This window comes from Streptomyces cavernicola (assembly GCF_029968035.1).
Taxonomy (GTDB): domain Bacteria; phylum Actinomycetota; class Actinomycetes; order Streptomycetales; family Streptomycetaceae; genus Streptomyces; species Streptomyces cavernicola.
The window spans coordinates 1-56,010 of sequence record NZ_JASCIQ010000041.1; the positions used below are offsets into that span (position 1 = coordinate 1).

The 56,010-nt window shown below is 72.1% G+C and carries 50 protein-coding genes (1 of these 50 only partly in view); 19 read left to right on the plus strand and 31 right to left on the minus strand.

Translation table 11 applies throughout. The features are described from left to right. Positions 1 to 101 precede the first annotated feature (101 nt). The 4 genes from QIS96_RS30350 to QIS96_RS30365 are packed head-to-tail and all read right to left on the minus strand — an operon-like array spanning position 102 to position 3,870. Positions 102 to 1,259: an acetyl-CoA C-acetyltransferase gene (locus QIS96_RS30350; protein WP_282546014.1), complete on the minus strand. Its 1,158-nt coding sequence runs from the start codon at positions 1,257 to 1,259 to the stop codon at positions 102 to 104. A gap of 29 nt (positions 1,260 to 1,288) precedes the next feature. Further along, positions 1,289 to 1,876 (minus strand): TetR/AcrR family transcriptional regulator, encoded by a 588-nt coding sequence (locus QIS96_RS30355; RefSeq protein WP_282546015.1) that lies wholly within the window; start codon positions 1,874 to 1,876, stop codon positions 1,289 to 1,291. 42 nt (positions 1,877 to 1,918) lie between these two features. Beyond that, positions 1,919 to 2,707, minus strand: a complete 789-nt coding sequence (locus tag QIS96_RS30360; protein ID WP_282546016.1) for an SDR family oxidoreductase — start codon at positions 2,705 to 2,707, stop codon at positions 1,919 to 1,921. After that, the gene (locus QIS96_RS30365; RefSeq protein ID WP_282546017.1) at positions 2,704 to 3,870 is read right to left on the minus strand and encodes an acyl-CoA dehydrogenase family protein; all 1,167 of its coding nucleotides are present in this window, start codon (positions 3,868 to 3,870) and stop codon (positions 2,704 to 2,706) included. Before QIS96_RS30365 ends, QIS96_RS30360 begins: the two co-directional genes overlap by 4 nt. Before the next feature lie 170 nt (positions 3,871 to 4,040). Between QIS96_RS30365 and QIS96_RS30370 the strand changes: the two genes are divergently transcribed. The 7 genes from QIS96_RS30370 to QIS96_RS30400 all read left to right on the plus strand — a co-directional run bounded on the left by QIS96_RS30370 (position 4,041) and on the right by QIS96_RS30400 (position 11,335). After that, the gene (locus QIS96_RS30370) at positions 4,041 to 4,913 is read left to right on the plus strand and encodes an enoyl-CoA hydratase (protein WP_282546018.1); all 873 of its coding nucleotides are present in this window, start codon (positions 4,041 to 4,043) and stop codon (positions 4,911 to 4,913) included. Positions 4,914 to 4,953: 40 nt separating this feature from the next. Then, complete coding sequence (locus QIS96_RS30375; RefSeq protein ID WP_282546019.1) at positions 4,954 to 6,183, plus strand: acyl-CoA dehydrogenase family protein; 1,230 nt, start codon at positions 4,954 to 4,956, stop codon at positions 6,181 to 6,183. Next, positions 6,183 to 7,178, plus strand: coding sequence for an acyl-CoA dehydrogenase family protein (locus QIS96_RS30380; RefSeq protein WP_282546020.1), 996 nt, complete (start codon positions 6,183 to 6,185; stop codon positions 7,176 to 7,178). Before QIS96_RS30375 ends, QIS96_RS30380 begins: the two co-directional genes overlap by 1 nt. Positions 7,179 to 7,502: 324 nt before the next feature. Then, positions 7,503 to 8,918, plus strand: a complete 1,416-nt coding sequence (locus tag QIS96_RS30385) for an MFS transporter (protein WP_282546021.1) — start codon at positions 7,503 to 7,505, stop codon at positions 8,916 to 8,918. After that, positions 8,915 to 9,991, plus strand: a complete 1,077-nt coding sequence (locus tag QIS96_RS30390; RefSeq protein ID WP_282546022.1) for an acyl-CoA dehydrogenase family protein — start codon at positions 8,915 to 8,917, stop codon at positions 9,989 to 9,991. The genes QIS96_RS30385 and QIS96_RS30390 overlap by 4 nt, the downstream gene beginning before the upstream one ends. Before the next feature lie 122 nt (positions 9,992 to 10,113). Then, positions 10,114 to 10,626 carry a hypothetical protein gene (locus tag QIS96_RS30395; protein WP_282546023.1) on the plus strand — a complete coding sequence of 171 codons (513 nt, stop codon included), beginning with the start codon at positions 10,114 to 10,116 and terminating at the stop codon, positions 10,624 to 10,626. A gap of 88 nt (positions 10,627 to 10,714) precedes the next feature. Beyond that, positions 10,715 to 11,335: a dihydrofolate reductase family protein gene (locus tag QIS96_RS30400; protein ID WP_282546024.1), complete on the plus strand. Its 621-nt coding sequence runs from the start codon at positions 10,715 to 10,717 to the stop codon at positions 11,333 to 11,335. Positions 11,336 to 11,423: 88 nt separating this feature from the next. Here the strand turns inward: QIS96_RS30400 and QIS96_RS30405 are convergent, their stop codons facing one another. The 3 genes from QIS96_RS30405 to QIS96_RS30415 form a co-directional block, all read right to left on the minus strand. Continuing rightward, on the minus strand, positions 11,424 to 11,876 hold the full coding sequence (locus QIS96_RS30405; protein WP_282546025.1) for a hypothetical protein: 453 nt from the start codon (positions 11,874 to 11,876) through the stop codon (positions 11,424 to 11,426). Positions 11,877 to 11,962: 86 nt separating this feature from the next. After that, positions 11,963 to 13,126 (minus strand): hypothetical protein, encoded by a 1,164-nt coding sequence (locus tag QIS96_RS30410; RefSeq protein ID WP_282546026.1) that lies wholly within the window; start codon positions 13,124 to 13,126, stop codon positions 11,963 to 11,965. A gap of 259 nt (positions 13,127 to 13,385) precedes the next feature. Continuing rightward, a complete protein-coding gene (locus tag QIS96_RS30415) occupies positions 13,386 to 13,850 on the minus strand; it encodes a GNAT family N-acetyltransferase (RefSeq protein ID WP_282546080.1) in 465 nt (154 codons plus the stop codon). A 490-nt stretch (positions 13,851 to 14,340) separates the two neighbouring features. Between QIS96_RS30415 and QIS96_RS30420 the strand changes: the two genes are divergently transcribed. Then, positions 14,341 to 15,192 (plus strand): 5'-nucleotidase, lipoprotein e(P4) family, encoded by an 852-nt coding sequence (locus tag QIS96_RS30420; RefSeq protein ID WP_282546027.1) that lies wholly within the window; start codon positions 14,341 to 14,343, stop codon positions 15,190 to 15,192. Positions 15,193 to 15,337: 145 nt separating this feature from the next. Here the strand turns inward: QIS96_RS30420 and QIS96_RS30425 are convergent, their stop codons facing one another. From QIS96_RS30425 to QIS96_RS30460, 8 genes are all read right to left on the minus strand, one after another. After that, positions 15,338 to 16,234: an efflux MFS transporter permease gene (locus QIS96_RS30425; protein ID WP_282546028.1), complete on the minus strand. Its 897-nt coding sequence runs from the start codon at positions 16,232 to 16,234 to the stop codon at positions 15,338 to 15,340. Further along, positions 16,186 to 16,905 (minus strand): MFS transporter, encoded by a 720-nt coding sequence (locus QIS96_RS30430; protein WP_282546029.1) that lies wholly within the window; start codon positions 16,903 to 16,905, stop codon positions 16,186 to 16,188. The genes QIS96_RS30425 and QIS96_RS30430 overlap by 49 nt, the downstream gene beginning before the upstream one ends. Further along, a complete protein-coding gene (locus tag QIS96_RS30435; RefSeq protein ID WP_282546030.1) occupies positions 16,902 to 17,660 on the minus strand; it encodes an SDR family NAD(P)-dependent oxidoreductase in 759 nt (252 codons plus the stop codon). The genes QIS96_RS30430 and QIS96_RS30435 overlap by 4 nt, the downstream gene beginning before the upstream one ends. Positions 17,661 to 17,757: 97 nt before the next feature. After that, positions 17,758 to 18,645 carry a helix-turn-helix transcriptional regulator gene (locus QIS96_RS30440; RefSeq protein WP_282546031.1) on the minus strand — a complete coding sequence of 296 codons (888 nt, stop codon included), beginning with the start codon at positions 18,643 to 18,645 and terminating at the stop codon, positions 17,758 to 17,760. A gap of 96 nt (positions 18,646 to 18,741) precedes the next feature. Next, positions 18,742 to 18,963 (minus strand): hypothetical protein, encoded by a 222-nt coding sequence (locus QIS96_RS30445; protein WP_282546032.1) that lies wholly within the window; start codon positions 18,961 to 18,963, stop codon positions 18,742 to 18,744. Between the two features lie 70 nt (positions 18,964 to 19,033). After that, entirely contained in the window at positions 19,034 to 20,218 is a 1,185-nt protein-coding gene (locus QIS96_RS30450) for an alpha/beta hydrolase family protein (protein WP_282546033.1), read from the minus strand. 217 nt (positions 20,219 to 20,435) lie between these two features. Next, positions 20,436 to 21,629: an acyl-CoA dehydrogenase family protein gene (locus QIS96_RS30455; protein WP_282546034.1), complete on the minus strand. Its 1,194-nt coding sequence runs from the start codon at positions 21,627 to 21,629 to the stop codon at positions 20,436 to 20,438. A gap of 153 nt (positions 21,630 to 21,782) precedes the next feature. After that, positions 21,783 to 23,420, minus strand: coding sequence for a succinic semialdehyde dehydrogenase (locus QIS96_RS30460; protein WP_282546035.1), 1,638 nt, complete (start codon positions 23,418 to 23,420; stop codon positions 21,783 to 21,785). Positions 23,421 to 23,716: 296 nt separating this feature from the next. Here QIS96_RS30460 and QIS96_RS30465 point away from each other — a divergent pair, with 296 nt between their 5' ends. After that, entirely contained in the window at positions 23,717 to 24,925 is a 1,209-nt protein-coding gene (locus QIS96_RS30465; RefSeq protein ID WP_282546036.1) for an oxygenase MpaB family protein, read from the plus strand. 13 nt (positions 24,926 to 24,938) lie between these two features. Here the strand turns inward: QIS96_RS30465 and QIS96_RS30470 are convergent, their stop codons facing one another. After that, positions 24,939 to 26,102 (minus strand): TetR/AcrR family transcriptional regulator, encoded by a 1,164-nt coding sequence (locus tag QIS96_RS30470; protein ID WP_282546081.1) that lies wholly within the window; start codon positions 26,100 to 26,102, stop codon positions 24,939 to 24,941. 246 nt (positions 26,103 to 26,348) lie between these two features. On the opposite strand from QIS96_RS30470, the gene QIS96_RS30475 reads away from it, so the two are divergent. The 3 genes from QIS96_RS30475 (at position 26,349) to QIS96_RS30485 (ending at position 33,250) form a co-directional block, all read left to right on the plus strand. After that, complete coding sequence (locus QIS96_RS30475; RefSeq protein WP_282546037.1) at positions 26,349 to 27,950, plus strand: long-chain-fatty-acid--CoA ligase; 1,602 nt, start codon at positions 26,349 to 26,351, stop codon at positions 27,948 to 27,950. 178 nt (positions 27,951 to 28,128) lie between these two features. Further along, the gene (locus QIS96_RS30480; RefSeq protein WP_282546038.1) at positions 28,129 to 30,351 is read left to right on the plus strand and encodes a family 20 glycosylhydrolase; all 2,223 of its coding nucleotides are present in this window, start codon (positions 28,129 to 28,131) and stop codon (positions 30,349 to 30,351) included. A 61-nt stretch (positions 30,352 to 30,412) separates the two neighbouring features. Then, complete coding sequence (locus QIS96_RS30485) at positions 30,413 to 33,250, plus strand: SpoIIE family protein phosphatase (RefSeq protein WP_282546039.1); 2,838 nt, start codon at positions 30,413 to 30,415, stop codon at positions 33,248 to 33,250. Between the two features lie 24 nt (positions 33,251 to 33,274). Here QIS96_RS30485 and QIS96_RS30490 read toward each other — a convergent pair whose 3' ends face one another. The 5 genes from QIS96_RS30490 to QIS96_RS30510 form a co-directional block, all read right to left on the minus strand. Next, positions 33,275 to 35,341, minus strand: coding sequence for an iron ABC transporter permease (locus QIS96_RS30490; RefSeq protein ID WP_282546040.1), 2,067 nt, complete (start codon positions 35,339 to 35,341; stop codon positions 33,275 to 33,277). A 4-nt stretch (positions 35,342 to 35,345) separates the two neighbouring features. Beyond that, on the minus strand, positions 35,346 to 36,326 hold the full coding sequence (locus tag QIS96_RS30495; protein WP_282546041.1) for an ABC transporter substrate-binding protein: 981 nt from the start codon (positions 36,324 to 36,326) through the stop codon (positions 35,346 to 35,348). Then, the gene (locus tag QIS96_RS30500; RefSeq protein ID WP_282546042.1) at positions 36,323 to 37,183 is read right to left on the minus strand and encodes an ABC transporter ATP-binding protein; all 861 of its coding nucleotides are present in this window, start codon (positions 37,181 to 37,183) and stop codon (positions 36,323 to 36,325) included. The genes QIS96_RS30495 and QIS96_RS30500 overlap by 4 nt, the downstream gene beginning before the upstream one ends. Positions 37,184 to 37,531: 348 nt before the next feature. Further along, entirely contained in the window at positions 37,532 to 37,897 is a 366-nt protein-coding gene (locus tag QIS96_RS30505; protein WP_282546043.1) for a hypothetical protein, read from the minus strand. Next, complete coding sequence (locus QIS96_RS30510) at positions 37,851 to 39,074, minus strand: RNA-guided endonuclease InsQ/TnpB family protein (protein ID WP_282546082.1); 1,224 nt, start codon at positions 39,072 to 39,074, stop codon at positions 37,851 to 37,853. Before QIS96_RS30510 ends, QIS96_RS30505 begins: the two co-directional genes overlap by 47 nt. On the opposite strand from QIS96_RS30510, the gene QIS96_RS30515 reads away from it, so the two are divergent. Continuing rightward, positions 39,073 to 39,447, plus strand: a complete 375-nt coding sequence (locus QIS96_RS30515) for a hypothetical protein (RefSeq protein WP_282546044.1) — start codon at positions 39,073 to 39,075, stop codon at positions 39,445 to 39,447. The two genes, QIS96_RS30510 and QIS96_RS30515, sit on opposite strands and share 2 nt — an antisense overlap. 23 nt (positions 39,448 to 39,470) lie before the next feature. Here QIS96_RS30515 and QIS96_RS30520 read toward each other — a convergent pair whose 3' ends face one another. Beyond that, entirely contained in the window at positions 39,471 to 40,118 is a 648-nt protein-coding gene (locus QIS96_RS30520) for a response regulator (RefSeq protein WP_282546045.1), read from the minus strand. Further along, a complete protein-coding gene (locus tag QIS96_RS30525; protein ID WP_282546046.1) occupies positions 40,109 to 41,329 on the minus strand; it encodes a sensor histidine kinase in 1,221 nt (406 codons plus the stop codon). Before QIS96_RS30525 ends, QIS96_RS30520 begins: the two co-directional genes overlap by 10 nt. A gap of 109 nt (positions 41,330 to 41,438) precedes the next feature. Between QIS96_RS30525 and QIS96_RS30530 the strand changes: the two genes are divergently transcribed. Further along, complete coding sequence (locus QIS96_RS30530; RefSeq protein WP_282546047.1) at positions 41,439 to 43,031, plus strand: serine hydrolase domain-containing protein; 1,593 nt, start codon at positions 41,439 to 41,441, stop codon at positions 43,029 to 43,031. A 29-nt stretch (positions 43,032 to 43,060) separates the two neighbouring features. After that, a complete protein-coding gene (locus tag QIS96_RS30535; protein WP_282546048.1) occupies positions 43,061 to 43,339 on the plus strand; it encodes a hypothetical protein in 279 nt (92 codons plus the stop codon). 21 nt (positions 43,340 to 43,360) lie between these two features. Here the strand turns inward: QIS96_RS30535 and QIS96_RS30540 are convergent, their stop codons facing one another. Further along, positions 43,361 to 44,059, minus strand: coding sequence for a TetR/AcrR family transcriptional regulator (locus QIS96_RS30540; RefSeq protein ID WP_282546083.1), 699 nt, complete (start codon positions 44,057 to 44,059; stop codon positions 43,361 to 43,363). Between the two features lie 230 nt (positions 44,060 to 44,289). Here QIS96_RS30540 and QIS96_RS30545 point away from each other — a divergent pair, with 230 nt between their 5' ends. The 3 genes from QIS96_RS30545 to QIS96_RS30555 all read left to right on the plus strand — a co-directional run bounded on the left by QIS96_RS30545 (position 44,290) and on the right by QIS96_RS30555 (position 48,589). Beyond that, positions 44,290 to 45,804 (plus strand): flavin-containing monooxygenase, encoded by a 1,515-nt coding sequence (locus QIS96_RS30545; protein WP_282546049.1) that lies wholly within the window; start codon positions 44,290 to 44,292, stop codon positions 45,802 to 45,804. A 119-nt stretch (positions 45,805 to 45,923) separates the two neighbouring features. Continuing rightward, on the plus strand, positions 45,924 to 46,889 hold the full coding sequence (locus QIS96_RS30550) for an AurF N-oxygenase family protein (protein ID WP_282546050.1): 966 nt from the start codon (positions 45,924 to 45,926) through the stop codon (positions 46,887 to 46,889). A 74-nt stretch (positions 46,890 to 46,963) separates the two neighbouring features. After that, entirely contained in the window at positions 46,964 to 48,589 is a 1,626-nt protein-coding gene (locus QIS96_RS30555; protein WP_282546051.1) for an FAD-dependent oxidoreductase, read from the plus strand. Here the strand turns inward: QIS96_RS30555 and QIS96_RS30560 are convergent. The 7 genes from QIS96_RS30560 to QIS96_RS30590 all read right to left on the minus strand — a co-directional run bounded on the left by QIS96_RS30560 (position 48,525) and on the right by QIS96_RS30590 (position 55,735). Beyond that, the gene (locus QIS96_RS30560) at positions 48,525 to 49,088 is read right to left on the minus strand and encodes an RBBP9/YdeN family alpha/beta hydrolase (RefSeq protein WP_282546052.1); all 564 of its coding nucleotides are present in this window, start codon (positions 49,086 to 49,088) and stop codon (positions 48,525 to 48,527) included. The genes QIS96_RS30555 and QIS96_RS30560 overlap by 65 nt on opposite strands. Further along, the gene (locus QIS96_RS30565; RefSeq protein WP_282546053.1) at positions 49,085 to 50,422 is read right to left on the minus strand and encodes an MFS transporter; all 1,338 of its coding nucleotides are present in this window, start codon (positions 50,420 to 50,422) and stop codon (positions 49,085 to 49,087) included. The genes QIS96_RS30560 and QIS96_RS30565 overlap by 4 nt, the downstream gene beginning before the upstream one ends. 15 nt (positions 50,423 to 50,437) lie before the next feature. Next, positions 50,438 to 51,361: a TauD/TfdA dioxygenase family protein gene (locus QIS96_RS30570; RefSeq protein WP_282546054.1), complete on the minus strand. Its 924-nt coding sequence runs from the start codon at positions 51,359 to 51,361 to the stop codon at positions 50,438 to 50,440. Between the two features lie 62 nt (positions 51,362 to 51,423). Further along, positions 51,424 to 52,395: a quinone oxidoreductase family protein gene (locus QIS96_RS30575; RefSeq protein WP_282546055.1), complete on the minus strand. Its 972-nt coding sequence runs from the start codon at positions 52,393 to 52,395 to the stop codon at positions 51,424 to 51,426. 31 nt (positions 52,396 to 52,426) lie between these two features. After that, on the minus strand, positions 52,427 to 53,485 hold the full coding sequence (locus tag QIS96_RS30580; RefSeq protein ID WP_282546056.1) for a BKACE family enzyme: 1,059 nt from the start codon (positions 53,483 to 53,485) through the stop codon (positions 52,427 to 52,429). 225 nt (positions 53,486 to 53,710) lie between these two features. After that, positions 53,711 to 54,727, minus strand: coding sequence for an AraC family transcriptional regulator (locus tag QIS96_RS30585; RefSeq protein WP_282546057.1), 1,017 nt, complete (start codon positions 54,725 to 54,727; stop codon positions 53,711 to 53,713). A gap of 123 nt (positions 54,728 to 54,850) precedes the next feature. Then, positions 54,851 to 55,735 (minus strand): LysR substrate-binding domain-containing protein, encoded by an 885-nt coding sequence (locus QIS96_RS30590; RefSeq protein WP_282546058.1) that lies wholly within the window; start codon positions 55,733 to 55,735, stop codon positions 54,851 to 54,853. Positions 55,736 to 55,827: 92 nt separating this feature from the next. On the opposite strand from QIS96_RS30590, the gene QIS96_RS30595 reads away from it, so the two are divergent. Further along, on the plus strand, positions 55,828 to 56,010 hold the start of the coding sequence (locus tag QIS96_RS30595; RefSeq protein ID WP_282546059.1) for a thiolase family protein. 1,047 nt of this gene lie beyond the right edge of the window; only the first 183 of its 1,230 coding nucleotides appear in the window; it begins with the start codon at positions 55,828 to 55,830; the stop codon falls past the right edge of the window.

Below are 56,010 nucleotides of genomic sequence, written 5' to 3' on the forward strand. Positions count from 1 at the left end.
TTTCCTGCCCGCGGGCCTTTCGCCGGGCCACGCCCAGCCATGGGCTCAGGCCACGCCCAGTCATGGGCAGCCATGGGCCCAGGCCGCGCCCAGCGGTCCGCTCAGAGACGTTCGATGATCGTCACGTTGGCCTGGCCGCCGCCCTCGCACATGGTCTGGAGGCCGAAGCGGCCGCCGGTGCGCTCCAGTTCGTGCAGGAGCGTCGTCATCAGCTTGGTGCCGGTCGCGCCGAGCGGGTGGCCGAGGGCGATGGCACCGCCGTTGACGTTGACCTTCTCCGGGTCGGCGCCGGTCTCCTTCAGCCAGGCGAGGACCACGGACGCGAAGGCCTCGTTGATCTCGACCAGATCGATCTCGTCGAGCGACATGCCCGCCTTCTTCAGGGCGTACGCCGTCGCCGGGATCGGCGCGGACAGCATCCGGATCGGGTCCTCGCCGCGCACCGACAGGTGGTGGATCCGGGCGCGCGGGGTGAGCCCGTGCTCCCGTACGGCGCGTTCGCTCGCGAGGAGCATCGCCGAGGCGCCGTCGGAGACCTGCGAGGAGACCGCGGCGGTCAACCGGCCGCTCTCGACGAGGGGTTGGAGCCCGGCCATCTTCTCCAGGCTGGTGTCGCGGCGCGGGCCCTCGTCGTGGGCGACGTCCCCGTACGCGACGGTCTCGCGGTCGAAGCGGCCCTCGTCGATGGCGCGGGCGGCCCGCTGGTGGGAGCGGAGCGCGAACTCCTCCATGTCGCGCCGCGAGATGTCCCACTTCTTCGCGATCAGCTCGGCGCCGTGGAACTGGTTGACGGGCTGGTCACCGTAGCGGGCCCGCCAGCCCTCGCCCGCGTACGGGCTGGGCTCGGGCAGGCCGAGGGGGTCGACGGCCTGCCGGCTGGCGAAGGCGATGGGGACCTGCGACATGTTCTGCACGCCGCCCGCGACGACCAGGTCGCTGGTGCCGGAGAGCACCGCCTGGGCGGCGAAGTGCACGGCCTGCTGGGACGAGCCGCACTGGCGGTCCACGGTGACGCCGGGCACCTCCTCCGGGAGCCCGGCGGCCAGCCAGGCGGTGCGGGCGATGTCGCCGGCCTGCGGGCCGACGGTGTCCAGGCAGCCGAAGACGACGTCCTCGACGGCCGCCGGGTCGGCCCCGGCGCGCTCCATGAGCGCCTTGAGTACGTGTGCTCCCAGGTCGGCGGGGTGCACGGCGGCAAGGCCGCCGTTGCGCCGGCCGACCGGGGTGCGAACCGCCTCGACTATGTAGGCCTCGGCCATGGTGTCTCCCTCTATCCGTATGTCCAGTGTCATGTGCGCCGGGCGATGCCCTCAAGGACCGTCGACAGGTACTGGCGGGCGATCTCCTCGGCGCTGTGCTGTCCGCCCGGCCGGTACCAGGACGCGGCGACCCACACGGTGTCGCGCACGAAGCGGTACGTGAGCCGGATGTCGAGGTCCGCGCGGAACGCCTCGGCGGCGACTCCGCGCTCCAGGGTGCCGAGCCACGCCTTCTCGAACTGTGCTTGCGAGTCGGCGAGGTAGCCGAAGCGCGGCTGGTCCAGGAGGTGTTTGGACTCCCTCTGGTAGATGGCGACGGCGGCGCGGTGCCGGTCGATCTCCCGGAAGGACTCGGTGACGAGCGCCCCGAGGGTCTCCCTGGGCCCGAGCCCGGCGGCGAGCACGGTGTCGTACCGGGCCCACAGGGCGTCCAGGAAGGTGGAGAGGATCTCGTCGAGCATCGACTCCTTGGAGTCGAAGTGGTAGTAGAGGCTGCCCGCGAGCATGCCCGCGGCGTCGGCGATCTTGCGGACGGTGGTGGCGTTGTAGCCCTGGGCGGCGAACACCTCGGCGGCGGTGGCCAGGATCTCCTCGCGCCGCTGGGGCGCCGTGCTCATCACGGTCTGCTCGCTGCTGCTCGGCGTCGCGTCATCGCGCTCTCACGCGTGCTGGCTGCTGACGGACAGCACCTCGCCGGTGAGGTACGAGGAGTAGCCGCTGGCGAGGAAGACGATGACGTTGGCGACCTCCCAGGGCTCGGCGTACCGCCCGAACGCCTCGCGGGATGTGAGCTCCTCCAGGAGTTCGGGGGTGGTGACCTTCACCAGGTGCGGGTGCATGGCGAGGCTCGGGGACACGGCGTTGACGCGTACGCCGAAATCCGCGGCCTCCAGGGCGGCGCAGCGGGTCAGGGCCATGACGCCGGCCTTGGCGGCGGCGTAGTGGGCCTGGCCCTTCTGGGCGCGCCAGCCGACGACGGAGGCGTTGTTGACGACGACGCCGCCCTCGCCCGCCGCCTTCATACGGCGGAGGGCGGCGCGGGTGCAGCGCATGGTGCCGTTGAGGGTGACGTCGAGGACCTTGTCCCACTGGGCGTCGGTCATGTCGACGAGGTCCGAAGTGCCGCCCAGGCCCGCGTTGTTGACGACGATGTCGAGCCGTCCGCCGCGTTCCTCGGCGAGGTCGAACAGCGCGGCGACCTGCGTCTCGTCGGTGACGTCGCAGGGCAGCGCGGCGACCCGGTCAGCACCGAACTCGGCGGCGAGCTCGGCCTCGGACTCCTTGAGCCTGCGGGCGTGCGCGTCGGAGATCACCACGCTCGCGCCCTCTTCGAGGAGCCGCCGTGCGGTGGCCCCGCCGATGCCGGCGCCTGCGGCGGCGGTGACGACGGCGCTGCGCCCGGCGAGCAGCTGGTGGCCGGGTACGTACGGGGGCGGGGTCGAGGTCATCCGCGTACCTCCTTGGGGAGTCCGAGCACGCGCTCGGCGATGATGTTGCGCTGGATCTCGTTCGATCCGGCGTAGATGGTGTCGGAGCGGGAGAACAGGTAGAGGCGCTGCCAGTCGGTGAGGTCGTAGGGCTCGCCGTTCGCGAGGAGGCCGTCGGCGCCGCAGACGTCCATGGCGAGTTCGCCGAGCTCGCGGTGCCAGGTGGCCCAGTAGATCTTGCCGATGGACGCCTCGGGTCCGGGCGCCCCGGCGGCGACGCCGTCGAGCATGCGCAGGGCGTTGCCGCGGATGATCTCCAGGCCGGTCCAGGCGCGGGCGATGCGGTCCCGGATCAGCGGGTCAGCGGCCGCGCCGTTGCGTTTGGCGAGGGCGATGACTGCTTCCAACTCGCGCTGGAATCCGACCTGTTGGCCGAGGGTGGACACGCCGCGTTCGAAGCCCAGGGTGGCCATCGCGACCTTCCAGCCGTCGCCGGGGGCGCCGACGATGTGCGAGGCGGGGGTGCGGGCGCCGTCGAAGAACACCTCGTTGAACTCTGAGGTGCCGGTGAGCTGGGTGATGGGCCGGATGTCGACGCCGGGCCGGTGGAGCGGGACGAGGAGGTACGAGAGGCCCTGGTGGCGGGTGGAGCCGGGTTCGGTGCGGGCGACGACGAAGCACCAGTCGGACTCGTGGGCGAGCGAGGTCCAGATCTTCTGGCCGGTGACCACCCACTCGTCGCCGTCGCGTTCGGCCCGGGTACGGACGTTGGCGAGGTCCGATCCCGCGTCGGGCTCGCTGTAGCCCTGGCACCAGAGTTCCTCCACGGCGACGATCTTCGGCAGGAAGCGGGCGCGCTGTTCGGGCGTTCCGAAGGCGATGAGGGTGGGCCCGAGCAGCTGCTCCCCGATGTGGTTGACGCGGGCGGGGGCGTCCGCGAGGGCGTACTCCTCATGGAAGGCGACCTGCTGTTCCAGGCTCGCGCCGCGCCCGCCCTGCTCCTCGGGCCAGCCGATGCACGTCCATCCGGCGGCCGCCAAGTGCCGTTCCCAGGCGAGGCGTTCGGCGAAGGCCTCGTGCTCCCGGCCGGGGCCGCCGCGCCCGCGCAGGGCCGCGAACTCTCCGGTGAGGTTGGCGCGCAGCCAGCTGCGGACCTCGGTGCGGAACTCCTCGACGTTGCTCATGGGCGGCTCCGGCTGCTCTCTGCGGCTCAGCGGCTCGACTTCGACTCTGCGGCTCGACTTCGACGGTGCGTCTCGGCTTCGGCTCTGCGTTTCAACTCGGCGACTCGACTTCTCGACGGCCGAGGGCCCGTACGTTAACCTACCAAACACTTGTTAGGGAAGGAGGGCGGATGTCCGCTGCCCGCACCGGGCCCGGGAACACCGAGCCCAGGGAACCCGTCCGCTACGAACGCCGCGGCCCCGTCGCGATCGTCACGATGGACCGGCCCGACCACCGCAACGCCCAGAACTCCGCGATGACGTACGCCCTCGACCGGGCCTTCTACCGCGCGGCCGACGACAGTGACGTCAAGGTCGTCGTGCTCGCCGGGGAGGGGAAGCACTTCTCGGCCGGCCATGACATCGGCACCCCCGAGCGGGACGCGCATCTGCCGTTCGACCGGAAGGCCGGCCTCTGGTGGGACCACTCGGACAAGGAGGGCGCGGAGAGCCGCTTCGCCCGCGAGTCCGAGGTCTACCTGGGCATGTGCCGCCGCTGGCGCGAACTGCCCAAGCCGGTGATCGCCTCGGTCCAGGGGGCCTGCGTGGCGGGCGGTCTGATGCTCGCCTGGATCTGCGACCTGATCGTGGCCTCCGACGACGCGTTCTTCGCCGACCCCGTGGTCCGTATGGGCATCCCGGGCGTGGAGTACTTCGCGCATCCGTGGGTGATGCCGCCGCGCATCGCCAAGGAGTTCCTGTACACCGGGGACCGGATGAGCGCGCAGCGCGCGTACGAGGTCGGCATGGTCAACCGGGTCGTGCCGCGGGCCGAACTCGGCGACCGGACCCTGGAGTTGGCCGAGCGGATAGCCGACATGCCGCGCCTGGGCCTCGCGTTGACGAAGCGCGCGGTGAACCAGGCCGAGGACCTACAGGGTCTGCACACAGGTCTGGACTCCGTTTTCGGGCTGCACCATGTGGCGCACGCACATAACGCGGAGACGGCGAAGGACTCGCTCGGCGGCATGGACGTACGGGCCATGAAGGAGGCCGCACGGTGACGTACACCGATTCCGTCAAAGCGAAGGAGAACTCCCGCTGATGGACCTCGACTTCACCGCAGCGGAGGACGCGTTCCGCACCGAGGCCCGTGCCTGGCTCGCCGCGCACGTCCCCGCGACCCCGCTGCCCTCCCTGGAGACCGCCGACGGCTTCGCCGCGCACCGGGAGTGGGAGCGCGCCCTGCACGCCGACCGCTGGTCGGTGGTGTCCTGGCCCGAGGAGTTCGGGGGCCGCGGCGCCTCGATCCTGCAGTGGCTGATCTTCGAGGAGGAGTACTACGCGGCCGGCGCCCCCGGGCGGGTCAGCCAGAACGGCATCAACCTCCTCGCCCCCACCCTCTTCGAGCACGGCACCGACGAGCAGCGCGCCCGCGTCCTGCCGTCCATGGCGAGCGGCGAGGTGATCTGGGCGCAGGCCTGGTCGGAGCCCGAGTCCGGCTCCGACCTCGCCTCACTGCGCTCCACCGCCCAACGGGTCGACGGGGGTTGGCTGTTGAACGGCCAGAAGACCTGGTCGTCGCGCGCTGCGTTCGCGGACCGGGCGTTCGGCCTGTTCCGCAGCGACCGGGAGGGCCTGGAGGCGGGCAAGCCGCACCGGGGCCTCACGTATCTGATGTTCCCGCTGGACGCGGACGGTGTGACCGTGCGGCCCATCGGGCGGCTCGACGGCAAGCCCGCGTTCGCGGAGCTGTTCCTGGACGAGGTGTTCGTGCCGGACGCGGACGTGATCGGCGAGCCCGGCCAGGGCTGGAAGGTCGCGATGAGCACGGCGGGGAACGAGCGCGGCCTGACTCTGCGCAGCCCCGGCCGGTTCACGGCGGCCGCCGACCGGCTCACCGAGCTGTGGCGCGCCGAGGGCGACCCCGGCGACACGGCGCTGCGGGACCGGGTCGCGGACGCGGTGATCGGCGCCCGCGCCTACCGGCTGTTCACGTACGCCAACGCCTCGCGGATCGCCGAAGAGGGGGGCGGGCCCGCAGGGCCCTCGGGCAAGGGTGGTGGTGGGCGACGGGCGGGATCGATCGGCGCGGAGTCCAGCCTCAACAAAGTCTTCTGGTCCGACCTGGACATCGCCCTGCACGAGACGGCGCTCGACCTGCTCGGCCCGTACGGCGAGCTGTCCGACGAGGCGAACGACGCGCCTGCGCACGGGAGTTGGGCCGAGGGGTACACATTCTCGCTCGCCGGGCCCATCTACGCGGGCACCAACGAGATCCAGCGCGACATCATCGCCGAGCGGCTGCTCGGTCTGCCGAAGGGACGTCGGTGATGCGGTTCCTCCTCGACGACGAGCAGCGGGAGTTCGCGCGCTCGCTCGACAAGATGCTGAGCGCCGCCGACCCGGCGGCGACGATCCGGGCCTGGGCGGCCGGGGACACCGGCCCCGGCCGCGCCCTGTGGGCGAGGCTGGCCGAGGCCGGGGTGTTCGCCCTCGCCGTGCCGGACGAACACGAGGGCACGGGCTTCCTGCCGGTCGAACTCGCCGTGTCCTTCCGCGAGTTGGGGCGGCATGCGACGCCGGGTCCGCTCGTGGAGACGGTGGCCGCGGCCGCGCTGCTCGGCCGGCTCGGCGGCCCTCTCGCCGCCGACCACCTGCCCGGCATCGCCTCCGGCAAGACCGCCGCATCGCTCTGCCTGGCCTCCCCCACCTCCCCGTACGCCCTGGACGCCGACGCCGCCGACGCGGTGTTCGTCGTCGACGGGGACACGCTGCGGCTCGCGGAGTCGACGGGGCCCGTGCAGCCGTCGTCCGACCCTGCCCGGCGGCTGGCCCGGCCGGTCGGGGGCGCGGTGCTACGGCAGGGCGAGGAGATGGCGGCCGCCGCCGCGCACGCCGCCGAGGTCGCGGCGCTCTGCACGGCGGCACAGGCGCTCGGCGTGGGCCGCACGCTGCTCGCGCAGACCGTCGCATACGTGGGCGGGCGCACCCAGTTCGGCGTCGCGATCGGCTCGTTCCAGGCGGTGAAGCACCGGCTCGCGGACGCGCTGATCGCCCTGGAGTTCGCCGAGCCGCTGGTGCACGCGGCGGCCCTCGCGCTCGCGTCGGGGGACGCGGAGGGCCCTGCCTCGGGCCCCGCGGTGGCCGCCGCGAAGGTCGCCGCCTGCGAGGCCGCGTACACCGCCGGACGCTCGGCGCTGCAACTCCACGGTGCCCTCGGCTACACCGAGGAGCTCGACCTGTCCCTGTGGATCCGCAAGGCCCGCGCGCTGCGCACGGCCTGGGGCACGCCCGCGGAGTGCCGCGCCCGCGTGCTCGCCGGCTGAGCCCCCTCCCCCGCCGTCTCCGCTAGGGGGCGTCTCCCCGATCTTTGCGGGTCCGCGACGCCTGGCACGCTCCCCCAAGCTCTCGGCTGCGCTCGAGCAGGGAGGTACCCCCATCGCCGCACGCCCGAATCACCCAAGTACCTCCAGTACGAGGGAGATCCGGTCGCACGCCGAGAGCACGCACCAGACGCCGCGGCCTGATCCGCAAAGATCGGAGAGACACCCCCTAGGCCCAACTCCCCACACCCTCCCCCAAGCTCTCGGCTTCGCTCGAGCAGGGGGACCCCCACGCACTTACTCCGCCCACCGCACACGGGAGTACCCATGTCCGCCGCACCCTCCCCGAAGGACCCAGCGAGACCCGCAGCCGCGCCCGACCCCGCGCTGCTGCGCAAGGTGGCGCTGTCGAGTCTGCTCGGCACCGTCATCGAGTACTACGACTTCCTGCTCTACGGGACCATGGCCGCCCTCGTCCTCGGCCCGCTGTTCTTCCCCGAGTCGAACCCGACGGTCGGCATGATCGCCTCGTTCGGCACCCTGGCCGCCGGCTATGTCGCACGGCCGGTCGGCGGCATGGTCTTCGGCCACTTCGGCGACCGGGTCGGCCGCAAGACGATGCTCGTCCTGACCATGGTCCTGATGGGAGCGGCGAGCTTCCTCATCGGCCTCCTGCCCACGTACGAGTCGATCGGCATCGCGGCGCCCGTGCTGCTCGTGCTGCTCCGCGTCGTGCAGGGCATCGCCATCGGCGGCGAGTGGGGCGGCGCGACGCTGATGGTCGTCGAGCACGCCGAGGCGGAACGCCGAGGGCTGTGGAACGGCGTCATGCAGATGGGGTCGCCGATCGGCTTCCTGATGTCGACCCTCGCCGTGACCGCGACCACGACACTGCCCCGCGACCAGTTCATGTCCTGGGGCTGGCGCGTCCCGTTCCTGTTCAGCGCGCTGCTCATGGCCATCGGCCTGTACGTGCGGATCAGCGTCTCGGAGAGCCCGCTGTTCCGGCAGGCCGTCGACGCCCAGCAGAAGCAGGCCGTCGCCAAGCCCCGTCCGCCGCTCCTGAAGGTGCTGCGCAGGCCCCGCGTGCTGCTGCTCGCCTGCGCGGTCGGCATCGGCCCCTTCGCCCTGACCGGCCTGATCAGCATCTTCATGCTCACGTACGCCACGGGCATCGGCTTCGCCACCGCCGACGTCATGAACGGGCTCATCGCCGCCTCGCTGATGGCTCTGGTGACGATCCCGCTGTTCTCCGCACTGTCCGACCGCCTCGGCCGCCGGAAGGTCGTGGTGGGCGGCGCGGTGGGCATCGCGCTGTGCGCCTTCCCCATGTACGCCCTGATCGACACGGGGAAGCCGGCCCTGCTGATCGTGGGCATGCTCATCGGCCAGCTGCTGCAGTCCGCGATGTACGCGCCGCTCGGGCCGCTGCTCTCCGAGATGTTCGGCACCGAGGTCCGCTACACCGGGGCGTCCATGGGGTACCAGCTGGCCGCGCTCATCGGCAGCGGATTCACGCCGCTGATCGCCGGCGGTCTCCTTTCCGGCCCGGAGGGGATGCGGAGCGGACCCCTCGCGATTCTGGCGATCGTCTGCGCCGTCGTGTCGCTGCTCGCGATCTGGCGCATCCGCGAGACCCGTGGCAAGGACCTGTCGGAGGAGTACGATGCCGGGGCCTCGGGCGAGAATCCGCCGGCTCCCGGTCCCTCAACCACCGTGTTCGAGAAGGGAGTTGACGTATGAGGCTGACCGAGGAGCAGGAGGAGTTGCGCTCCGCCGTACGGTCGCTGCTCGGGCGCCATGAAGGGGCCGCCGCCTGGCTGCCGTTGACCGAGCAGATCGGCGCGACCGGGCTTGCCGTGCCCGAGGAGTACGGCGGGGCGGGCTGCGGGGCGCTCGAAGTGCACGTGGTGATGGAGGAGTTGGGGCGCGAGCTGAGCCCCGTCCCGTATCTCGGCTCCGCGGTGCTCGCCGTACAGGCGCTGCTCGCCTCCGGCGACAAGGCGGCGTGCGAGGAGTTCCTGCCGGGGCTCGCCGAGGGCACGGCGGTCGGGGCGCTGGCCTGGGCCGAGGAGGGGTCCTGGGATCCGGAGGCTGTGCGGGCGGAGGCGGTTCCCGGGCCTGACGGCGATACGTGGCACCTCACCGGCGCCAAGGAGCATGTGCTGCACGGGGCCACGGCGGACCTGCTGCTCGTCGCGGCCCGCACTCCGGAAGGGGTGTCGTTGTTCCACCTGCCGGTGGACGGTGCGGGGATGCGCCGCTCGGCGGTCGTGGCCATGGACGGCACGCGGGACCTGGCGCGCCTGGAGCTCGACGGCGCCGAGGGACGGCTGGTCGGCGCGGCGGGCGAGGGCGGCCGGGTGCTGCGGCACGTGCTCGACCTGGCCTGCGCGGCGCTCACCGCCGAGCAGGTCGGTGCGGCCGAGCGCTGCCTGGAGCTGACGGTCGCGTACGCGAAGGAACGCGTCCAGTTCGGCCGTCCCATCGGCTCGTTCCAGGCGGTGAAGCACCGTCTGGCCGATGCGTTCGTGCTGGTGGAGTCGGCCCGGACGGCCGCCCTGGGCGCGGCGTTCGCGGCGGCCGAGGGCTCCACGGAACTGACCCGACGGGCGGCCGTCGCCAAGGCGGCCTGCTCGGAGGCGTTCTCGACGGTGGCCGGCGAGATGATCCAGCTGCACGGCGGCATCGGCATCACCTGGGAGCACGACGCCCACCGCTACTTCAAGCGGGCCCACGGCACGACCCAGCTCCTCGGCACACCGGCCTGGCACCGGGGGCGGATCGCGGCGGGGCTTGGGCTCACGGCCGCGTGATCCGGGAGCGGGGCGGAGCGGAGCCGACTGCTGCTCGGCTTCGCCCCCGCTCCGCCGGGTCGGCGGTGGGCCTGCGGAATATCCTGGTCAGGTAGGTGAACGCCGAAGAAGGTGCAGCTGCCATGGCCCGGTTGGTGGTCCGCGGAGGCGAGCTTGTCGTACGCCTCACCTGGTGGGAGAAGCTCGCAGCCCGGCACGGCGACGTCCATGTGCCGATCGGCGCGGTCGAGCGGGTCACGGTGGACGCGTCCTGGTGGCGGGTCCTGCGCGGCACGCCGGGCCGGGGCACGTGGATCCCCGACGTGCTCAGTGTCGGCGTACGGAACGTCACGGGCCTGGACCCGTCGAAGGCGGAGGCCGCGGGCCTCGGCCCGTCGGACGCGCACGGATCGCGCGCGGGCCCGACGACGGAGGGTTCGGGCACGGACACCGGCGCCGAGGGCGCGGAGGGCTCGCCTGCTCGGGACTTCGTCGCGCTCCGCCCGCGTTCGGGCCCGGTGGTCTGCGTCGACCTGCTGCCGAACGCCTCCCCGTACGCCCGGCTCTCCGTCACGGACCGCGCCCCCGACGCGACGGCGGCCACGGTGCGGATGGCCGTCTACCGCGCGCACACCGCGCCGCCACCGTCGTCGTAGCGGTCGTCGTGGTTCTCTCGGTCGCATTGCCGCGTGTGGTGGCCGCGACGACCATGGTGAGGACGGCGGTCGAGGAGAGCGGTGTGTGATGAAGCTGGTCGTGCAGGAGTTCCTGACCCTGGACGGGGTCTCGCAGGGCCCGGGGGCGCCGGACGAGGACACCAGCGGCGGTTTCACCCGCGGCGGCTGGTTCGTACCGCACCTGGACGAGGAGTTCGAACAGCTCGCCGCCGACTGGCTCGGCCGGGCCGACGCGCTGCTCTTCGGCCGCCGCACCTACGAGAACTTCGCCCGCGACTGGCCCGCGATGGCCGGCCTGCACCCCCTCGCGGACACGATGAACGGCCTGCCCAAGTACGTCGCGTCCGACCACCTCGACGAGGCGGCCTGGGATCCGACCACGATCCTGTCCGGTGACGTGCCCGCCCACGTCGCGCGGCTCAAGCAGCAGCCCGGCGGCGAGCTCCAGGTGCACGGCAGTGCCCTGCTCGCTCAGTCCCTGCTCGCCGCCGGGCTCGTCGACGAGTTGCGGCTCGTGATCGCCCCGGTCGTCGTGGGCCAGGGCCGCCGGCTGTTCCCCGACGGCGGCGCCCCGGCCGGTCTCCGGCTCGACGGGCACCGGACGACGCCCGGCGGTCTCTCCGTCCACGTCTTCCAGTGCACGGGGCTGCCGGAGTACGGGACTTTCGAGGTCAAGGGCGAGGCCTGAGGTCGCCGAGGCCTGAAGTCGAGGTGAGGGGGCGGGATCTGAGGTCCGGCCCGCCGGAGTGGCGGCCAGGGGAGCCGGCCGGGTCCCGTCAGTCGGCCAGTGCCGCGTTGACCTTCTCCAGTTCCTGCTGCGGATCCATCATCCGGGCGAGCACGGTCAGGTCGTCCCGGCTGTAGCGGGGGCGCACGTCCTCGTCCCAGCTCAGTGCGGCTTCCTCCAGCGGCTCGACGGCCTCCGCGAGCCGGCCGAGGCGGTGCAGGACGAGCCCGTAGTACCCGGCGGCCTCCGTCCCGTGCGGTTCCCCGTACCCCTCTTCCCAGGCCTCGCGCAGGAACGGCTCCGCCTCGGCGTACGCGCCGCGCTGGGCCTTCAACTTGCCCGCGAGCAGGGCGTGCAGCGACCTGCCGCCGGCCGCCGCGCGCTCGTACCAGCGCTCCGCCTCCTGGAAGTCGTAGTGCTGCTCGGAGAGCCGGCCCATCTTGAAGCACGCGTAATGGTTCCCCGCCTCGGCGGACCTGCGGTACCACTTGTCGCGCAGCACCGGCTCGCGCGCCTCGCGGTACAGGTCCCCGAGGTCGTACGCGGCCTCCGCGTCGCCCGCCGCCGCGGCGGGTTCGTACCACCGGATCAGGGCCCGGGGGCCACGCCCGGCCGCTCGGCGAGCGCTTCCCCGTACGCGTACGCGGCGTCGGCGTCGCCCGCCTCCGCGCGCTCGCGCAGTGCGGTCAGGCCGCGCGGGTCGGGGTCGCCGGGTGCGCTCGCGTCGTCCTCGGCGCGCAGGGCGGCGATGTTCTCAAGCTGCGCGAGAACTTTCGCGTCGTTCTCCCCAGCCTTGCGGAACCAGCGTTCGGCGTCCTCGTACCGCCACTGCCACTTGCGCAGCAGGCCCAGTTTCCAGGCGGCGCGGCGGTTTCCGCGGGCGTACGAGACCTCGTACCAGTGCTCCGTCTCGGCGATCTCCCCGCGCTCCGAGTGCAGGATGCCGAGGCCGAACGAAGCACCGTCATACCCCGCTTCGTGGGCCTGGAGGAGCAGGGCGCGTGCCTCGGGCCAGGCTTCGTAGTCGGTGGTGACGGCCTGGAACGAGGCCTGCGCGACGCGGGCCTTCTCGCTGCGGGCGGCGGCCCTGCGGTAGAGGTCCGCGGCCTGCTCCGCGAGGCCGGGGTAGGTGCGGAAGTGCCCCTGCTCCTCCAGGTCGAGGAGCGGGCCGGTCGTCTCGACGGCCCGCTCGGCGGCTGTCTCCGCGTCGCCGTACTCCGCCGCCGCCTCGGCGTTGTCGAGGGTCTCCTCGATCCGGGCGAACTGCTCCCCGATCGACTCGAAGAGCTCCACCCAGCGGAAGACCGCGATGTCGCCCAGGCCCACGTCCTCCCGCAGGAACTTCGCCGCCTCGTCCAGGCGTCCCTCGGCGGCCAGTTGCTTGCCCAGCTCGATCTTGCAGTCGAGGTGGCCGCCCCACTCCCAACCGTGCCGGAACCACTCGGCGGCCTCGGGGTCGCCGTTCTCCTTGAGGAGTACGCCGAGTCCGTAGGCGGAGTCGGAGTGCCGTTCGGCGACGGCACGGTAGAGCGCCTCGGCCGCGGTCCGGTCGCCGCGGACCTTCCGGTAGCGGGCGAGGGTGTAGTGCGAGAAGGCGTCACCCTCGGCCACCGCCCGTTCCCAGTACGGAATGCCCTCGTCCACGTGGTGCCCGAGCACGAAGAAGTCGGTGTGACGCCACGCGTTCTTCTCGTCCCCGGCGCGCGCGGCGGCGACGAGCGCCTCTCCGTGACTCTGCGATTCCTGCGTCATGCGCCTCATCGTTTCAGTCGCCCAAGCCCCGCCCCGGCAGCGGGGGTTGAGCCGGGGACGGCACCTGCATCGGCTGGGTGGGCCCCACGCCTGAACTCGCCCGCAGCGACCGCCCCGTGGCGTCCCTCCGCTACAAGACGACGCCTTCCGGCTGCTCGCCGCCGGCCGTCCGTCCGGCGAGCGCGCTGCTCGGGCTCACCGTCGCCTACCACGAGGACCCGCGCGCAGCACCTCGTCGAGCCCCACCCCCGGTCGCGTCTCAGAGGTGTCGTCCCATCAAGGTGCACATCGTCTCGTGGCGGCGGAGCTCACCGTCGGGCCCTTCCTCGTCCCAGGCGTCGGGTTCGCGGCCGTACGCGGCGTAGCCGAGGCGTTCGTACAGGGCGCGGGCGCGTGGGTTGTCCTCCTCCACTGCCAGTTCGGCTCTCCTCAGGCCGCGGGCGCGGATGCGCTGTTCGGCGGCGCGGACGAGGAGCGTGCCGAGGCCGCAGGACTGGAGCGCCGGGAGCACGGCCAGCTGCCAGAGGGTGCCGGCCCCTTCGGACGCCTGGTAGTCGACGCCGCCGATCGCCACGGGTACGTCCGCCGGGGTGCACACCGCCAGGTAGTCCACTTCTCCGGCGGCGGCGCGCGCCAACTCGTGCTCCACATGGCTCAGATGGGTGGCCGAGCCCGACCAGCCGCAGTCGGCCAGGTCGCGGGGCAGCAGGTCGCGCACCTTCACCGGTACGACGAGGTCGGTGGGCGAGTTGGCGTCGGCATAGGTCTCGGTATCGGTATCGGTGACGGCGGGCGTGGCTGCGCGGGGAGTGGTCACGTCGGCGAGCATGCCGATCGGGCCGTCGGCGCCGCAAGACAATTCCCCTGACCTGCAGCGCGGCGGGCTCCCCGGCCTCGCGGGCGTCGTGGTCGGTCGCGCAATGATCCGCCGCCTCCACGCAACGAATGCACGCTCCCGGCGAGTCCGTGCTCCCGTAACATCACTGCCCACGAGCAGCGGAGACCCCGAGCTCAGGCCCGCCCCCGGCCGCCCACAGGGCTGTGGCCCCGTATCGCGTACGCGCCGAACTCCCTCGCCCACCTGTCGAGTTGGACCCGGCGGCGACCGGCGGGCGCGCCCACTCTCCCCCGAGAACCCGCATCATCCGCATCACCCCCATCGTCCCCAACACCCCCTTACCACTCGTCCCTTGAGGTCGAGCCGAGGAGCAGGAATGGCTCTTTCCCGACGTGCCATGGTCACCGGAATCGCCGCAGGCACGGTGCTGCCGCTGGCCGCTCAGTCGCAGGCACAGGCACAGGCGCAGGCCGATGCCGCCGGTGACGAGGTGCAGAACATCCTGAGCACCGCGGCCGCCTGGCGTCAGACCGCCGCCGAGCGCGACATGCTGTACCGGCAGGCCTTCAACATCGCGGCCGACCGGCTCGACGCGGCACTGCGCGGGGAGGGCCAACAGCGCCGGGGGCGCCGCCCGTTGGCGTTCGTCTCGGACGTCGACGACACGGTCCTCTCGTCCGACACGTACTGGGCGCGGCTGCTCTCCGCCGGCAAGCAGGCCTTCGACGACGAGCTGTGGGACGCGTGGGTGCGTGAGAACGGCCCGACCCCGACGCCGGGCGCCGTCGAGTTCACCCACTACGCCGAGAGCAGGGGCGTTCAGGTCTTCTACGTCTCGTCCCGGGACCAGGGGCCGGACACCCATGAACTCGGCGTCGCCAACCTGCGCCACGCCGGACTCGCCTTCGCCGACGACGCACATGTGACGATGCTGCGCGACTCCTCGGACAAAGAGCCGGCGCAGCGGGCCATCGCGGCGGAGTACGACGTGATCGCCTACCTCGGGGACAACCTCAACGACTTCGCCCGTCGCTACTACGTCAAGTCGGTGTCCGAGCGGAAGGCGCTGGCCACGGAGGACTCCGAGCGGTTCGGCCGTGACTTCATCCTGTTCCCGAACAACACCGACGGGCACTGGATGCGTGCGATCTTCGGCGAGAGCGAGCCGGCGGACACTCCGGCCTACCGCGCCCGGATGCTGCAGGCCGCCCAGGGGCTGGTCACCTGAGGCGCCCCCGACTCTGACCCCGGAGGCCACACTGCGCGAGATCACCGACCCCTAGGCCGTGTCCGTAAAATCCTGCCTGCCCCCGACGCCTGGCACGGCCTAGAGCCGCGTCATGATGCGCGCCGCCCGCCGAGCAGGACGTAGATCAGTACCGAGAGGCCCGCGCACACCCCCGCACCGGCCCACAGCACCGACTGCCACGCGCCGGTGAGGCTCTCGGCGACGAACGTGCCGAATTCCGGGCGCAGTTGGGCGGGGACCTGGGCGAGCGGTCCGGTGAGGTCGCCGGCGTTGACGCTGTCGGCGAGCTCGGCGGGCCCGGCCTCGTAGGAGGGGAACGGTCGAGTCCCGTGGCGACGTTGCTGCGGACCAGGCCGACGAGGGCCGCGCTCGCCGCCGCGATGGCCAGCGCCTCGCTGCCGAGGCGCAGGGTGTTGAGGAACCCGGCGGCCGTGCCGGTGGCCTCGGGGGCGACGACGTCCAGTACCGCCCCGTCGACCAGGCCGAAGTTGAGGCCGAGCCCGACGCCCAGGGTGATCAGCGGCGGGGCCAGCTCGCCCGGGGTCACGGCGGGCGCGAGCGTGCCCGCGAGCCAGGCCACTCCTGCCGTGAGGCAGAGCAGGCTGAGGCCGAACACGTGGCGTGCGGTGAGGCCTCGGCGCGGCAGCCAGGTGGCCAGGAGCGGGGTCACCAGGATCGGCAGGGTCATCAGGAGCATGACGCCGCCCGCCTGGGGGCCGGAGTAACCGTTCGCCACCAGCAGGTAGTTGGGCAGCAGCGGGAGCAGGATGACGAACGAGCAGGTGGCGACGACGGGGATCAGGCACAGCGCCATGAACCGGCCGTTGCGCAGCAGCCGCAGGTCCAGCATGGGCTGCCGTACGCGGAGTTCCACCACCGCGAACACCGCGAGCAGCACCGCGGAACCGGCGAGCAGCCCCAGCACACCGGTGCTCCCCCAGCCTTGCTGCGGGCCCTCGACGGTGCCGAGCATCAGCAGGAAGAGCCCACCGGAGAAGGCCGCGGTACCGGCCCAGTCCACCCTGGCCCGCCCTGCCTGGGCCGTCGGCGCACTCTCACGCCCGCCCGCGCCCGGCAGCAGCGGCACCGCACAGCACAGCACACGAGCAGCATCAGCGCCGCGTGCAGGCCGAAGAAGGCGCGCCAGCCGAGCAGTTCGGTCACGACGCCCGCGGCCATCGCGCCGAGCGCCAGACCCGCGCCCGTCATGATGCCGAGCGCCCCGAACGCCCGGCTGCGCGCCCGCCCTTGGAAGGTCTCGCCGATCAGGGAACTGCCGCTGGTCAGCAGGGCCGCCGCGCCGAGGCCCGCGAGGGCGCGCGCGAGGTCGAGGGCCATGATGTCGTCCACCGTCGCGCTCACCGCCGACGCCGCCGTGAACAGCGCCGCCCCGGCCCCGAACACCCGCCGCCTGCCCCACAGATCGGCGAGGGAGCCGCAGGCGAGGAGGAAGCTCGCGAAGGTCAGGTTGTACCCGTGGACCACCCACTGCAGGGCCGCGAGGGACGCGCCGGTGTCCCGCCCGACCGCGGGCAGTGCCACACCGGACCCGGTGACCGAGGTCGGCAGGACGAGCAGGGCGAGGAGTACGGCGACGAGTACGGGAACATGGCCGCGCCGTCCCGCCGTGGCCGCGGGCGACCGGTCCGGCCGCGGCCGTGCGGACGCCGCCCGCGTCGTCTGAGCGCTCATACGGCGGGCACCGAGCCGACGAGGCCGCCGTCGACGACGAGGTCCTGGCCGGTGATGTACGCCGCGTCGTCGGAGGCGAGGAACGCGACCGCCGCGGCGACCTCATCCGGGTGGCCGAGCGAACCGAGCGCCACCTCCGCCGAGTTGCGGGCCTCGGCAGCCGGGTCCGGGTTGGCCTCGCGCCACATCGCCGTGTCGATGTAGCCGGGGCTGACGGAGTTGACGCGGATGCCGCGCGGGGCGAGGTCGGAGCCCAGGGTGCGGGCGAGGTTGTGCACGGCCGCCTTGCTCGCGGAGTAGACCGACGCCACGGACAGGCCGCGGTACAGGGTCCAGGAGGCGTTGAGGACGACCGCTCCGCCGCGCGGCATCAGCGGGAGCGCCTTCTGCACGGTGAAGAAGACGCCCTTGAAGTTGACGTCCACGGTGCGGTCGAAGTCGTCCTCGGTGAGGTCCGCGGCCGGCTTGAAGACCCCGATGCCCGCGTTGGCGAAGACCACGTCGAGGGTGCCGCGCCAGGTCTCGACCCGGCGCATCAGCACGTCGAGTTCGGCCGTCGAGGAGGCGTCCGCCCGTACGGCGAGGACCCGGTCGTCGACCGCGTCGAGCCGGGCGACGGCCGCGTCCAGGCGCTCCTGGTCGCGGCCGGTGAGGACGACGTACGCGCCCTCGTCGAGGAAGCGTCGTGCGGTGGCGAGGCCCATGCCGCTGGTGCCGCCGGTGATCAGGGCCGTCTTGTTCGTGAATCTCTGCATGCCGACGATCCTGGGCGGCCGCGCGCGGCCCCGGCAGTGTCGGTCGAACCTGGGTCTGTCACCACCACCCTCGCGCTCCCGCCGGGGGGTGAGCGTCCTACGCGACGTCGGCGGTAGGGATAGGGGTCGGGTGCGGGGTCGCCGTCGCGTCGAGGAGCCCCGCCACCCGCTCCTCGGTGGGCGTCCCCTCCAGTGGCGTGTACAGCAGCAGCCGCGCGCCCGGCAGATCGGCCAGGGGCAGCATCGTGTAGTCGAAGGCCAACTCGCCCGCGTCGGGGTGCACGAGGGACTTCACGCCTTCCGTGGTGCTGCCCACCGGATGCTCCGCCCAGACCGCGGCGAAGGCCGGGCTCGCGGCGCACATGTCCTCCACGAGCCGGCCGAACTCGGGGTCGTCCGGGTAGCGCGCCGCGTCGGCCCTGAACTGGCCGACGATCTGCCGGGCCGCGTCCTCCCAGCCGCACAGCGAGGCCCGGAAGTGCGCGCGGGTGAAGAAGCTGACCAGGCAGCAGCTGTGGTCCAACTCGCCATAGCCGAAGACCAGTTGGGCGGCGCGGTTGACGGCGAGGAGTCGCCAGTGCCGGTCGATGGCGTACGCGGGGCGCGGCAGCCAGCCGTCGATGACGCGTCGGATCCCGGCCGGCACAGCCCGGTCGGCGGGGTCCGCCGGGGGCGGGTTGAGCCCGGCGAGGAGGTAGAGGTGCTCGCGCTCAGCGGGGTCGAGGCGCAGCACCCGGCCGACGGCGTCGAGGACTTCGGCCGACACGTTGATGTCCCGGCCCTGCTCCAGCCACGTGTACCAGGAGACTCCCACCCCGGCGAGCACGGCCACTTCCTCCCGCCGCAGTCCTGGGGTGCGGCGGCCGCTGCCGGCTGCCATGCCGACGTCCTCGGGCGTCACCCGGGCCCGGCGCGACCGCAGGAAGGCCCGTATCTCCGCGCTGCGTCGTTCCCGGGCGTCCGCGGACAGTTGTGAGAGCTCCATCCGGCCATGCTAGGCAGCGTCCGCGCACCGGAGTTGAACCCGTGACGGTGAGACGCCGCGGGCGGCGTCTCACCGTTTCCAGAGCGCGGTCATCTTCTAGAGCGCGGTCATTTTGCTGTAGGGGCTGAGGATGCGCTGCTGCGTCGAGCCGAAGTCGACGAGGACCGCGATGCCGTCCTCGACGCCGATGACCCGGCCGAGGCCGTACATGTCGTGCGTGACCTGGTCGCCTACGGCGAAGTACTTGGGGGCCGGTGTGTCGGGGACCTTGAAGGGGCTGGTGGGCAGATGACGCTTCGGTGCTGCGGGCTTAGTCATTGCCCTCAGTATGCGCCTGCGGGAGCGCTGCTCCGTACGGTCGTCGGCGTCGTCCGTCCGCCGTGCCGGCTCAGGTGCAGCTGCCGGTCTCCAGGGTGCAGAACCTGACCTGCGGATAGTCCTCGGACGGCCGGTCCAGGAGGGGTTGGGCGCGGTGGCGCAGATGCTGGTGGAGGAAGGCGCGGGTATAGCTGCGGACGATCTCCGTGGCGCGGGCGGCGGGCAGTTCGGCTCCGATGTCGAGTCCCAACTGCTCGGCGAGGAGCCCGACATCGGTGAAGGAGGCGTGTTCGGCTCCGGCCACGACGAGCCAGCGCTTCCAGCCGGTCAGATGCGGCCAGTCACGTTCCCAGGTGGCAACCGCGCCGCCGCCGCTGCCCGGCGTGTACTGGTCCTGTCTGCCCAAGAACAAGAACGGCCGGGGCAGTCCACTGTCCGGGACCGGCACGTCGGTGGTGCCGTCGATGTCCATGCCCGCGCGCACCCGGGGGTCGGTCGCCATCGACGGGACGGCGCTCGCGCCGCCGACGGAGTGTCCGGCCATCGCTATCCGTGCGGGGTCGACGAGGCGAGCGCCGTCCCACCGCGCGTGTTCCCCGGTGAGTTCGTCGAGTACGAAGGAGACGTCGGCGGCCCGGCCGGTGACGAGCCGTTTCCAGAACGCCTCGTCGTGCCCGACCTCGCAGGCGGCGCAGGTGGCGACCCGGCCGCCGGGGAAGGTCGTGGCGACGCTCTCGTAGGTGTGGTCGATCGCGGCGACCACATAGCCGTGGCTTGCCAGGTCCTCGGCGAGGGAGGTCAGCGTCGCGCGGGGCTTGCCGAAGCCGGGTGAGAGCACGACGAGGGGAAGCCTGCGCGGGGGCCCTGCCGGTCGGGCGTCGGCTGTGGAGTGGGTCCGGGTCGTGCTCAGCACGTCCGGCGGGACGCCGGTGATGCCGCCTTCCCTGAGGAGCAGTTCGGATTCGGTCGGCGTCATGTACTGCGCCCGCCGCCCGTGCGGTGACGCCGTCGGGTACCAGAGGGAGACCATGAGTTCGCGCGCGCCCGCCTCGGGAACCCAGGGGTCGGCGCGGGACGCGTCGGTGAGGTGCAGGGAGGTGCTGCCGACCGCGCGGGGCCCGGTCGGTCGGGGCAGATGCGGTGCGGCGACGCCCGGCTCCTCGGCGGCCGAGGCAGGCGGGCCGCCGATGCCGACGGCGAGCGTGAGCAGTGCGATGGCCGCGGTGAGGCCGCGGCGGAGGAGCGCGTACTGCATGGGCGGGTCCGTTCTCTGGTCGGGACGATTCGGAGCCTAGAGCCGTCGCCGCATCAGCCGCGTCGTCCCTGCGGCCCCTTCTCCCGCCTCCCTCTCAGGGACCAGGCTCGGGGTCCCCTCACCCCTGAGAGGGAGGCGGCACTGGTCCCGAGGCCGCACTGGTCCCGAGGCGGCACTGGCCCCGAAGCGCACTGGTCCCGAGGCACCCAAAGCGCCCCTACAGGCCCAGGTCCCGCGCCACGATCTCCTTCATGATCTCCGTCGTGCCGCCGTAGACGGTGGTGATGCGGGAGTCCAGGTAGTCGTGGGCGATGCGGTACTCCAGCATGTAGCCGTAGGCGCCGTGCAGTTGGAAGCAGCGGCCGACGATGTCGACGTAGTGCTCGGTGGCCCAGGCCTTCGCCGCCGCGGCGTCCACGGGGCCGAGTTCGCCGCGCGAGTGCCGGGCGAGCAGGTCGTCGATGTAGGTACGGCCGACGCGTGCCGTGGTCACCATCTCGGCCAGCTGGAAACGGGTGTTCTGGAAGGAGCCGACGGTCCGGCCGAACGCCTTGCGCTCCTTGACGTACGCCACGGTCCGCTCCAGTACGCCCTCGATGGACGCCATGGCGTTGGCGGCGATCGAGATACGTTCCTGGGCGAGGTTGCGCATCAGGGACTTGAAGCCGGAGCCCTCCGCGCCGAGCAGGTTGGCGGCGGGGACGCGGACGTCCTGGAAGAACAACTCGCTGGTGTCCTGGGCGTGCAGGCCGATCTTCTCCAGGTTGCGGCCGCGCGCGAAACCGGGCCGGTCGGCCTCGACGACGAGCAGGCTGATCCCGCCGTGCCGGTCGGGTCCGGTGCGTACGGCGGTGACGACCAGGTCGGCGTTCTGGCCGTTGGAGATGAACACCTTGCTGCCGTTCACCAGGTAGGAGTCGCCGTCTCTGACCGCGGTGGTGGTGAGGCCGGCGAGGTCGCTGCCGGTGCCGGGCTCGGTCATCGCGACCGCGACGATCAACTCGCCCGCGGCGATCCCCGGCAGCCAGCGGGCCTTCTGCTCGTCGTTCGTCAGGCCGGTGAAGTACGGCACGACGATGTCGTTGGAGAGGCCGACCCCGGCGAGGCCGTCCGACGCGGGGTGGCGGGAGAACTCCTCGGCGATCACCGCGTTGAAGCGGAAGTCGGCGACCCCGCCGCCGCCGTACTCCTCGGGGATGTTGAAGCCGAGGATCCCGGCGCGGGCGGCCTCCCGGAAGAGTTCCCGGTCGACCTTGCCCTCGGCCCGCCAGCGCTCGGCGTGCGGGGCGGCGTGCTTGTCGGCGAACGCCCGGACCGTCTGACGCAGCAGTTCGTGGTCGGCGTCGTACAGCGAGCGGCCGCCGAAGATCCCCGGCACGCTCGTGGACATGGATGCGCTCGTGTACGTCATCAGGGCTCCGATCTGGGGTGCTCTCGTACGTGCGACGAGAGCGGTCAACGGGAGGGAAGCAGCACGGGTTTGAGTACGCGCCCGGCCCGCTGGTCGGCGTCGCGCGCAGTGCCTGCCGGCGTTCGCGTACGTGCACGCGTGCAGCGTCGCCGTTCATCGCACCCGTAGCCGACGCAGCAGGGACAGTTGGCTGTTGGTGCGTCGGACGAAGTCCTGCACGGCGGTCGGGCCGGGCTTCGGCGGTCCGAGGGGCAGCAGCCGCTGCGTGGCGACCGTCCGGCTCTCGGTGTACTTGAGGATTCCCTCGGCCCCGTGGCGTCTGCCGAGTCCGCTGTCGCCCATGCCGCCCATCCCTGCCTCGATGCTGCCGGCCGCCGCTGCCGCGCCGTCGTTGACGTTGACCGCCCCGGCGCGGATCCGCCCGGCGAGGCGGCCGGCCGCTCGGGTGTCCTTCGACCAGACCGACGCCGACAGGCCGTAGGAGCCCCGGTTGGCCAGGTCCACGGCTTCGCTGTCCGTGCCGTACGGGTAGAGGGAGAGCACCGGACCGAAGGTCTCCTCGGCGCAGACGGGCATCTCGTCCGTGACGCCTTCGAGGACCGTCGGTTCGTAGAAGAGCGGACCGATGTCGGGGCGGGCCCGGCCGCCCGCGAGTACGGTCGCGCCCGCGGCCACCGCGCCGTCGACGTGCGCCGCGACCGCCGCGAGGCGGGCCGCCGAGGTGAGGGAGCCGACGTCGGCCGTGTAGTCGTAGGAGCGACCGAGGCTCAAGTCCCGCGTGGCGCGGACGAGTTCGGTGCGGAAGGCGTCGTAGACCGTCTCGTGTACGTAGACCCGCTCGATGTGGATGCACATCTGGCCGGTGTTGGCGAAGGCGGCCACGACGGCGCCTGCGGCCGCGGCGGCGAGGTCGGCGTCCTCACGCACGATCAGCGGGTTCTTGCCGCCGAGTTCGAGGGACACCCCGACCAGGCGGCGGGCGGCGCGCTCCGCGACCGTGCGCCCGGTGGCGGTCGACCCGGTGAAGCAGACGAAGTCGACGGCGTCGACGAGCGCCGTCCCGACGACGGGCCCCGGTCCTGTCACGATGCGCCACAGGTCGGCGGGGAGCCCGGCCTCGGCCATCAGGGCGCGGGTCCACAGCAGGGTCAGCGCGGTCTGCTCGTCCGCCTTGGAGACGACGGCGTTACCGGCCAGGAGCGCGGGCAGCGCATCGCCGACGCCGAGGTAAAGGGGGTAGTTCCAGGGGGAGATGACGCCGACCACGCCCTTCGGCACACGCTCCTCCCGGACCTTCGTCAGGCCCGGCACCATGCCGCGCACCCGCCTGGCGGCGAGGTGGCGCGGGGCGCAGCGCGCGTAGTGCCGGGCGATCGCGGCGACCTGGGCCACCTCCTGCCAGGCGTGGTAGCGGGCCTTGCCGGTCTCCCACTGGATCAGGTCGAGCACCTGCTCCTGCCGTTCGAGCAGCAGGTCGTGGAAGGCGAGCACGACGTCGGCTCGGCGGCTCAACCGCGTGTGAGCCCAGGCGAGTTGGGCCGCTCGCGCCTTCGCCACCGCCGCCTCGACGTCCTCCGGTACGCAGGCGGGGACGGCCGGGAGCGGCGTCAGGTCGAACGGCGCGAGGACCGGGTCCGGTGCAGCATCGGAACCCTCGCCCTCGCGGCTCACCCACACACACCACCGCGCGATCGCCTCGTCCGTCACCCACGCGGGCCGGGCGCCGAACGCCTCGCCGTCCGCCGTCTCCTCATCGGGTGGTGCGGGGGTCTGGTCCTGTTCCGTGGTCATGCGAGCTCCTCGGTCGTACGGACTCGGTCGTACGGGGAGTGCGGGGGGGGCGGGGACTACGGGGGGGAGTACGAGGGGGAGTAGGGGGACTACGGGACGCCGTCGACACCCCTGTGCACGCCTCGCGCACGGCTCACGCACGCCCTTGCGCATGCCCTTGTCGACGGCGACGCGCCTCGCTATGTTAATCGGAAATCACATCCTGGAACAAGCTCCTCAGCCGTGCCGGCAACGCCAACACCGAGTCTTACAAGGCGTGTTGAGTGACACGCCCCACCAGGAAGGCGCTTAAGTCAATGAGTAATCCAAGCCGTAGGAAAGTCATCTCGCTCGGGGTCGCCCTGGGCCTCGTGGGCGCGGCGGGCCCGAGCACCGCGTGGGCGTGGTCACCGCAGGGCTCGGTCGCCGGATCGGGCGCGGGCACCGACCCGGAGTACGTGTGGGACGACGAGGTGGACCGGCTGCTCGTCGCCCTCATCGAGAACGGTCAAGTCCCGGAGGTCAACAACGCCCTGGCATCGTGGGTGAACAACGACGACCCGCTGCCCGCCGGTCTGCCGACGGACCTCGGCGCGTGGCTGCGGAAGGTCAACTCCCTGCCGTCGTGGGCGGATCCGGCGAAGCTCGCGCGCGCCGCCGACTTCAACCGCCGCAAGGACACGTACCTGTTCATGCTGTACGGGCTCGGCAGCGGGATCATGAGCACCGTGATCCCGCGTGAGGCGCGCAGCGTCTACTGGTCGGCGGGCGGCGCGGACATGAAGGACCGCGCGGCCAAGACGTTCACGTTCGGGTACGACCTGGCGCAGTTGAAGGGCTTCGAGCCGGAGGGCCAGTTCGTGGTCACGGCCAACAAGACGCGTCTGGTGCACGCCGCGGTGCGGCATCTGCTGCCGCAGTCGCCGCACTGGGCGGGCGGCTCGGACCAGGACATCCCGATCAGCAACGCCGACATCCTGGTCACGTTCCACAGCCTCGGCACGTACGTACGCAGGAAGCTGCTCGAATGGAAGGTGCCGTTCTCGGCCGAGGACCAGGAGGCGTTCCTGCACAGCTGGCAGGTGGCCCTGCATCTGCTCGGCGTACGGGAGGAGTACATCCCCAAGTCGTGGGCGGCCGCGGAGGAGCAGTCGGAACAGGTGCTCACGCCGATCCTCGCGCCGACGACCGAGGGGATCCGGCTGGCCGAGGATCTGCTCGGGCTGCCGTCCCAGGTCGACCTGGGTGTGACGCGGGGGTTCCTCAACGAGTTCGTGCGCTACGTCCTCAGCGACGAGATCGGCGACTGGCTCGGCCTGGAGCGGGACCCTGCTGCGGCGGCCCTGATCCGCACCGGGTGGCCGGCCTTCGTCCTGTTCCGCGAGGGTCTCACGCCGGTCGCGCCCGGCGCCTTCTACGTCTTCGACCAGTTCGTGCGCGCCCTGGCCATGGCGTTCCTCAACAACGGCTCGTCGGGCACGACGACGCCCATCGTGATCCCGACGGGGAACCGGCCGAGCTCGTGAGGGTCTCCGGCGCTCAGACGCCCAGGGCCCCCACGACCAACTCCGTTACGGTGGACCGGTGTTCGGGGCTGTCGCGCCAGCGCAGGCTCCGCCCGGCCTCGACCACCACGCCGAACCCGGCGTGCACCAGGACCCGGGCCTGACGCGGGTCGAGTCCAGGGCGGGCCAGCCTCAACTGCTCCTCCCAGACGGCGATGTGCTCGCGCTGCGCCTGCACGAGGGGCCGCTGGAGCTCGGCCGGCAGGCCCACGAACTCGGCCTCCGCGACGCTGGTGAGGGCGGTGTGCTCGAAGCTGTACGCCACGTACGTCGCCGCGAGGGCCTCCACTGCCTCCCTGGGGTCGGTCACGTCGCGCAGGCTCTGGTCCACCGCCTGGGCGAGGAGTCCGGCCGCCTGCAGGCAGGCCGCCGCCAGGATGTCGACCTTGCCCGGGTAGTGCCGGTAGAGCGCGGACGGGGTGAGCCCCACAGCCCGCGCGATCTGGCCGTTGGTGACGGCGGTGAAGCCGTCGCGGGCGAACAGCGGGACGGCGGCGGCGAGGATCTCCGCACGCCGCGAGCGCGGCACGGGCAGGGCGGGCAGCTCGACGCGCGGTGCGCTTCCCCGGCCGCGCGCGGGATCGGTCGCGGCGAGCCGCAGGGCGCAGTCCACCATCAGTTCCTCGACCCGGCGTTGGGCGATGGAGGTGCGGTGCATGGTGAGCGAGCCGATCGCGCCGAGCGCCGACACGGCCCTCAACTGCGCGTCCGGCAGCGGCACTTCGCTCCGTACCGCCTCGGCGACCCGGCCGACGACGCGAGCGAACTTGCCCCTGAGGAGGCGGCGGTCCTCGCGGTCGAGGTACCTGGCCTCCCAGCGGTACACGCCCCCCGATGCGCGGTGCGCGACGGTGACCCGGATGAGCGCGGTGAACACGTCCGCGGGGGCGGCGTCGGGCGGGAGTTCGTCGAGCGCGGCGACGAGCCGGTCCACCATGGCGTGCGCGCACTCGGCGAACAGCGCGTACTTGTTGGGGAAGTGGCGGTACAGGGCCGCGGCGGAGATGCCCACGCCCGCGGCGATCTCCTCCATGGACGCCGCGTGGTACCCGCGCTCGCTGAACAGCCGTCCCGCCGCCTCGACGATGAGCTGCCGGCGGTTGCGCGGGCGGGTGGCGGAGATCGACTCGGCGGTCATGAACCGGCGGAAGGGTGCGGAGACGGGGCCATGCGGCTCAGTCAACCACACGCCGCCCCCACGTCGACCAGGTGACGGCCAGGTGACGACCAGGCAGGGGACAACCTGCGCACGGTCCACCCGCCCGACGTGATTCCCCATTAACAAATTACGTCAAGACCGTTCCCCGCGGGCCGTGTAGAGCGGCACAATGCCGCAGCGGTCACCGTTCGATACGCCAGCTCGTCACGACACCGAGGAGCCCCCATGTCGACCGACACGGCGCCCTCCTGGTCCTTCCGGCACCACTGGATGTCCCAGGCGGCCACGCACGCGATGATGCGCCCCGACAAGCCCGCCCTCCGCCACCTCGGGGAGACCACGACCTGGGCACAACTGTCGGGCCGTTCACTGCAGTTGGCGGCCGCGCTCGCCGACCGGGGCGTCGCGGCCGGGGACCGGGTGGCCCTGCTCACCCTCAACCACCCGTGGTTCGTGGAGAGCGTGTTCGCGGCGAACAGCCTGGGCGCGATGGCCGTGCCCCTCAGCTTCCGGCTCGCGCCCCTTGAGCTCGACTACATCCTCGCCGACTGCACCCCTGCGGCGATCGTCGTGGACGCCCGACTCCTGCCGCTGCTGCGGTCGGTGCCGGGGGCGGCGTCGATCGGCACGGTCGTCGTCATCGGGGAACCGGCCGAGGGTGAGCCCGGCAGGGCCGGAGGGGCCGGGGACCGGCTCGCGCCCCTCGAGTACGAGGAGTTCCTGTCCGCGTACGAGCCGATGGAACTGCCCGACGTCAGCGAGGAGTCGACCGCGCTGATCATGTACACCTCGGGCACCACGGGGCAGCCGAAGGGGGTGATGCTGTCCCACCGCAACATGCAGGTGCAGGCGATCACCTGCATCCGCGCGATGGAGATCTTCGACGACTCCGACATCGGCTTCCTGACCGCGCCCTTCTTCCACATCGCGGGTCTGGGCTCGATCGTGGCGCACATCGTGGTCGGCAGCACCGTCGTGATCCATCCGCTCGGGGCGTTCGACCCGCAGGCCGTCCTCGACGCGTACGAACGCGAGGGCGCGACCGTGGTGTTCAACGTTCCGCAGCAGTGGGATCTGCTGTGCGCGCAGCCCGACATCGACAAGCGCGACCTGAAGCTGCGGATCACCAGCTGGGGTGCGGCTCCGGCGAGCGACGCGACGCTGCGTGCGATGGGCGAGAACTTCCCGGACGCCCTCAACGTGGCGGTGTTCGGCCAGACCGAGACCTCGCCGATCACCTGTGTGCTCCGCGGCGAGGACTCACTGCGCAAGCTCGGCTCCGTCGGCCGGCCGATCCCGAGCATCCAACACCGCATCGTCGACGCCGACATGAACGACGTCGCGGTGGGCGAGGTCGGCGAGATCGTCTACCGCGGGCCGACCCTGATGCAGGGCTACTGGCGTAAGCCGCAGGAGACCGCGGCGGCCTTCGAGGGCGGCTGGTTCCACTCCGGCGACCTCGTCAGGCGCGACGAGGAGGGGTTCGTCTGGGTCGTGGACCGCAAGAAGGACATGATCATCAGCGGCGGCGAGAACATCTACTGCGCCGAGCTGGAGAACGCCGTCGCCGCACACCCCGCCGTACGGGAGGTCGCGGTGATCGGCCGGCCCGACGAGCGCTGGGGCCAGGTCCCGGTCGCGTACGTCGCCACGGCGCCGGACGCCGAGCTGACCCTGGCCGACCTGACGGCCTTCCTCGACGGCCGGCTCGCCTCCTTCAAGCGGCCCAAGGACCTCGTGCTGCTCCCCCAACTCCCCCGCAACGCGGGCGGCAAGGTGCTCAAGCCCGCACTCCGCGAGCAGGACTCGGCCCACACGGAGGGGTGACGGCCAGGGCGGAGATCGAGCCGAGAGTGGTTGACAGTCATCCGATGAATCTCTACGTTCCAGGCCCGTAGGCCGCCGAATGGTCCGTCAGGTCGGGGTAGAGGTGGGGTGAATCGCTGGGTCGGATGTCGGCGGCTTGTGCTGTCCCGCCCTGCCATCCACCGATTCGGAGGCGGCCATGCGTCGCGCCCTGTCCGTACTCGCCGTGATCGTCGCGATACTCGCCGGCCTCTCCCTCGCCCCCGCGAGCGCGAGCGGGGCCGCACCGCCCTCCGGGCCGCCGCCCGTCGTCCCCAGACCGGCGCAGTGGGAGGACCTGGGCGGGACGGTCGGGCTCACCGAGGAGACCCGTATCGTCGTCGACCCGGCGTCCCGGTCCCGTACGGCGCTGTCCGAGGGGCGGCAGGAGCTGCCCGGACCCGCGCGGCAGACCACGCTGCAGCTCGCGGAGCAACTGCGGGACGAGATCGGGGAGATCAGCGGTCTCGCCCCGGACGTCACCGGTGAACCGGTGGAGCCGCGGCCGGGCGACATCCGGCTCCGCCTGGCCGACGACGCCCGACTCGGCGCGGAGGGCTACCGGTTGGACAGCTCCGACGTCATCAGCATCGACGCCGCCTCCACCCACGGTCTGTACTACGGCACCCGCACCCTGCTGCAGACCCTGCGCGCCGCCGAGGACCACCGCTCCGTACCCCGCGCGCGGAGCACCGACCGGCCGACGCAACGGGTGCGGATGGTCCACCTCGACGCGGGCCGCAAGTACTGGGAGCCGGACCACCTGGAGAACCTGATCCGGCGGATGGGCGACCAGAAGCTCAACACGCTGTTCCTGCACCTCTCGGAGTCGGAGGGCTTCCGCCTCCACAGCCCGAAGTTCCCGGGCCTGGCCGACCCCGAGCACAGCTACAGCCGCGCCGACATCGACCGCCTCAAGGCCTTCGCCGAGCGCCACCACGTACAGCTGATGCCGGGCCTGGAAGTGCCCGGACACGCGACCGTCATCAGCGAGGCCTTCGACATCGGCTTCGGCGCGGGCCCGGACCCCTGCACCGGGGAGCACACCCACTCGCACCTCACCCCGGACTGGATCGTCGACATGACCAGCGAGAAGGCGGTCGAGAAGACGAAGCAGATCGTCGACGAGTTCGCGGGCTGGTTCGACGCCCCGCTGTTCTCCATCGGCGCCGAGGAGGTGCCCGGACAGCTCGGCGAGTGCCCGCGGGTCAAGGAGTTCCTGGCCGACGACCCCGACGTCAGCACCCTCGGGGACCTCCTCAACCGCTACATCAACACCCTCGACGACGTCGTCACCGCACACGGCAAGCGCACCGCCGTCTACAACGGCTCCGAGCACATGGACGCGCCGCAGCAGCGGGTGCACGGGCCGGTCGTCTTCCTCACCTGGGAGGGCACCGGCAGCGAGCCGGTCATCCCGGGCCACGACGAGATCGCCATCGGCCCCTTCTACGTGACGCCGAACAACTACCACAACCTGTACCCGGACGAGCAGTGGATGTACGGCACGTGGAAGCCCAACTCCGAGCAGGACATGCTGGGTTCGGGCCTGATGCACTGGGCCGACTACAACTTCTGGGCCGAGGACGGCTACTTCGAGCAGCACAGCGCCGCGCCGCGCGCCGTCATGGCCGACCGCTCCTGGAACGGCTCCGCTCCCCCGGACTCGCTCGCCGACTTCAAGGCCCGCGTCGCCGCGATCGGCGATCCGCCCGGCGTACGGCCCGCCCCGGAGAAGCAGCGCGTGGACGACGGGAAACCGAGCCACCACTGGACGTTCGACCGGGCCGCGTACCCGAGCGGCTGGACGTACGCCGGGAGTCCCGGCAACACGATCATGGCGGAGGACACGGCGGGCGACCTGCCCGGTACGACGTACATCATCTACAACCCGGCCCTGGTGGACGGCGGGGTGCGCGGGGAGGCCTTCCGCTTCGACCACGACCGGGACGGCGTGGGCTTCGGTGGCCTCGACGTCGCCGAACCGTGGACGGCCTCGGCCTGGGTGCGCGCGACCGCACGACCCGAGAGCGGCGGGGTGCTGCTCAGCTCCAAGTTCGGCGCGCTGAAGCTGCAGCAGTCCGGCACCGGCATGGTCGGCCTCAGCCGCTACGGCGACGCGGGCGCCGCCGACCACAGCTTCGACTACACGCTGCCGCTCGACCGCTGGGTCCAGCTGACGTGGGTGGCCGAGCCGGGGCGGACCACGCTGTACGCCGACGGCGAGCGGGTCGGCGCGGTCGACGCCTCCGTGCCGCTGCCGATGCGCTCGGTGGGCCTGCCGAGGGCGAGCCTGCGGGGCGATCTGGACGAGCTCCTCACCTGGGACGAGGCGCTCAGCCCCGAGCAGGTGGGCGAGCACTTCAAGAGTTACGGACGGTGACTCACGCCCGTACGGAATATGCAGGTCACCACCGGCATCGGCTTTGGGCAACACTGGGAACATGGACGCTCGTCGACGCTTCCGGCGCTTCGCGGAACCGTCTCCCCACCTGCGCGCGGGCCGGTCCGCGCGCAGGCGGGACGTGCCGCGCCCGGAGGCGGGGTCGGGAGCCGGCTCGGGGCCGAGGTCGGCGTCCCGGCTGCTGAATGTGCGCACCGTCGCCGGCCAGGTGTTCCTGCTGCAGCTCGCGATCGTGCTGCTGCTCGTCGCCGCCGCCGCCGTGGCCCTGGTGCTGCAGGCCCGCCGGGACACCATCCGGGAGGCCCAGCAACGGACCATCGCCGTCGCCGAGAGCTTCGCGAACGCGCCCGGCACGCTCGCGGCTCTCGGCACCCGCGACCCCACCGCCGTACTGCAGCCACGGGCCGAGGAGACGCGGAAGCGCACGGGCGTCGACTACGTGGTGGTGTGGAACACCGACGGCATCCGCTACACCCACCCCGACCCGGCCCTGATCGGCAAGCATGTGATCGGCCCGTTCGAGAAGACGCTGGAGGAGGGTCGGGCCGGCCGCCCGTACACCGACACCTTCGAGGCCAGCACGGGCCGCACCGTGAACACCGGCGCTCCCGTCCTGCGGCCGGACGGCTCCCTCGCGGGCGTCGTGTCGGCGGGCATCACCGTGCAGCGGGTGGAGGACGTGGTCGGCGCGCAGATGCCTCTCCTCGCGTTCGGCGCGGCGGGCGCACTGGCCCTGTCCGCGGGCGGGTCCGTCCTCGTCAGCCGGCGGCTGCGGCGGCAGACGCACGGTCTCGGGGCGACCGAGATGACCCGGATGTACGAGCACCACGACGCCGTTCTGCACGCGGTGCGCGAAGGTGTGCTGATCATCGGCGGCGACGGGCGGCTGCTCCTCGCCAACGACGAGGCGCGCCGCCTGCTCGACCTGCCGCCGGACGCCGAGCAGCGCCCCGTCACCGAGCTCGGCCTGGACGCGGACGCGGCCGAGCTGCTGGTGTCGGGGCGGACGGCCACCGACGAACTGCACCTGGCGGGCGAGCGGTTGCTCGCGGTCAACCTGCGGTCCATCGACCAGGGCGGCGGCCCCTCCGGCAGCGTGGCCACGCTGCGGGACACCACGGAGCTGCGTGCCCTGGCCGGCCGGGCCGACGTGGCGCGCGAACGGCTGCGGCTGCTCTACGACTCGGGCGTACGCCTCGGCACCACTCTCGACGTGGTGCGCACGGCCGAGGAGCTCGCCGAGGTGGCGACGCCGCGGTTCGCCGACTTCGCGACCGTCGAACTCCTCGAACCGGTGCTGCGCGGCGAGGAGCCGGGCGGCGACGCCGCGATGATGTGCCGGGTCGCGATCCGCGGGCTGCGCGACCGGCCGCCGTTCATCCCGCCGGGCGAGCGGATCCCGTGGGTGTCCACCACACCGATGGCCGTGGGGATCGCGGAGGGCCACGCCGTGCTCCTGGCGGATCTCGAATCGTCCGGGGGCTGGCGGGACCAGGACCCGGAGCGGGCCCAGGCGATCCTCGACCACGGGGTGCACTCGCTGATCTCGGTGCCGCTGCGGGCCCGCGGCGTGCTGCTCGGCCTGGCCAACTTCTGGCGCTCCGAGCAGGAGCCGTTCGAGCCCGACGACCTGTCGTTCGCGGAGGAGTTGACGGCTCGGGCCGCGGTGGCCGTGGACAACGCCCGCCGCTACACGCACGAGCACTCGACGGCCGTCGCCCTGCAGCGCAGTCTGCTGCCGCGCTCGCTGCCCGAGCAGTCGGCGGTCGAGGTGGCCCACCGCTATCTGCCGGCCAAGGCGGGTGTGGGCGGCGACTGGTTCGACGTGATCCCGCTGCCGGGCGCCCGGGTCGCCCTGGTCGTCGGCGACGTGGTCGGGCACGGGCTGCACGCGGCCGCGACCATGGGGCGGCTGCGTACCGCCGTGCACAACTTCTCCGCCCTGGACCTGCCGCCCGAGGAGCTGCTGAGCCACCTGGACGAGCTCGTCGCCCGCATCGACCAGGAGGAGGGCAGCGAGAACGGCGGCCCGCAGGGCATCACCGGCGCCACCTGCCTGTACGCGGTCTACGACCCGGTCACCGGGGTCTGCACGATGGCGCGTTCGGGGCATCCGGGTCCTGCGCTCGTCGACCCGGAGGGGGCCGTCACGTTCCCGGACGTGCCGGTCTCGCCGCCGCTCGGCCTCGGCGGCGGACTGCCCTTCGAGGCCGCCCAGGTCACCCTGGGCGTCGGCGCGCAGCTCGTCCTCTACACGGACGGGCTCGTCGAGGACCGCGGACGGGACCTCGACACCGGCCTCGCCCTGCTGCGCTCCGCGCTGGAAGAGGCGCACGGGGGTCCCGAGGCGACCTGCACGGCGGTCCTCGACGCGCTCCTGTCGCCGCACCCCGGTGACGACGTCGCCCTGCTCGTGGCCCAGGTCCGGATCCTCGACCCGGACCGGATCGCCGAGTGGGAGGTGCCGAGCGATCCCGCCGCGGTGAGCCGGGTCCGCTCCGAGGTGACCCGGCGTCTGGGCGGCTGGGGCCTGGCGGAGGCGACGTTCACCATGGAGCTGGTGGTGAGCGAACTCGTCACCAACGCCATCCGCTACGGCATCCCGCCGGTCCGGCTGCGCCTCCTGTACGACCGCAACAGCCTGATCTGCGAGGTGTCCGACGGCTCCAGCACGTCCCCGCACCTGCGCCGGGCGAACACCACCGACGAGGGCGGGCGCGGCCTGTTCCTCGTCGCCCAGTTCTCCGAGCGCTGGGGCACCCGCTACACCGCCCGCGGCAAGGTCATCTGGACCGAGCAGCCGGTGCACGTCCAGGGGCCGGAGCCCGACGACCTCACGCCGGAGGACCTCCTGGCCCAGTGGGACGACGAGCTCTGAGCCCGGACCGGCTCCTGTCCTCGGCTATCGGCGGCTGCGTACCAGCAGATACAGGAAGTACGGGGTGCCGATCGCGGCGGTCATCAGGCCCGCGCCGAGCTGGCCCGGGGCGATGACGGTGCGGCCCACCAGGTCGGCGGTGCAGACGAGCAGCGCGCCCAGGAGGATCGAGACGGGCACCACGCGCGCGTGCTGTCGGCCGACGAGGGCGCGGGTCGCGTGCGGGGCGACGAGCCCGACGAAGCCGATCGTGCCGGCGGCGGCGACGGCGGTCGCGCTCAGCAGGACGCCGAGGACGAGGAAGCCCAACCGTCCGCGGCCCAGGTTGAGTCCGAGCAGCCGCGGGGTGTCCTCGTCGAGGGAGACGAGGTCGAGTTCGGTGCGGCGCAGGGCCGCGACGACGGTGCCGAGGGCGAGGACGACGGCCAGCGGCGTCACGTCGGGCAGCGTGCGCCCGTAGGTGGAGCCGGAGAGCCAGGTGAGGGCCTTCGTCGCGTTGAACGGGTCGGTGAGGATGATGAGCAGGCTGATCAGCGCGGACGCGCCGGTGGCCATGCCGAAGCCGACGAGGACGAGCCGGTTCTGCCGGAAGCCGCCGCGCGCGGCGAGGCCGAAGACGAGCAGCGAGCTGACGGCGGCGCCGACGAACGCGCCGGCGGCGAGGCTCCACGATCCGGCGAGGGGCACGGTCGTGACGAGCAGCACCGCGCCCAGGGCGGCGCCGTTGGTGACGCCCAACACCCCTGGTTCGGCGAGGGGGTTGCGTGTCACGGCCTGGATGAGGGTGCCGGCGAGGGCGAGGGCCGCGCCGGCGAGCAGGGCGGCGAGGACGCGGGGGACGCGGGTGTCGAGGACGAAGGTGATGGCCTGACCGGACTGTCCCTGGGCCCAGTTGAGGACGTCGCCGAGGAGCAGTTTGGTGTCGCCGAGGAGGACGGCGGCGATGGTCAGGCCGACGAGCAGCGCGACGAGCACGGCGGTGGTGACGGCGAAGACGGTCCTGCTCCGGATGCGCAGCCGCTCGGCGGATTCGGCCTCGGCCGAGTCCTTGACGCGTGCGGCCATGAAGATCAGGAAGGCGGCCCCGACGAGGCTGGTGACGACGCCGGTCGGCACGGCCACCGACAGGTCCTCGGGCACGACGGCGCGCAGCAGCACGTCGGAGCCGAGGACGAGGATCGCGCCCGCGAGCCCCGCGAGCGGCAGCCGCGCGCGGGAGCGGGTGAACGCGTGGAACCTGCGGGCCAGGGGCCGTACGAGGGCGGGGGCGCAGAGGCCGACAAAGCCGATGGGCCCTGCGAGGGTGACGGCGGCGGTGGAGATGAGCGCGGCGAGGACGACGGCGGTGACGCGGGTGGCGCGCACGGGGACGCCGACTCCGCGCGCGGCGTCGTCGCCGAGGGCGAGGGCGTCCACGCGGCGGGCGAGGAGAAGCAGTCCCACGAGGCCGACGGCGGCGACGGGCGCCGTCTGCAGGACGCCGTCGAAGCCGTTCTGGGCGATGCTGCCCTGGTTCCACTTGTAGATGCCCTCGGTCTCCCGGGGGAAGAGGAGGAGCAACCCCTCGGTGACGGCGGTGAGTCCGAGGGTGAGGGCGCTGCCGGCGAGGACGAGCCGGACGGTGCCCGCGCCGAGCCCGGAGAGGCTGAGGACGACGGCCGCCGCGGCGAGCCCGCCGACGAAGGCGACGCCGGCGGAGGCGAACAGCGGCAGGGAGAGCCCGGTGACGGCCGCGAGGGCGAGGGCGAAGTAGGAGCCCGCGTTGACGGCGAGGGTGTCGGGCGAGGCGAGGACGTTGCGGCTGACGGTCTGCAGGGCGGCGCCGGCCATGCCGAGCACGGCGCCGACGAGGAGTCCCGCGGTCATCCGCGGCAGCCGGGAGGCGACGACGACGGCGGTGTCGCTCTCGTCGGCGCGGCCGGTGAGGGCCTTGAGGATGTCGGGGGCGCCGACGGCGGCGGTGCCCTGGGTGATGTCCACGACCGCGAGTGCGGCGGCGAGGACGAGGAGTGCGGCCGTCACCGCAGCCGCGCCCGCCCGTGAGGGGGATGCGCTCGTCGACGGACGGGTGGTGGTTGCGGTGACGGCCATGGTGTTACTTCGTCAGCTCCTCGACGACGGAGTCGACGTACTTGCTCATCGACCCGGTCGCGCCGAACATCCAGACGCCGTCGGGCAGTCGGTGGACGTTGTCCTTCTTCACGAACGGCAGCGAGTTCCACACCTTGTCCTTCTTGAGGACGCCGGTGAACGGGATGCTGGCCTTGTCGCCGTCGTTGCCGATGTACGCGAAGTGCGCGTCGTCGTCGAGCTTGGTGAGGCCCTCGACGTCGGTGGCGCCGAGGCCGTACAGCTTGTCGCCCTTGACCTTCCAGGCGTTCTTCAGGCCGAGCTCCTCGTTGACGGCGCCGACGAGGGAGCCGCTGGTGAAGGGCCGGATGGAGACCTGGTTGGACCGGACGTAGGCGTCGGCGAAGGCGTAGTCGGCGCCGTCGAGGTCGGCGTCGGCGAGCTTCTTCTTGCCCTCGGCGAGCTTCGCCTCGAAGTCCTTCTGGAGCTTCGCGGACTGCTTCTCGGTGCCGGTGGCCTCGGCGATGAGGTCGAGGTTCTTCGTCATCTGCCCGATGGGGTCGGCCGCGTCGGCGGGCTTGACCGTGAGGACGGGGGCGATGTCGCGCAACTGCTTCACGGCGGCCTCGGGGAGGTCCGTGGTCGCGACGATGAGGTCGGGCTTGAGGGAGGCGACGGTGTCGGTGCTGGGCTCGCCGCGGGTGCCGATGTCCTTGGGGCTGTTCTTCAGCGGGACGGCGGTGTTCCAGGTCTTGTAGCCCTTGACGTCGGCGACGCCGGCCGGGTCGACGCCGAGCGACACGAGGCTCTCGACGACGTTCCACTCGGTGCCGACGACGGTCTTGGCGGGGCCGTCCAGCTTCACCTTCGCGCCGGTGGCGTCGGTGAGGGTGATGGGCTCGGCGCCCTTCTTCGCGTCGTCGGCGGCGGGCTCGGTGGTGCCGCAGGACGTGAGGGTGAGCAGCGCGGCGGTGGCCGCGGCGGCGGTCAGGAGGAGGCGTCTCATGAGGGGACGTGGAGCCTTTCGGTTCGGGTGTGATGCCGGCCGATCGCACGGGTGCGGAGCCGTCCTGTGAGGGGGTCTGTGTCGACTTCGATACGGATGCCGTACGTGTCGGTGAGGCGCTCGGCGGTGAGGACCTGTTCGGGCATGTCGTCGGCGACGACGCGTCCGTCGCGGAGCAGGACGATGCGGTCGGCGACGGCCGCGGCCTGGTCGAGGTCGTGCAGGACGACGCCGACGGCGATGCCGTGGTCGTCCGCCAAGTCGCGCATGAGGTCGAGGAGTTCGACCTGGTAGCGCAGGTCGAGGTAGGTGGTGGGCTCGTCGAGGAGCAGGACGCCGGTCTCCTGGGCGAGGCAGCCGGCGAGCCAGACGCGCTGCAGCTGCCCGCCGGAGAGGTGTTCGGCGCCCCGGTCGGCGAAGTCGGCGACGCCGGTCAGGTCGAGCGCGCGGTCGACGGCTTCCCGGCCGCCCGGGTCGGCCTTGCCCCAGCGGCCGCGGTACGGGTAGCGGCCGAACTCGACGACGTCGCGCACCGTCAGGCCGCTCGGCGTGGGGCGGCCCTGGGTCAGCAGGGCCACGTACCGGGAGAACTCACGCGTCGTCAGGGCGAGGGCGTCGGTGTCGGCGTCGAGGGTCAGGCGGGCGGTGCGTGCCTGCTGCAGGCGGGCCATGGTGCGCAGCAGCGTCGACTTTCCGCTGCCGTTCGGCCCGACCAGGACGGTCACTTCGCCGGGGCGCAGGGTCACGGACGCGTCGTGCAGCACGTCGACACGGTCGTACGCCACGGTGACGTCCGTCGCCGTCAGGGCGTGGCCGTGCGCATGCGTGACCTCGGGGGTCTCTTCGCCAACTCTCACGGCCCGAAGGTTAGCCTAACCTTACGGCTCGTTGAAGAGGGGGTCGCCATCTTGCACAAGAGGGATTCCCGCCAAGTTCACTTCGTACGGAACGCTCTGGCCGGATCCATCCAGGCGCGGGCGACCCGCCTCGCACAGGCGGCTGACCAGGCCCGTTCCGTATGGGTGTAACACTCAGGCGTCCGCCGCCGCTGAACGAAATGCGGCCCGCATTCGCATCGGCGCATCGGCCGCGTGCGGCACAGCCGGGGCTTTCTCCTGTGGGGGGTGGCAGCCCCGGCTGTCCGCATGACTCGCCGGATGTCTCGCCGGTTCGGGGCAGGGGCAAGGGCGGGGGATCCCCCGGCGTCAGGCGTTCCGCTCCCCGGCCGTACGTCTCGCGCCCCCGGCCATGTAGTTCGTGACCAGTGCGGTGAGTTCCTCGACCAGCAACTCCCGTGGGATCGCGGGCCGTTCGAGTACCCAGCGGACGCTGAGCGCCTCCATCGCGGCCACGATCACCCACGAGCGGGTCGCCCCGGTCCGCTCCCCCGGCGCCCGCCCCGCGAGGTAGGCCGCGCCCAGGTCCCGGATGCGGCGGCGGAGGGCGTGCAGATGGTGCTCGCTTTGACTTGCTCCTCGCCCTGGGGGGCGAGGATTCTGGCCTTCTTGACTGGGTGCTGTGCCGCTACGCGGCACAGTTGCCGGTCTCGAATCCGTGGCTTCCTGCTTCATCGCGCTGTGCCGGGGTTGCTCCCGGGCTTACCGGCGCTCCGCAGGCCGATGCCGCCAGTCCGGCGGCCTGTTTGACGGTGCGTGCGGCGTTGATGTCGCGGTCGTGGACGGTGCCGCAGGCGGGACAGGTCCATTCCCGCACATTCAACGGTTTGGGGCCGTCGCGGTGACCGCAGGCCGAGCAGACCTGACTGGTCGGTTCGAACCGGCCGATAGTAATCAGCGTGCGGCCGTACCGTCCCGCTTTGTACGTCAGCATGCCGACGAACTGTGACCAGCCCGCGTCGTACACGGACTTGGCCAGCTTCGTGCGCGCCAGTCCCGCCACCGACAGGTCCTCCACGGCGATCGCTTGGTTCTCGCGGATCAGCTTCGTGGACAACTGATGGTGGAACTCACGGCGCGCGTCAGCGACCTTCGCGTGGGCGCGGGCGACCTTTTCGCGGGCCTTGGCCCGGTTCTTCGATCCCTTCTGTTTGCGAGACAGCTCCCGCTGTACCTTCTTCAGTTTCTTCTCCGCGCGCCGCAAAAAGCGCGGGGAGTCGATCTTCGTGCCGTCGGACAGGACCGCGAAGTGAGTCAGCCCGAGGTCGATACCGAGAGTGTTCTCGGTCTGCGGCATCCGTGCCTGGTCGGTGGCCGGGTCGGTGTCGACGACGAACGACGCGAAGAACCGGCCCGCCGCGTCCTTGATCACGGTCACGGAGGACGGTGTGGCGGGCAGAGCGCGGGACCACTTCACCTTCACCGCACCGATCTTCGGCAGGTTCAGACGACCTGCGTCGGTGATCTTCCAGCGGGCATTCGCAGTGAACCGGATCGACTGCCGATGATCCTTGCGGGACTTGAACCGAGGAGCGCCCAGCTTCGGGCCTTTGCGGGCGCCCTTCAGGCAGGCGAAGAAGTTGCGGTAGGCGGCCTCCACGTCCCGCAAGGACTGCTGCAAAACCACCGCGGAGACCTCGCCCAGCCAGGACCGCTCCTTCGTCCGCTTCGCCTCGGTGACCAGCTCCCTAGACAGCTGACCGGCCGTCGGGAACGGCCGCCCGTCCTTGCGGGCGTCCTCACGGGCACGGACCGCGTCGTTGAACACCACACGGGCGCACCCGAACGCCCTCGCCAACGCGGCCTGTTGGACGGCGTTCGGGTACAACCTGAAGGCGTACCGAAGCTGCATGAACCGGACGCTAACACCGCACACCGACAGTCCGAGCCGGATCAGCCACATCCAGCTCCGCTGGAACCACACGGCGACGCTCCGCCTCGCCCACACCAGATTCGCCCCACCCCCGGCCGAGCGGGCCCGGCAGGCGAGCCTGCTCGGCGTCTTCGTGGGCCGGGACGGCATGCGGGACCTGGGGCTTCGGTGGCGGCTGCCCTGGGCGCTGCTCCTGTCCCTCGCGGGCAACACCATGCGGTACCGGGTGTTCGGGCTCCTGCCGGGAGGACGGCGGCGGATCGAGGCGCGCGGCGCACGGGTGCAGGACCGGCAGCTGGCGTCGATGTTCCCCGGCGGGGCTGCCGCGGTGGGAGAGCTGCCGGGGCCGTGAACTCCCTTACCTACCGGGGGAGTTCACGCGCGGAGGTAGGCCAGAACAGCAAGGACGCGGCGGTGGCTCTCGCCGTCGACGTGGAGTTCGAGCTTCTGCAGGATGTTGCCGACGTGCTTGTTCACGGCCGCTTCGGTGACGTACAGCGCGCGGGCGATGGCGGCGTTGGCGCGGCCCTCGGCCATCAGGGCGAGCACCTCGCGCTCGCGGGGCGTGAGCCGTTGCAGCGGGTCGTGGCGGCGGTTGAGGAGTTGGCGTACGACCTCGGGGTCCACGACCGTCGCGCCCGCGGCGACCTGGACGACGGCGTCGACGAACTCGGTGACGGCGCTGACACGGTCCTTGAGGAGATAGCCGACCCCGGCATCCGATCCGAGGTCCAGGAGGTGGGCGGCGTAGGACTGCTCGATGTACTGACTGAGGACGAGGACCGGCAGTTCCGGGTTCTCCCGGCGCAGGGCGAGGGCGGCGCGCAGGCCGTCGTCGCCGTGGTCCGGGGGCATGCGGACGTCGGTGACGACGATGTCGGGCCGGTGCTCGCGCGCGGCGGCGACCAGGGCGTCCGCATCGCCGACCGCGGCCGCGACCTCGTGCCCGAAGCGGGTGAGCACCCCGACCAGGCCGTCCCGCATGAGCGGGGAGTCCTCGGCGAGTACGACGGTCAGCGGCACGGCAGCTCCACGTGCAGGAGGGTGGGTCCGCCCGGCGGGCTGGACAGGCGGAGTCGGCCGTCGGCGGCGGCGACCCGGTCGGCGAGCCCGGTCAGGCCGCCGTCGGGCCCGGGTTCGGCGCCGCCGCGGCCGTCGTCCCGTACGGACAGGGTGAGCAGGTTGGTGTGGAGCCGGGCCCGCACCTGGACGTGGCTCGCGCCGCTGTGCTTGGCCGCGTTGGCGAGGGCCTCGGAGATCACGAAGTACGCGGCGCTCTCCAGGGGCGCGGGCGGCCGGCCGGGCAGCCGGATGTCGACGGTGACGGGCAGGGCGGCGCGGGCGGCGAGGTTCGCCACGGCGGCCGTGAGCCCGTGGTCGGTGAGGTCCTTGGGGTGGACGCCGCGGCTCAGGTCCCGCAACTCCTCGACGGCCAGGGTGAGTTGCTCCTGTGCGGCGGCGAGCTGCGCGGACAGGGCCGAGTCGGGTGCGGCGTCCAGGCGGGCGAGGCCGAGCTGCACGTTGAGGGAGACGAGGCGCTGCTGCGCGCCGTCGTGCAGGTCGCGTTCGATGCGGCGGCGCTCCGCGTCGAAGGCGTCGACGAGGCGGGTCCGGGACGCTTGTACGTCGGTGAGGCGGCGGCCCAGTTCGCTGTCGCGGGGTTCGAGCATGAGCCGGGTGACGGCGGCCCGCGCCCCGGCCCAGGCGGTGATCGTGTAGGGCGCGGCGGGCAGCAGGCACAGGCCGACGACGAACAGCGGCCAGGCGCCGGGGTCGTCGACGGGCGACAGCATGACGAGGACGGGGACGGCGAGGGCGAAGGCCAGGACGAGGAAGTCCATCCACCACAGGGCCGTCAACGAGACGGCGGTGAAGCCGAGTTCGCGCCAGGTGGCCTGCTCGTGGAGGCGGGTGCGGAGCCGGCCGCGCAGTCCCGGCCGGTCCGGCGGCCGGTGCGGGTCGGGCACCGGGTCCCGGTCCACGAGCCGCAGCCGCCACCGCTCGAACCGGGTGACGGGGATGCCGGACAGGGCGACGCCCAGCAGCAGCACCGCGCCCACGAGCACGATCAGCGAGGCGAACCCGGCGACGAGCAGGCCCACCAGGAGGAGGGTGGCGACGGCGCCGAAGGCGGTGCCGGACAGCAGGTAGGCGAGGGACCGCCAGGGCCAGCTCGTGCGGAGCAGCTTCAGCGGGTTCTGGGCCAGGGCCTGCCAGGCGTTGCGGTGACGCATCCGTCGAAGGTAGCGGCACGGGGATCTTGAAGCAGTAGTGCGGGCACTACCTTCGAACTCCCCTCTGCGCCAATGCCCTTGGGGTGCGCCGGACGGTGCACTGGTCGGCATGAAGATCCTCACCGGCCGATCCCGTGTCTGCCCCCGGAGCCACACCCGCACTTGTGTCCGTTCCCGGAGCCGCCGCGGCCTCGCCGTCCTGGCCGCCGCGCTCGGCCTCACGGCGAGCACACTGCTCGGCGCGGCACCTGCCCCTGCTGCCGAGCGGGCCCCCTCGCCCTCGCTGAGCCCCGCCGCGCTTAGCCCTGCCGCCGTCGACCGTTTCGTACGCGCCTACGTCGAGGAGACGGGTCTGCCGGGCGCGGTGGTGGCCGTCACCCGGGACGACAAGGTGGTGCACACCGCCGGGTACGGGCACACCGCGTCCGGCGGCGCCATGACCGCGCGGACCCGCCTGCCGGTGGCGTCGTTGTCGAAGGCCATGACCGCGTTCGCCGTGCTGCGGCTCGTCGAGGCCGGGAAGGTCGACCTGGACCGGCCCGTGCGCCGCTACCTGCCCGAGTTCACGATGGCCGACCCGCGCGCCGAGCGGATCACCGTACGGCAGCTCCTGACGCAGACGTCCGGCATGGCCGATTCCGCGTACCCCGATCTGACGCGGGCCCAGCCGCACACGCTCAAGGAGGCCGTCGAGGCGATGCGCGGGGCGCCGCTCGCCACCGCGCCCGGCGCCCGGTTCCGCTACCACAACCCCAACTACTTCGTCGCCGCACGCCTCGTGGAGGTCGTCACCGGCCGCCCCTTCGCCGCGCACATGGCCGCGGAGGTCTTCCGCCCGCTGGGCATGACCCGTACCGCGTCCGTCTCCGGTACGGACCGGATGCCGGGGCGTGCCCGGGGGTACGTGCGGGCGTACGGCACGACTCTGGCGGCCGACCATCCGCGCTGGTTCGCGGCGGGCGGGCACGGCGTCGTCACGACCGCCGACGACCTCGCGCGGTGGCTGATCCTGCAGAACAACGACGGCGTCTCCGCCGACGGGCGGCGCGTAGCCGCCGCACGGACCATCGACGTCTCGCACACCCCGCCGGCCACACCCCGGGGCGGCGACTACGCGATGGGCTGGTCGCGGCAGACCGTCGACGGCGGGCCCCGGCAGCTCACGCACACCGGTCAGCTGCTCACCCACAACTCCATGGCGACCCTGCTGCCCGACAGCCGGACCGGCATCGCCGTCGTCACCAACACCGGCATGATCTCCGGCGACGACGCCGCCCAGATCACCGAGGGCCTGGTCGACCTCGCCCTGGGCGAACGCCCCGAGCCCGACGCCCCGTTCTCGGTCACGGCCGACCCGGTCCTGGCCGCGCTCACCCTGCTCGCCCTCGCCCTCGGCATCCGCGGCACGCTCCGCGCGGGCCGTTGGGTCCGGCGCACCGCGGGACGAGCGTGGTGGCGGCGCGCGCTGCGCCTCCTGCCGTACGCCCTGCCGCTGCTCCTCCTCGCCCAACTCGCGCCGCTGTTCGGCCTGTTGATGCGCCGCTCCGGGACGCTGAGCCAGGTCGCCCACGCCTGGCCGGCCCTGTTCGTCTGCGCGGCGGCGGCCGCTCTCGCCTCGGGCGCGGTGGTCACGGCCCGCCTTGTCGCCGCGCTCCGAATCCGGACTTCCGCCCCCAACTCCCTTTCTACGGACTGGTGTTAGCCAAGGCGGCCCGGCTCTACCATGCGTCCATGCCCTTTCTGCTGATCCGTCAGAAGTTCGCGGACTACGCCCCGTGGCGCGAGGCGTTCGACTCCCTCGACGAGCAGCGCAAGGCCCTCGGCCTCGAAACAGTCGCCGTCATGCGGAACATGCAGGACCCGAGCGAGGCCGTCGTCCTGTTCCGCTTCGACGACATCGAGCGGGTCAAGCAGCACTTCCCGTCTCCCGCCCTTGAGGAGGCCTGGCGGCGCGGGGGTGTCGTCGAGGGCAGCAGCGAGGCGACGTTCCTGCAGGATCTGACGGACTGAGGCAGGCCGCCGGAGGACGTCTCAGCGCAGGTCGTCGATCGGCAGGTCCGGGTCGAGCTCGACGCCCAACTGCCGTGCGGCGCCCGAGAGTACGCCCCACAAGGCGTCGCTCAGGAACGCCGTCAGGTCCTCGGGGGTGCTGCGCGACTCGGGGTGGGCGACCCAGCGGTTGACCACCCCGTCGACCAGTCCGACCATGCCGAAGGCCAGGTCCAGGCTGTACCCGGTGGGGGCCTGCGCGCCGGCGAGGAGTCGTACAGCGAACTCGTCGAGCAAGCCCGCCAGTTGGCGGGCGACCGCGGTGCGGGTGCCGACGACCACGCGTGAGCCCGTACCGAGGAACTGATGCAGCCTCGGGTGTTCGACGACCCAGCCGACGTACGTGGCGGCCACGAGCCGGACCGCCTCCCGGACCGTGCCCTTCGGGTCGAGCGTCGGGGCCAGTTCGGACATCAGGTCGTCCATGATGCGTGCGCGGATCTGCTCGTCCAGGTCCTCGCGGCTGCGGAACACCCGGTAGACGACCGAGCGGGGCATCCCGGCCTCTTTGCCGATCGCCGCGACGCTGACGCCGCTCCCCTCGCGGGCGATGGCGGCAAGCGCGGCGTCGAGAACGCGGTCCCGGCGCTCGGCCCTGTGGTCGTTCCAGCGCGTGTCCCGGCCGTCCCGGCGCTCGGCGTCCCGCGTACCGTCCCCGTCCCCGTTCCCGTCCCTCTCCATCACGGCGAGGATCCTATCCCCACCCTCGCCATAGTGGCGCAGATCACATTACCGGCGGTATCTGTGACAGCGTGACGCAGGTAAATTGCGGGCACTGACGGAGTACCAGGCACCGGCCGGAACGACCGATCACGCACCCCCTCTCCCGCTCTCCGCCCCCGCGGCCCCCGCGGCCGCTGCGCGAACCGGCGGGACAGCACGTGCGGTTCGGCGAAAGAGGGGCATGGAGTATGGAGCACCAGAACGTCGACGTACTGATCATCGGCGCGGGCCTGTCCGGCATCAGCGCCGCCGTCCACCTGAGCGAGGGCAACGCCGGCGCCTCGTACGCGATCCTGGAGCGGCGCGCCAGGATCGGCGGCACCTGGGACCTGTTCCGGTACCCGGGCATCCGCTCGGACTCGGACATGTACACCTTCGGCTACCGCTTCCGCGCCTGGCGCGGCACGAAGGTCCTGGCCGGCGGCGCGGACATCCGCCGGTACGTCCAGGAGACCGCGGAGGCACACGACGTCGCTCGGCACATCCGCTTCGGCCGCAGGGCGGTCAGCGCCAACTGGTCGAGCGAGAGCGGGCGGTGGACCGTCACGACGGTCGACGAGGCCACCGGCGAGCGGGAGCTCTGGTCCGCCCGCTTCCTCGTCGGCGCCACCGGCTACTACGACTACGACGCGGGCCACCGCCCCGAACTCCCCGGCGACGAGCGCTTCGGCGGCGCGTTCGTGCACCCGCAGCACTGGCCCGAGGACCTGGACTACGCGGGCAAGCGCGTCGTCGTCATCGGCAGCGGCGCCACCGCCATCACCCTTGTCCCGTCGATGGCCGCCGAGGCCGCGCACGTCACGATGTTGCAGCGCTCTCCCACGTACATCCTCACGCTGCCCGAGGACGACCCGGTCTCGGTGCTGCTGCGCAAGCTGCGCGTCCCGGCCTCCGTGGTCCACCGGGTGGGGCGGGCCCGCAACATCGCGCTGCAGCGCGGGCTTTACGCGCTGTGCCGCAAGGCGCCCCGCCTCATGCGCCGGGTCCTGCTCGGCGCGGTGCGGGCGCAGGTCGGCAAGTCCGTCGACATGCGGCACTTCACGCCGACGTACAAGCCGTGGGACCAGCGGCTGTGCGTCGTGCCGAACGGCGATCTGTTCAAGACGCTGAAGAGCGGTGCGGCCTCGGTGGTCACGGACCACATCGAGACGTTCACGGAGACCGGCGTGAAGGTGCGGTCCGGCGAGGAGATCCCGGCCGACATCGTCATCACCGCCACCGGTCTGCGCGTCCAGCTCGTCGGCGGCATGGAGATCGCCGTCGACGGCGAGCCGGTGAACCCGCACGACCACGTCCTCTACAAGGGCGTGATGCTCGACGGCGTCCCCAACCTCGCGATCGTCATCGGCTACACCAACGCCTCCTGGACCCTCAAGGCCGACCTGGCCGCCGAGTACCTCAGCAGACTCATCGCGTACATGGACGGGCGAGGCCTCACCCGGGTGACGCCGGTCGCCACGGCCGCCGACCGCTCCGAAGCCTCCATCATGGGCGAGTCGTTGACCTCCGGTTACATCGCCCGCGGCGACACGATCATGCCGCGCCAGGGCACCCGCGCCCCGTGGCGGATCTGGAACAACTACTACCGGGACCGCAAGGCCCTGCGGCGCGCGCCCGTCGAGGACCCGGCGCTGCGGTTCGAGCGCGCCGTGCCCTCCGCCGAGCGCCCTGCGACCGAACGGGACCGGTCCCCCGCCGCCTGAGCCGCGAGCCACACGCCGGGAGCCGCGAGCTGCCTGCCCCTCAACCGCATCAGCGCCCTCCGCACCAGCCAATCTCCGTACCAGCCGACCTCCGCATCAGCCGACAGCGAGGATCAACGATGACCATGACCAGCCGGCAGGCGTACCACGAGCGGCTCCAGACCCTGTCCGAGGGCTCGGTGCACGTCCACTTCGACGCGTTCACCGACATCGACTGGGACAACCCCGACTTCGCCATCGACCCGACCGACCCGCGCTGGGTGCTGCCCGCGGCCGACCCGCTCGGCGGCCATCCCTGGTACCAGGAACAGCCGTTGGAGGTCCGGGCGCGGATCGGCCTGTGGCGGTACGCGAACATCGTCAAGGTCGGCATGCAGTTCGAGAACGTGCTGATCCGCGGGGTGATGGACTACCTGTTCGCGCTGCGCAACCAGAACCCGGAGTTCCGGTACCTCACGCACGAGGTCACCGAGGAGTGCCATCACACCCAGATGTTCCAGGAGTTCGTGAACCGCTCGGGCGCCGACGTGCCCGGCGGGCGGCGCTCCTTCCGTGTCGTGAGCCGCTTCCTGCCGCTGTTCGGCTCACTGGTCCCGGAGTCCTTCTTCACCGGGGTCCTCGCGGGCGAGGAGCCCATCGACCACCTCCAGAAGGCGATCCTGCGCGGCGGCGACTCCCTCCACCCGCTGATGCGGCGACTGATGCAGATCCATGTGGCCGAGGAGGCCCGGCACATCTCCTTCGCCCACGAGTTCCTCCGCGAGAAGGTCCCCGGCTACGGCAAGGCGCGCAGGGGCGCGCTCTCGGTGGCGTTCCCGGTGATCATGCGGGTTCTCGGCGACGTCATCGTGGTGCCCGACCGGAAGGTCGCCGAGAAGATCGGCGTGCCCCACTGGGTCATCAAGGACATCTTCTGGAAGTCCCCTGAAGGGCAGCGGCTGTTGCGGGACCTGTTCTCCGACGTACGGATGCTCGCCGAGGACATCGGCCTGATGAACCGGACGTCCCGGCGGGTGTGGCGGATGCTGCGGATCGACGGCCGCCCGTCCCGCTTCCGCGGCGAACCGGCCCCGCACCGCGCCTGAGCCGTACCGCTCCACGCCGGAGCCAGGCCGGTCCGGCCGTCGTCGGCCCCTCCCCGAACGGAGACTCCTTCGCCATGCCCTACGTCGTCACCCGCTCGTGCTGCGCCGACGCGTCCTGTGTGCTCGCCTGCCCGGTCAACTGCATCCACCCCGCCCCCGGCGAACCGGGCTTCGGCACGACCGAGATGCTCTACGTCGACCCGCGCACCTGCGTGGACTGCGGCGCCTGCACGTCGGCCTGCCCGGTGGACGCGCTGAAGCCGCACACCCGGCTCGCCGAGGCGGAACTGCCGTTCCTGGAACTGAACCGCGCCTACTACGACACGTCGCCACACGCCGACCGCACACCCATGGCCCTGGTTCCGGCCCAACGCACCCTGCCGACGGGCAAGTTGAGCGTCGCCGTGGTCGGCGCCGGGCCCGCCGGGCTGTTCACCGCCGACGAGTTGCTCCGCTTCCCGGACGTGAGCGTGACGGTGTACGACCGGCTGCCCACCCCGTACGGCCTGGTGCGGGCGGGGGTGGCGCCGGACCATCAGGACACCAAGCAGGTCACCGAGCTCTTCCGCGCCATCGAGAGCCAGCCCGGTTTCGCGTACCGCCTCGGCGTCGAGGTCGGCCGGGACGTGACCCACGACGACCTGCTCCGCCGGCACCACGCGGTGGTGTACGCGGTGGGTGCGGCCACGGACCGCAGGCTCGGCATCGACGGCGAGCGGCTGCCCGGCAGCGTCTCCGCGACCGACTTCGTGGCCTGGTACAACGGCCACCCCGACCACAGCTGCGCCTCCTTCCCCCTTGACCACGAGCGGGCGGTCGTCGTCGGCAACGGCAACGTGGCCCTGGACGTGGCCCGCATTCTGACCGCCGACCCCGAGCGCCTGGCCCGTACCGACATCTCGGACACGGCGCTGTCCGCGCTGCGGGCGAGCCGGGTCCGCGACGTGGTCGTGCTCGGGCGGCGCGGCCCCGCCGAGGCCGCGTTCACCCTGCCCGAACTGCTCGGCCTCGCGGCCCTGGACGACGTGGACGTCCTCGTCGAGAACTGGCCGCGGGACCTGCCGCACGACGCCACCCCCAAGACGGAGCTGCTCGCCCGGCTCGCCGCCCGTGCGCCCGTGCCGGGCCGACGGCGCATCGTGCTGCGGTTCCGCACCGCGCCGACAGAGATCGTCGGCGACAAAACCGTGCGGACCCTGACGACCACGGACACCGCCACCGGGGAGACCTCCACCATCGAGGCCGGGCTCGTCCTGCGCGCGATCGGCTACCGCGCACGCCCGGTTCCGGCGCTGCCCTTCGACGAGGTGACCGGCACGGTGCCGCACGACAGGGGCCGGGTCTCACCCGGGGTGTACGTGGCCGGCTGGATCAAGCGCGGCCCCAGCGGGTTCATCGGCACGAACAAGTCCTGCGCGCAGGAGACCGTCACGGCACTCCTCGACGACTTCGAGGCCGGCCGCCTCACGGCCCCCACAACGGACGGCCCCATGGACGCCGTCGACCTGGCCGGCTGGCACGCGATCGACACCGCCGAGCGCACGGCGGGCGAGCGCGAGGGCCGCCCCCGCGTGAAGATCGTCGACGGCGAGGCCCTGCGCCGGACGGCGGGCGTCACCCGCGCCCTGCAGAGAGCTAGCTCAACTCCCGTACGAACTCCTCCGCCCGCTCCCAAGTCCCGTAGCCGGAGGCCGGGTTGAGGTGGCCGACCGGGCCTAGGGCCTGTCGTTTGGATCTTGCCGGGGTCGCGGGGTGTGGCACGCACATCTGCGGCGTGGTCGTAGGTGGCCAGGGGGTCGTCGGTGCTGGCCGCGACGATGCTGGGAACGGCAGCGGTTTCATGGGGACGGGGGTCCAGCCGCCCGCGTGCAGGGCGTCCGGGGAGGGGTGTCCCTCCAGGAGGGGGGGCGTGAGGTCGGGGGGTGTGGCGAGCAGGGCGCCCCGGACCTCGTGGTGGTGTTGCGCGGCCCAGTGGACGGTGGTGATGACTCCGGCGCTGTGGGCCACGAGGACGACCGGTCCCAGGATCTGCGCGAGGGTCCGCTGGAGGACCGCGACGTGTGCGTGGCGGTTCAGCCGGTCCGTCTCCAGGGGCGGCAGGAGGCGGGCGTCGTCGAGCCGGTCGGCGAGCAGGGTCTGCCAGTGCTGCGGCACGTGGTCGCGCAGTCCGGGGACGATCACGACGGTCGGTGGGTTCATGTGCGCGGCTCCACGGGTGCGAGCGCCGTGTCGGGGAGAAGTCCCAGGCGGCGCAGGTCTCTTGGGTAGGTGAACCTGCCGAGGGCGAAGGCGGCGCCGCTCACGACGGCGACCCAGGGAATGAGCTGGAGCGCGCCGAGCAGCCCGGTGCGGTCGGCGAGCAGGCCGGTGACGGCCGGTCCGGGTGCGAGGCCGAGCAGGCTGTTGGCCAGGGTGAGGGTGGCCATGGCGGTGGCCGCGACGGCGGGCGGGGTCAGGTTCGCCACCATGGCCGCGGCCGGTCCCGCGGTGCCGCTGGCGACGAGGGTGCCCAGGGCGATCAGCACCGCCTGCGCGGGTCCCGGCGGCAGGTGGAAGCCCGTCGTCAGGAGCAGGAACGATCCGAGGCTGCAGGTGAGTCCGACGCTCCACTTGCGGACCGGGGCGGTCCGGCTGAGCCGGTCGGACACGATGCCGCCGAGGACCATCCCGGTGCCGCCGAGCAGCGCGAACCCGCCTGCGGCGAAGCCGGCGTCGGCGGTGTCCATGGCGTAGTAGCGGTGGAAGAAGCTCGGAGTCCAGGCGAGCAGGGCCATGGCGATGAACATCTGCAGTCCGCTGCCCACGTAGGCGCAGATGACGGAGACCGAGGAGAACAGGCGCGGCAGCAGGGTCCGCAGCGGCGCCCGGCCTGCCGTGCCCGGGGCCGCTCCGTACGCCCGTGCGGCGGCTGTCAGCTTCTGCTCGGTGACCACGCTTCCGTAGACCGCGGCCAGGACGAGCCCGAGGAGGCCCATGGCGGCGAAGGCCCAACGCCAGCCGTGTTCCTGGGCGATGGCGCCGCCGGCCGCGACGCCGAGCACGGACCCGAAGGAGCCGCCGGCGATGAACGCCCCGGAGAGCGTGGCGCGCAGCCGGACCGGGAACACGCTGAGGACGACGGCGATGCCGACGCTGCCGTACGCCGCCTCTCCGACGCCGACCATGAAGCGGCCGAGGAACATCTCGCCGTAGCTCGCCGAGACCGCGCAGCCCAGCGTGGCGAGGCTCCACACCACGGCGGCGACGACGAGACTGCGGGCCCTCCCCCAGCGGTCCGCGACGAGCGACAGCGGGAAGGTGAGCAGGCCCACCATCAGCGCGACGATGCCGCTGAGGGTGCCCAACTGGCCGTCGGAGAGAAGCCATTCGGCCTTCAGCATCGGGAAGACCGCGTTGAGGACCTGCCGGGACATGTAGTCGGAGAGCAGGAGTCCGAAACTCAGGGCGAAGACCAGCCAGGGGTAGCCGCGGGGCACGGCCGGGCGGGGGCGAGTGGTCTCCGGTGCGGCCGCGTCGGCCGTGCTCGATCCCATGGACGTCACCTCGGTTCAGAAGGGCCGGTCGCCGACGATGCCCGCGCGTTCCATCTTGCGTACGGCGGGCCAGTAGTCCTGGACGGCGTAGTGCTGGGTGGAGCGGTTGTCCCAGACGGCCACGCTGTTCTTCGTCCAGCGCCAGCGGACCTGGTACTCGGGGACCGCGGCCTGGCTGCGCAGATAGGTCAGGAGGTCGGCGGCGCCGGGCGCGTAGTCCTGGCCGAAGCGCACATGCTCGGGCCGGTGGTAGTTGACGAAGTGGGTGGTGAAGCTGTTGACGAAGAGGATCTGCTCGCCGGTCACCGGGTGGGTGCGGACCACGGGGTGTTCGGCGTCCGGGTACTTGGCGGCGAGTGCGCGGCGCTCCTCGACGGGGAGTACGGCGCCGAAGCTCGACTCGATGCTGTGCCGTGCGCGCAGGTCCGCGATCCGGTCCTTGGTGTGCTGCGGGAGGCGGCGGTGGGCCTCGGCCATGTCGACCCAGATCGTGTCGCCGCCCACGGGAGGCGTCTCCACGCAGCGCAGCACGGCCCCCATGGACGGGGTTTCGCGCCAAGTCCCGTCGCAGTGCAGGGAGTTCTCGTAGTGCTCCGGCGCACTGTCGAGGTCCTTGTAGATGCGGACGAGGCCTGGGTGTTCGGGGTCGCTGCCGGCCACCGGGTGGTCCTCCAGGGGGCCGAAGCGGGAGGCGAAGGCGACGTGCTCGGCGCGGGTCAGGTCCTGGTCGCGCAGGAACAACACCTTGTACCGCAGGAGGAGCAGCTCGATCCGGGCGAACAAGTCGTCGTCGCGGGCGGCGTCGGCGAGCTGCACGCCGTGCAGTTCGGCGCCGATGGTGCAGGTCAGGGGCTCGACGGTGAGGGAGGGGCGCGGGGCGCCGGGACGCACCGGTGCGGGTGCTGCCGCTTTCTCCTTCGGCTGTGCGGTCCTGGTCATGTGGTCGTCACTCCTGGAGAGTCGGGTGGGGTGAGCTCAGAGCGCTCGGAGCGGTCAGATCCTCAGAGGGTGAACACGGAGGAGCCGGTGGTCCGGCCGGCCTCCAGGTCGTGGTGGGCCGTCACCGCGTCCGGCAGGGCGTACCGCTGGTCGATGCGGATGTCGATGCGCCCGGACGCGACGTGCCGGAACAGCTCCGCGGCCAGGGCGTCCCGCTCGGCCGGGTCCGCGATGTAGTCGGCGAGCGCGGGCCGGGTCGCGAACAGGGAGCCGTGGACGGCGAGTTGCATGGCGTCGAGCGGCGGCACCCCGGAGGCGGTGCCGAAGCACACCAGGAGTCCGCGGCGCCGCAGGGACGCCATGGACGCGGCGACGGTGTCCTTGCCGATGCTGTCGAAGACGACAGGAACGCCCTGGCCGTCGGTCAGTTCACGGACCCGCCGGGCGACGTCCTCGTGCCGGTACAGGATGGTGTGCGCGCAGCCGTGGGCCTCGGCGATCTCGGCCTTCTCCTCGCTGGAGACGGTGCCGATGACGGTGATGCCGAGCAGCTTCGCCCACTGCGCGAAGATGAGGCCCACTCCCCCGGCCGCCGCGTGCAGCAGCACGGTGTCCCCCGGCTTCAGCGGGTGGATGCGGCGCAGCAGGTACGCCGCGGTGAGGCCGCGCATCGTCATCGCGGCCGCGGTCTCGCAGCTGATCGCGTCCGGGAGTTTGATCAACGGCTCGGCCGGCATGACGCGTTCGGTGCTGTACGCGCCGAGGGGGCTGCCGGTGTACGTGACGCGGTCGCCCGCCGAGACGTGGGTGACGCCCTCGCCCACCGCCTCGACCACGCCGGCCGCCTCGACGCCGAGGCCGTTCGGCAGGGGCACGGGGTAGAGGCCGGTGCGGAAGTAGGTGTCGGCGAAGTTCAGGCCGACGGCGTCGTGCCGGATGCGCACCTCGCCGGGTCCTGGGTCCCCGACCGCGACCTCCTCCCACCGCATGACCTCGGGTTTGCCGGTCTCCTCGAATCGAATGGCGTGTGCCACGGATGCTCCGTCCGTTGATGGGTCGACAGGGTCAGCGCGTGACGTCGCGCAGCATCGAACCGCGGTGTCCTGGGCGGCGGTTGGGCACCATGCCGAGGCGGGCCAGGGTCTCGTCGGTGTCCGCGTACCACTCGCCGAGCTGGTAGATCTCGCGCGCCTCGGGGCCCGTGGCGATGTCGCGGCCCACCGCGTCGGCGATCCGGACCATCTGCTCGACCTGCTGCACGGAGGACATGCGCTCGCCCTTCCTGCGCCACAGGTTGTCCTCGTTGCCGACCCGGACGTGCGCGCCGAGGGCGATGCCGACGGTGTTCATCGGGGCCACGGCGCGCATGGACGCCTCGATGGTGAGGACTGCGCCGTCCGGGACACGGCGGATGAACTCGACCAGGTCGGCGGGGTGCCGACCCGCGAAACCGCCGCCGATGGCCACGTAGTTGAGGACGAGGGGCCCGCTGTAGACGCCCTTGCGGATCATCCGCTCGACGGTCTCCAGCTGTGCCAGGTGGGCGAGTTGGAAGTGCGGCTGGATGTCATTGGTACGCAGCCGCTTGAGGTGTTCGAGGTAGAACTCGGGTCCCGCCTCGACGACCATGTCGCGGTACGCCTGGTACATGGCGGGCTTCGCGATCGACGTGCCCTCGATGTCCTCGTCGTCGAAGAGCTCCACGATGTTCATCTGGCTGGTGCCAATGGCGATCGTCACCTGGTCGGGGCGCGGGGTGATCTCGGCCAGCATGTGCCGGGTGTCGTAGCTGAGCCACTTGGCGTCCGCGCCCTCGTCCTCCGGCGCGAAGGAGATGGAGCCGCCGATCTGCAGCACCATGTCGGGCACGGCCTCGCGCAGCCGGGCCATCAGCTCGTTGAACATCGACATGCGCTTGGAGCCGTGCCCGTCCAGCTCGCGGACGTGGATGTGCAGCACGGTGGCGCCGGCGTTGTGGCAGTCGACCGCGGCCTGGACGTGCTCGTCCATGGTGACCGGCAGGTCGTCGGCGTCGCCGGGCAGCCACTCGGGGCCGTACGGGGCGGCCTGGATGACCAGCTTCTCCTGGTTCTCCGGGTAGAGGGAGTCGTCGAGGAAGTGCATGGCGGTTCTCCTTGGTCTACGGGCCGGCGACACGCTCGGTCGCCCACGCCACCGCACGGCGCGGCACGGCGTATCGCCGTACGAACCGGCTTGTGGTGAAGGGGAGTTGACGATCGCCGCGGATGTCGCGGGGCGCTTCTGCGTGCGGGGCGAGTGCCCCATCGGTAAGGCCACGTTAGGCCGCCGTTCAGGGGCGCGCTGCACCACAGGTGACAGGAGAATTACCTATTCGGGACAGGCGTCGGAGGCCTGGCGGGCGCGCCACTCCCGCGCGCTGCACCCGAAGCGTTCGCGGAACCAGCGCGAGAAGGCGCTGGGCGCGGAGAAGCCGAGGAGCCCGGAGACGTCCGTCAGCGAGCGGCGCGGGTTGGCCACGAGTTGCTGCGCCAGTTCCATGCGGGTCGCGTTGAGGAGCGAGGAGAACGTCTCGCCCGACGCCGCGAGGTGCCGGTGCACGGTGCGCCGGTCGACGCCGAGGCTGGCCGCCACCTGTTCGACGGAGCACCGCCCGGTCGGCAGCAGGGCGCCGATCAACTCCCGTACCCGGTCCGCCTCCGAGGTGTCCCTGGACACGGCGATGGACTCGAAGTACTGCCGCGCGTACGTGTGCAGGAGCGGGTCGGACATCGCGTTGGGCACGTCGAGGTCGCCGCTGTAGAAGACGATGCCGTTGAACTCCTGGTCGAACTCGACCACGGGTCCGAAGAACCGCCGGTGCGAGGCCGGGTCGGCGGGCGCCGGGTGGGTGAAGCAGACGGTCAGCGGCTGCCAGCGGGCGCCGAGGAACTCCCGCAGCAGCTGGTGGAAGGCGCCCACCGCGAGTTCCACGGCCTGGCGGGCCGCCACCGGCCCGGTCAGCTCCAGGCCGAGCTTGAGCGTCGCGAGGCCGTCCGCCTCGGAGAGCCGGTTGTGGAGCATCTCGTTGTACATGTGCTCGTAGCGGAGCAGGAACGCGAGGGCGCTGCGCACATCGGTCTCCTCGCGGAGGACCAGGCTGATCGGGCCGAGGTTGGAGAAGCGCCGGCGCTCGGCGAGCAGCAGCCCGAAGTCCTCGCGGTGCGCGGCCGCGGCCGAGAGTTCCAGGAGCCGGATCACGGCCGCCCCCGAGATCCACCGGTCCTGCATGGTCAGCCCTACCGGGTCCAGGCCGACCTGCCGCAGGAGGGCGCGCGGGTCGATGCCGAGCGAGCGGCTCAGCTCGACGTAGCCGCTGAGGCTGGCGTTGCGGACGAGGGGCTTCATGGGCGCTCTCCCTGACGGTGGCCCCAACTGATAAGTCAGGTGTCACGCGGAGTCAAGAGATCCCGGCGGCGCTCGCCCCGGCGCTCGTCCGGCGTGCGGGCCGTGACTGTCGGGGAGCGCCGTTCACTCCCGTACGCACTCCTCGACGACCGCGGCGACCTGCTGTGCGGCGGCCGTGCTGTGGGGAGCCCGGCGGCCCAGGACCAGGTCGACGGTCTCCTGCTCCGCGAGGGGGACGTAGGTGACGCCGTCCAGGCGCAGGCTCTGCACCGACTCGGGGACGAGGGCCACGCCGTGTCCGGCGGCGACGAGGACGACGAGGGTGGCGGTCTCGCCGACCTCGACGAGGGACGGGGGCTGGAATCCGGCCTCGCGGCAGGCGGTGAGGATGCGGTCGTGCATGGCGGAGCGCGGCCCTGCGGGGTGGATGACGAAGGGCTCGCCCGCGAGGGCGCCGAGCGGGAGCGGTGCGCTCGCGGCCAGGGGGTGGTGGGAGGGCAGTACGGCCACCAGCTTCTCGGTGCGGAGCGGCGTGAGGTCGATGCCCTCGGCCGCGGTGCCGGAGCGGAAGACCGCGAGGTCGTAGCCGCCGGAGAGCAGGCCGTCCACGAGTTGCGGGGTGAGCAGCTCACCGTGCAACTCCAGGGTGATGTCGGGGAGTTGGGCCCTTACCGTACGGGCGACGCGGGGCAGGACGTCGTACGTGGCGGTGCCGATGAAGCCGACGGAGACGCGGCCCGCGCGGCCGGTGGCGAGCTCCTGCATGTGGACGCGGGCCCGCTCGGCCTCGGCGAGCAGGGTGCGCGCGTACCCGGTCAGCTCCCGGCCCGCCTCGGTGAGCTCGACGTGCCGGGTGGAGCGGTGGAACAGGGGCGTGCCGAGCTCGCGCTCCAGCTGCTTGATCTGCTGGGACAGGGCGGGCTGGGCGACGTGCAGGCGGGCCGCCGCGCGCCCGAAGTGGCACTCTTCGGCGAGCGCGAGGAAGTAGCGGACCTGGCGGAGCTCCATGGACCCCATTCTAGACATTCATAATGGCTCCTTATGAATACCGCGAGACTAGGTCTTGGACGTGATGAAGCGGCCGCTCTAGCGTGAGGGGCATGACCGACAGTTACGTGTACGCAGCGGCAAGGACGCCCTTCGGCCGGTTCTCCGGTGCTCTCGCCGGGGTCAGGCCGGACGACCTCGCGGCGCTCGCCGTGAACGGCGTCCTGGCCAAGACGCCCGGCCTCGACCCGGCCGAGATCGGCGACGTCGTCTGGGGCAACGCCAACGGCGCGGGC

Bases quoted from the DNA above. Each gene is read 5' to 3' on its own strand.
- QIS96_RS30400 (WP_282546024.1), top strand. From the start codon at position 10,715: ATGAAGCTGGTCGTGCAGGAGTTCCTGACCCTGGACGGGGTCTCGCAG.
- QIS96_RS30355 (WP_282546015.1), bottom strand. From the start codon at position 1,876: ATGAGCACGGCGCCCCAGCGGCGCGAGGAGATCCTGGCCACCGCCGCC.
- QIS96_RS30435 (WP_282546030.1), bottom strand. From the start codon at position 17,660: ATGCAGAGATTCACGAACAAGACGGCCCTGATCACCGGCGGCACCAGC.
- QIS96_RS30460 (WP_282546035.1), bottom strand. From the start codon at position 23,420: ATGACCACGGAACAGGACCAGACCCCCGCACCACCCGATGAGGAGACG.
- QIS96_RS30485 (WP_282546039.1), top strand. From the start codon at position 30,413: ATGGACGCTCGTCGACGCTTCCGGCGCTTCGCGGAACCGTCTCCCCAC.
- QIS96_RS30505 (WP_282546043.1), bottom strand. From the start codon at position 37,897: ATGAAGCAGGAAGCCACGGATTCGAGACCGGCAACTGTGCCGCGTAGC.
- QIS96_RS30445 (WP_282546032.1), bottom strand. From the start codon at position 18,963: ATGACTAAGCCCGCAGCACCGAAGCGTCATCTGCCCACCAGCCCCTTC.
- QIS96_RS30370 (WP_282546018.1), top strand. From the start codon at position 4,041: ATGTCCGCTGCCCGCACCGGGCCCGGGAACACCGAGCCCAGGGAACCC.
- QIS96_RS30465 (WP_282546036.1), top strand. From the start codon at position 23,717: ATGAGTAATCCAAGCCGTAGGAAAGTCATCTCGCTCGGGGTCGCCCTG.
- QIS96_RS30560 (WP_282546052.1), bottom strand. From the start codon at position 49,088: ATGAACCCACCGACCGTCGTGATCGTCCCCGGACTGCGCGACCACGTG.
- QIS96_RS30390 (WP_282546022.1), top strand. From the start codon at position 8,915: ATGAGGCTGACCGAGGAGCAGGAGGAGTTGCGCTCCGCCGTACGGTCG.
- QIS96_RS30540 (WP_282546083.1), bottom strand. From the start codon at position 44,059: ATGGAGAGGGACGGGAACGGGGACGGGGACGGTACGCGGGACGCCGAG.
- QIS96_RS30565 (WP_282546053.1), bottom strand. From the start codon at position 50,422: ATGGGATCGAGCACGGCCGACGCGGCCGCACCGGAGACCACTCGCCCC.
- QIS96_RS30455 (WP_282546034.1), bottom strand. From the start codon at position 21,629: ATGACGTACACGAGCGCATCCATGTCCACGAGCGTGCCGGGGATCTTC.
- QIS96_RS30420 (WP_282546027.1), top strand. From the start codon at position 14,341: ATGGCTCTTTCCCGACGTGCCATGGTCACCGGAATCGCCGCAGGCACG.
- QIS96_RS30515 (WP_282546044.1), top strand. From the start codon at position 39,073: ATGAACCGGACGCTAACACCGCACACCGACAGTCCGAGCCGGATCAGC.
- QIS96_RS30530 (WP_282546047.1), top strand. From the start codon at position 41,439: ATGAAGATCCTCACCGGCCGATCCCGTGTCTGCCCCCGGAGCCACACC.
- QIS96_RS30570 (WP_282546054.1), bottom strand. From the start codon at position 51,361: ATGACCAGGACCGCACAGCCGAAGGAGAAAGCGGCAGCACCCGCACCG.
- QIS96_RS30510 (WP_282546082.1), bottom strand. From the start codon at position 39,074: ATGCAGCTTCGGTACGCCTTCAGGTTGTACCCGAACGCCGTCCAACAG.
- QIS96_RS30365 (WP_282546017.1), bottom strand. From the start codon at position 3,870: ATGAGCAACGTCGAGGAGTTCCGCACCGAGGTCCGCAGCTGGCTGCGC.
- QIS96_RS30555 (WP_282546051.1), top strand. From the start codon at position 46,964: ATGCCCTACGTCGTCACCCGCTCGTGCTGCGCCGACGCGTCCTGTGTG.
- QIS96_RS30440 (WP_282546031.1), bottom strand. From the start codon at position 18,645: ATGGAGCTCTCACAACTGTCCGCGGACGCCCGGGAACGACGCAGCGCG.
- QIS96_RS30470 (WP_282546081.1), bottom strand. From the start codon at position 26,102: ATGACCGCCGAGTCGATCTCCGCCACCCGCCCGCGCAACCGCCGGCAG.
- QIS96_RS30590 (WP_282546058.1), bottom strand. From the start codon at position 55,735: ATGGAGCTCCGCCAGGTCCGCTACTTCCTCGCGCTCGCCGAAGAGTGC.
- QIS96_RS30395 (WP_282546023.1), top strand. From the start codon at position 10,114: ATGGCCCGGTTGGTGGTCCGCGGAGGCGAGCTTGTCGTACGCCTCACC.
- QIS96_RS30545 (WP_282546049.1), top strand. From the start codon at position 44,290: ATGGAGCACCAGAACGTCGACGTACTGATCATCGGCGCGGGCCTGTCC.
- QIS96_RS30535 (WP_282546048.1), top strand. From the start codon at position 43,061: ATGCCCTTTCTGCTGATCCGTCAGAAGTTCGCGGACTACGCCCCGTGG.
- QIS96_RS30585 (WP_282546057.1), bottom strand. From the start codon at position 54,727: ATGAAGCCCCTCGTCCGCAACGCCAGCCTCAGCGGCTACGTCGAGCTG.
- QIS96_RS30550 (WP_282546050.1), top strand. From the start codon at position 45,924: ATGACCATGACCAGCCGGCAGGCGTACCACGAGCGGCTCCAGACCCTG.
- QIS96_RS30385 (WP_282546021.1), top strand. From the start codon at position 7,503: ATGTCCGCCGCACCCTCCCCGAAGGACCCAGCGAGACCCGCAGCCGCG.
- QIS96_RS30475 (WP_282546037.1), top strand. From the start codon at position 26,349: ATGTCGACCGACACGGCGCCCTCCTGGTCCTTCCGGCACCACTGGATG.
- QIS96_RS30525 (WP_282546046.1), bottom strand. From the start codon at position 41,329: ATGCGTCACCGCAACGCCTGGCAGGCCCTGGCCCAGAACCCGCTGAAG.
- QIS96_RS30430 (WP_282546029.1), bottom strand. From the start codon at position 16,905: ATGAGCGCTCAGACGACGCGGGCGGCGTCCGCACGGCCGCGGCCGGAC.
- QIS96_RS30490 (WP_282546040.1), bottom strand. From the start codon at position 35,341: ATGGCCGTCACCGCAACCACCACCCGTCCGTCGACGAGCGCATCCCCC.
- QIS96_RS30410 (WP_282546026.1), bottom strand. From the start codon at position 13,126: ATGACGCAGGAATCGCAGAGTCACGGAGAGGCGCTCGTCGCCGCCGCG.
- QIS96_RS30580 (WP_282546056.1), bottom strand. From the start codon at position 53,485: ATGCACTTCCTCGACGACTCCCTCTACCCGGAGAACCAGGAGAAGCTG.
- QIS96_RS30450 (WP_282546033.1), bottom strand. From the start codon at position 20,218: ATGCAGTACGCGCTCCTCCGCCGCGGCCTCACCGCGGCCATCGCACTG.
- QIS96_RS30360 (WP_282546016.1), bottom strand. From the start codon at position 2,707: ATGACCTCGACCCCGCCCCCGTACGTACCCGGCCACCAGCTGCTCGCC.
- QIS96_RS30350 (WP_282546014.1), bottom strand. From the start codon at position 1,259: ATGGCCGAGGCCTACATAGTCGAGGCGGTTCGCACCCCGGTCGGCCGG.
- QIS96_RS30495 (WP_282546041.1), bottom strand. From the start codon at position 36,326: ATGAGACGCCTCCTCCTGACCGCCGCCGCGGCCACCGCCGCGCTGCTC.
- QIS96_RS30480 (WP_282546038.1), top strand. From the start codon at position 28,129: ATGCGTCGCGCCCTGTCCGTACTCGCCGTGATCGTCGCGATACTCGCC.
- QIS96_RS30375 (WP_282546019.1), top strand. From the start codon at position 4,954: ATGGACCTCGACTTCACCGCAGCGGAGGACGCGTTCCGCACCGAGGCC.
- QIS96_RS30380 (WP_282546020.1), top strand. From the start codon at position 6,183: ATGCGGTTCCTCCTCGACGACGAGCAGCGGGAGTTCGCGCGCTCGCTC.